Source organism: Streptomyces sp. NPDC048606 (genome assembly GCF_040650855.1).
Taxonomy (GTDB): Bacteria; Actinomycetota; Actinomycetes; order Streptomycetales; family Streptomycetaceae; genus Streptomyces.
Genome location: NZ_JBEZIB010000023.1, coordinates 55,925 through 110,621 on the forward strand (window position 1 = coordinate 55,925; position 54,697 = coordinate 110,621).

General features: G+C 74.3%; 54 protein-coding genes and 1 tRNA gene (1 of these 55 only partly in view). 27 read left to right on the top strand and 28 right to left on the bottom strand.

All coding sequences use genetic code 11. The features are described from left to right. From puuE to AB0D01_RS24150, 3 genes are all read right to left on the bottom strand, one after another. Positions 1-23, bottom strand: the beginning of a protein-coding gene (puuE, locus tag AB0D01_RS24140; protein WP_363058532.1) for an allantoinase PuuE. Its footprint begins 886 nt before the window's first position; only the first 23 of its 909 coding nucleotides appear in the window; its start codon is at positions 21-23; the stop codon falls past the left edge of the window. Between the two features lie 90 nt (positions 24-113). Beyond that, on the bottom strand, positions 114-446 hold the full coding sequence (locus tag AB0D01_RS24145; RefSeq protein WP_363058534.1) for a transcriptional regulator: 333 nt from the start codon (positions 444-446) through the stop codon (positions 114-116). Then, complete coding sequence (locus tag AB0D01_RS24150; RefSeq protein WP_363058536.1) at positions 443-859, bottom strand: hypothetical protein; 417 nt, start codon at positions 857-859, stop codon at positions 443-445. Before AB0D01_RS24150 ends, AB0D01_RS24145 begins: the two co-directional genes overlap by 4 nt. A gap of 247 nt (positions 860-1,106) precedes the next feature. Here AB0D01_RS24150 and AB0D01_RS24155 point away from each other — a divergent pair, with 247 nt between their 5' ends. Further along, positions 1,107-2,519 carry a hypothetical protein gene (locus AB0D01_RS24155; protein WP_363058538.1) on the top strand — a complete coding sequence of 471 codons (1,413 nt, stop codon included), beginning with the start codon at positions 1,107-1,109 and terminating at the stop codon, positions 2,517-2,519. Positions 2,520-2,630: 111 nt separating this feature from the next. Here AB0D01_RS24155 and AB0D01_RS24160 read toward each other — a convergent pair whose 3' ends face one another. Next, positions 2,631-3,272: a GNAT family N-acetyltransferase gene (locus tag AB0D01_RS24160; RefSeq protein WP_363058540.1), complete on the bottom strand. Its 642-nt coding sequence runs from the start codon at positions 3,270-3,272 to the stop codon at positions 2,631-2,633. Positions 3,273-3,555: 283 nt separating this feature from the next. Here AB0D01_RS24160 and AB0D01_RS24165 point away from each other — a divergent pair, with 283 nt between their 5' ends. From AB0D01_RS24165 to AB0D01_RS24180, 4 genes are all read left to right on the top strand, one after another. After that, a complete protein-coding gene (locus tag AB0D01_RS24165) occupies positions 3,556-4,017 on the top strand; it encodes a hypothetical protein (protein WP_363058541.1) in 462 nt (153 codons plus the stop codon). A 265-nt stretch (positions 4,018-4,282) separates the two neighbouring features. Continuing rightward, complete coding sequence (sigK, locus tag AB0D01_RS24170; protein WP_363058687.1) at positions 4,283-4,819, top strand: ECF RNA polymerase sigma factor SigK; 537 nt, start codon at positions 4,283-4,285, stop codon at positions 4,817-4,819. Next, positions 4,816-5,568 (top strand): anti-sigma factor, encoded by a 753-nt coding sequence (locus tag AB0D01_RS24175; protein WP_363058543.1) that lies wholly within the window; start codon positions 4,816-4,818, stop codon positions 5,566-5,568. Before sigK ends, AB0D01_RS24175 begins: the two co-directional genes overlap by 4 nt. Positions 5,569-5,616: 48 nt before the next feature. After that, positions 5,617-6,639, top strand: coding sequence for a glycosyltransferase family A protein (locus AB0D01_RS24180; RefSeq protein ID WP_363058545.1), 1,023 nt, complete (start codon positions 5,617-5,619; stop codon positions 6,637-6,639). 112 nt (positions 6,640-6,751) lie between these two features. Here AB0D01_RS24180 and AB0D01_RS24185 read toward each other — a convergent pair whose 3' ends face one another. Then, positions 6,752-8,932: a hypothetical protein gene (locus tag AB0D01_RS24185; RefSeq protein WP_363058547.1), complete on the bottom strand. Its 2,181-nt coding sequence runs from the start codon at positions 8,930-8,932 to the stop codon at positions 6,752-6,754. Positions 8,933-9,161: 229 nt separating this feature from the next. Here AB0D01_RS24185 and AB0D01_RS24190 point away from each other — a divergent pair, with 229 nt between their 5' ends. Next, positions 9,162-9,401 (top strand): hypothetical protein, encoded by a 240-nt coding sequence (locus tag AB0D01_RS24190; protein ID WP_363058549.1) that lies wholly within the window; start codon positions 9,162-9,164, stop codon positions 9,399-9,401. Positions 9,402-9,452: 51 nt separating this feature from the next. On the opposite strand, the gene AB0D01_RS24195 is transcribed toward AB0D01_RS24190, so the two are convergent. Then, on the bottom strand, positions 9,453-9,659 hold the full coding sequence (locus AB0D01_RS24195) for an antitoxin (RefSeq protein ID WP_363058551.1): 207 nt from the start codon (positions 9,657-9,659) through the stop codon (positions 9,453-9,455). Positions 9,660-9,860: 201 nt separating this feature from the next. Here AB0D01_RS24195 and AB0D01_RS24200 point away from each other — a divergent pair, with 201 nt between their 5' ends. Beyond that, the gene (locus AB0D01_RS24200) at positions 9,861-11,171 is read left to right on the top strand and encodes an alpha/beta fold hydrolase (RefSeq protein ID WP_363058553.1); all 1,311 of its coding nucleotides are present in this window, start codon (positions 9,861-9,863) and stop codon (positions 11,169-11,171) included. Positions 11,172-11,180: 9 nt separating this feature from the next. Here the strand turns inward: AB0D01_RS24200 and AB0D01_RS24205 are convergent, their stop codons facing one another. After that, complete coding sequence (locus AB0D01_RS24205; RefSeq protein ID WP_363058555.1) at positions 11,181-11,633, bottom strand: hypothetical protein; 453 nt, start codon at positions 11,631-11,633, stop codon at positions 11,181-11,183. Between the two features lie 156 nt (positions 11,634-11,789). Here AB0D01_RS24205 and AB0D01_RS24210 point away from each other — a divergent pair, with 156 nt between their 5' ends. From AB0D01_RS24210 to AB0D01_RS24230, 5 genes are all read left to right on the top strand, one after another. Beyond that, a complete protein-coding gene (locus AB0D01_RS24210) occupies positions 11,790-12,428 on the top strand; it encodes a TetR/AcrR family transcriptional regulator (protein WP_363058557.1) in 639 nt (212 codons plus the stop codon). A 298-nt stretch (positions 12,429-12,726) separates the two neighbouring features. Next, positions 12,727-14,796: a phosphocholine-specific phospholipase C gene (locus AB0D01_RS24215; RefSeq protein ID WP_363058559.1), complete on the top strand. Its 2,070-nt coding sequence runs from the start codon at positions 12,727-12,729 to the stop codon at positions 14,794-14,796. 81 nt (positions 14,797-14,877) lie between these two features. Continuing rightward, positions 14,878-15,480: a hypothetical protein gene (locus AB0D01_RS24220; protein WP_363058561.1), complete on the top strand. Its 603-nt coding sequence runs from the start codon at positions 14,878-14,880 to the stop codon at positions 15,478-15,480. A 142-nt stretch (positions 15,481-15,622) separates the two neighbouring features. Continuing rightward, entirely contained in the window at positions 15,623-17,029 is a 1,407-nt protein-coding gene (locus AB0D01_RS24225; RefSeq protein WP_363058563.1) for an SWIM zinc finger family protein, read from the top strand. Next, positions 17,026-19,650, top strand: coding sequence for a DUF6493 family protein (locus AB0D01_RS24230; RefSeq protein ID WP_363058565.1), 2,625 nt, complete (start codon positions 17,026-17,028; stop codon positions 19,648-19,650). Before AB0D01_RS24225 ends, AB0D01_RS24230 begins: the two co-directional genes overlap by 4 nt. 52 nt (positions 19,651-19,702) lie before the next feature. Here the strand turns inward: AB0D01_RS24230 and AB0D01_RS24235 are convergent, their stop codons facing one another. Next, positions 19,703-20,743, bottom strand: a complete 1,041-nt coding sequence (locus AB0D01_RS24235) for an MBL fold metallo-hydrolase (protein ID WP_363058566.1) — start codon at positions 20,741-20,743, stop codon at positions 19,703-19,705. Between the two features lie 280 nt (positions 20,744-21,023). Between AB0D01_RS24235 and AB0D01_RS24240 the strand changes: the two genes are divergently transcribed. Both AB0D01_RS24240 and AB0D01_RS24245 read left to right on the top strand, forming a co-directional pair. Then, a complete protein-coding gene (locus AB0D01_RS24240; protein ID WP_363058568.1) occupies positions 21,024-21,440 on the top strand; it encodes a hypothetical protein in 417 nt (138 codons plus the stop codon). A gap of 10 nt (positions 21,441-21,450) precedes the next feature. After that, positions 21,451-22,161 (top strand): VanZ family protein, encoded by a 711-nt coding sequence (locus tag AB0D01_RS24245; protein ID WP_363058570.1) that lies wholly within the window; start codon positions 21,451-21,453, stop codon positions 22,159-22,161. Positions 22,162-22,241: 80 nt separating this feature from the next. Here the strand turns inward: AB0D01_RS24245 and AB0D01_RS24250 are convergent, their stop codons facing one another. The 6 genes from AB0D01_RS24250 to AB0D01_RS24275 all read right to left on the bottom strand — a co-directional run bounded on the left by AB0D01_RS24250 (position 22,242) and on the right by AB0D01_RS24275 (position 26,183). Further along, entirely contained in the window at positions 22,242-22,904 is a 663-nt protein-coding gene (locus AB0D01_RS24250; RefSeq protein ID WP_363058572.1) for a DUF4230 domain-containing protein, read from the bottom strand. Positions 22,905-22,966: 62 nt separating this feature from the next. Then, positions 22,967-23,089: a hypothetical protein gene (locus tag AB0D01_RS24255; RefSeq protein ID WP_363058574.1), complete on the bottom strand. Its 123-nt coding sequence runs from the start codon at positions 23,087-23,089 to the stop codon at positions 22,967-22,969. Positions 23,090-23,224: 135 nt separating this feature from the next. Beyond that, a complete protein-coding gene (locus AB0D01_RS24260) occupies positions 23,225-23,689 on the bottom strand; it encodes an ATP-binding protein (RefSeq protein ID WP_363058575.1) in 465 nt (154 codons plus the stop codon). Positions 23,690-23,872: 183 nt separating this feature from the next. Then, complete coding sequence (locus tag AB0D01_RS24265) at positions 23,873-24,826, bottom strand: sensor histidine kinase (protein ID WP_363058577.1); 954 nt, start codon at positions 24,824-24,826, stop codon at positions 23,873-23,875. Continuing rightward, positions 24,823-25,251 carry an STAS domain-containing protein gene (locus tag AB0D01_RS24270; protein ID WP_363058579.1) on the bottom strand — a complete coding sequence of 143 codons (429 nt, stop codon included), beginning with the start codon at positions 25,249-25,251 and terminating at the stop codon, positions 24,823-24,825. Before AB0D01_RS24270 ends, AB0D01_RS24265 begins: the two co-directional genes overlap by 4 nt. Positions 25,252-25,262: 11 nt before the next feature. Continuing rightward, positions 25,263-26,183, bottom strand: coding sequence for a SigB/SigF/SigG family RNA polymerase sigma factor (locus AB0D01_RS24275; protein ID WP_363058581.1), 921 nt, complete (start codon positions 26,181-26,183; stop codon positions 25,263-25,265). Between the two features lie 223 nt (positions 26,184-26,406). Here AB0D01_RS24275 and AB0D01_RS24280 point away from each other — a divergent pair, with 223 nt between their 5' ends. The 3 genes from AB0D01_RS24280 to AB0D01_RS24290 all read left to right on the top strand — a co-directional run bounded on the left by AB0D01_RS24280 (position 26,407) and on the right by AB0D01_RS24290 (position 33,472). Continuing rightward, complete coding sequence (locus AB0D01_RS24280; protein WP_363058583.1) at positions 26,407-26,754, top strand: STAS domain-containing protein; 348 nt, start codon at positions 26,407-26,409, stop codon at positions 26,752-26,754. A 99-nt stretch (positions 26,755-26,853) separates the two neighbouring features. After that, positions 26,854-30,867: a HAMP domain-containing protein gene (locus tag AB0D01_RS24285; protein WP_363058585.1), complete on the top strand. Its 4,014-nt coding sequence runs from the start codon at positions 26,854-26,856 to the stop codon at positions 30,865-30,867. Between the two features lie 136 nt (positions 30,868-31,003). Next, a complete protein-coding gene (locus AB0D01_RS24290) occupies positions 31,004-33,472 on the top strand; it encodes a SpoIIE family protein phosphatase (RefSeq protein ID WP_363058587.1) in 2,469 nt (822 codons plus the stop codon). Between the two features lie 19 nt (positions 33,473-33,491). Here AB0D01_RS24290 and AB0D01_RS24295 read toward each other — a convergent pair whose 3' ends face one another. Beyond that, positions 33,492-33,959 carry an ATP-binding protein gene (locus tag AB0D01_RS24295; RefSeq protein ID WP_363058689.1) on the bottom strand — a complete coding sequence of 156 codons (468 nt, stop codon included), beginning with the start codon at positions 33,957-33,959 and terminating at the stop codon, positions 33,492-33,494. A 188-nt stretch (positions 33,960-34,147) separates the two neighbouring features. On the opposite strand from AB0D01_RS24295, the gene AB0D01_RS24300 reads away from it, so the two are divergent. Then, the gene (locus AB0D01_RS24300; protein ID WP_363058589.1) at positions 34,148-34,414 is read left to right on the top strand and encodes a DUF4235 domain-containing protein; all 267 of its coding nucleotides are present in this window, start codon (positions 34,148-34,150) and stop codon (positions 34,412-34,414) included. Positions 34,415-34,472: 58 nt separating this feature from the next. Here the strand turns inward: AB0D01_RS24300 and AB0D01_RS24305 are convergent, their stop codons facing one another. Next, positions 34,473-35,690, bottom strand: a complete 1,218-nt coding sequence (locus AB0D01_RS24305) for an aromatic acid exporter family protein (RefSeq protein WP_363058591.1) — start codon at positions 35,688-35,690, stop codon at positions 34,473-34,475. Positions 35,691-35,841: 151 nt separating this feature from the next. On the opposite strand from AB0D01_RS24305, the gene AB0D01_RS24310 reads away from it, so the two are divergent. The 3 genes from AB0D01_RS24310 to AB0D01_RS24320 all read left to right on the top strand — a co-directional run bounded on the left by AB0D01_RS24310 (position 35,842) and on the right by AB0D01_RS24320 (position 37,214). Beyond that, on the top strand, positions 35,842-36,309 hold the full coding sequence (locus tag AB0D01_RS24310; protein WP_363058593.1) for a hemerythrin domain-containing protein: 468 nt from the start codon (positions 35,842-35,844) through the stop codon (positions 36,307-36,309). 35 nt (positions 36,310-36,344) lie between these two features. Further along, on the top strand, positions 36,345-36,662 hold the full coding sequence (locus tag AB0D01_RS24315) for a hypothetical protein (protein ID WP_363058595.1): 318 nt from the start codon (positions 36,345-36,347) through the stop codon (positions 36,660-36,662). A 195-nt stretch (positions 36,663-36,857) separates the two neighbouring features. Further along, entirely contained in the window at positions 36,858-37,214 is a 357-nt protein-coding gene (locus AB0D01_RS24320) for an SH3 domain-containing protein (RefSeq protein WP_363058597.1), read from the top strand. A 98-nt stretch (positions 37,215-37,312) separates the two neighbouring features. Here the strand turns inward: AB0D01_RS24320 and AB0D01_RS24325 are convergent, their stop codons facing one another. Both AB0D01_RS24325 and AB0D01_RS24330 read right to left on the bottom strand, forming a co-directional pair. Next, positions 37,313-39,688, bottom strand: coding sequence for an ADP-ribosyltransferase domain-containing protein (locus tag AB0D01_RS24325; RefSeq protein WP_363058599.1), 2,376 nt, complete (start codon positions 39,686-39,688; stop codon positions 37,313-37,315). A gap of 265 nt (positions 39,689-39,953) precedes the next feature. Beyond that, positions 39,954-40,229, bottom strand: coding sequence for a hypothetical protein (locus tag AB0D01_RS24330; protein WP_363058601.1), 276 nt, complete (start codon positions 40,227-40,229; stop codon positions 39,954-39,956). A 164-nt stretch (positions 40,230-40,393) separates the two neighbouring features. On the opposite strand from AB0D01_RS24330, the gene AB0D01_RS24335 reads away from it, so the two are divergent. Together AB0D01_RS24335 and AB0D01_RS24340 are read left to right on the top strand one after the other, a co-directional pair. Further along, positions 40,394-40,466: transfer RNA gene (locus AB0D01_RS24335), tRNA-Ala, on the top strand. A gap of 200 nt (positions 40,467-40,666) precedes the next feature. After that, entirely contained in the window at positions 40,667-40,828 is a 162-nt protein-coding gene (locus AB0D01_RS24340) for a hydrophobic protein (protein ID WP_363058603.1), read from the top strand. 150 nt (positions 40,829-40,978) lie between these two features. Here the strand turns inward: AB0D01_RS24340 and AB0D01_RS24345 are convergent, their stop codons facing one another. Both AB0D01_RS24345 and AB0D01_RS24350 read right to left on the bottom strand, forming a co-directional pair. Continuing rightward, entirely contained in the window at positions 40,979-41,392 is a 414-nt protein-coding gene (locus AB0D01_RS24345; RefSeq protein ID WP_363058691.1) for a C40 family peptidase, read from the bottom strand. Between the two features lie 250 nt (positions 41,393-41,642). Further along, complete coding sequence (locus AB0D01_RS24350) at positions 41,643-43,070, bottom strand: FAD-binding oxidoreductase (RefSeq protein WP_363058605.1); 1,428 nt, start codon at positions 43,068-43,070, stop codon at positions 41,643-41,645. Between the two features lie 251 nt (positions 43,071-43,321). Here AB0D01_RS24350 and AB0D01_RS24355 point away from each other — a divergent pair, with 251 nt between their 5' ends. After that, positions 43,322-44,305: a helix-turn-helix domain-containing protein gene (locus tag AB0D01_RS24355; protein ID WP_363058607.1), complete on the top strand. Its 984-nt coding sequence runs from the start codon at positions 43,322-43,324 to the stop codon at positions 44,303-44,305. Position 44,306: 1 nt separating this feature from the next. Here the strand turns inward: AB0D01_RS24355 and AB0D01_RS24360 are convergent, their stop codons facing one another. Next, positions 44,307-44,717, bottom strand: a complete 411-nt coding sequence (locus tag AB0D01_RS24360) for a hypothetical protein (protein ID WP_363058609.1) — start codon at positions 44,715-44,717, stop codon at positions 44,307-44,309. 177 nt (positions 44,718-44,894) lie between these two features. Here AB0D01_RS24360 and AB0D01_RS24365 point away from each other — a divergent pair, with 177 nt between their 5' ends. After that, complete coding sequence (locus AB0D01_RS24365; RefSeq protein WP_363058611.1) at positions 44,895-45,263, top strand: PRC-barrel domain-containing protein; 369 nt, start codon at positions 44,895-44,897, stop codon at positions 45,261-45,263. 273 nt (positions 45,264-45,536) lie between these two features. Then, positions 45,537-46,724, top strand: coding sequence for a PP2C family protein-serine/threonine phosphatase (locus AB0D01_RS24370; protein ID WP_363058693.1), 1,188 nt, complete (start codon positions 45,537-45,539; stop codon positions 46,722-46,724). On the opposite strand, the gene AB0D01_RS24375 is transcribed toward AB0D01_RS24370, so the two are convergent. The 6 genes from AB0D01_RS24375 to AB0D01_RS24400 all read right to left on the bottom strand — a co-directional run bounded on the left by AB0D01_RS24375 (position 46,721) and on the right by AB0D01_RS24400 (position 52,290). Further along, positions 46,721-47,632: an oxygenase MpaB family protein gene (locus tag AB0D01_RS24375; protein ID WP_363058613.1), complete on the bottom strand. Its 912-nt coding sequence runs from the start codon at positions 47,630-47,632 to the stop codon at positions 46,721-46,723. The genes AB0D01_RS24370 and AB0D01_RS24375 overlap by 4 nt on opposite strands. Positions 47,633-47,815: 183 nt before the next feature. Next, positions 47,816-48,112, bottom strand: a complete 297-nt coding sequence (locus AB0D01_RS24380; RefSeq protein WP_363058614.1) for a hypothetical protein — start codon at positions 48,110-48,112, stop codon at positions 47,816-47,818. A gap of 132 nt (positions 48,113-48,244) precedes the next feature. Beyond that, positions 48,245-49,111: a hypothetical protein gene (locus AB0D01_RS24385; RefSeq protein ID WP_363058616.1), complete on the bottom strand. Its 867-nt coding sequence runs from the start codon at positions 49,109-49,111 to the stop codon at positions 48,245-48,247. 90 nt (positions 49,112-49,201) lie between these two features. Beyond that, positions 49,202-49,879 (bottom strand): hypothetical protein, encoded by a 678-nt coding sequence (locus AB0D01_RS24390; protein ID WP_363058618.1) that lies wholly within the window; start codon positions 49,877-49,879, stop codon positions 49,202-49,204. Between the two features lie 51 nt (positions 49,880-49,930). Continuing rightward, the gene (locus AB0D01_RS24395; protein ID WP_363058620.1) at positions 49,931-50,851 is read right to left on the bottom strand and encodes an NAD-dependent protein deacetylase; all 921 of its coding nucleotides are present in this window, start codon (positions 50,849-50,851) and stop codon (positions 49,931-49,933) included. Positions 50,852-51,153: 302 nt separating this feature from the next. Next, positions 51,154-52,290, bottom strand: coding sequence for a glutamate--cysteine ligase (locus tag AB0D01_RS24400; RefSeq protein ID WP_363058622.1), 1,137 nt, complete (start codon positions 52,288-52,290; stop codon positions 51,154-51,156). Between the two features lie 313 nt (positions 52,291-52,603). Here AB0D01_RS24400 and zwf point away from each other — a divergent pair, with 313 nt between their 5' ends. Then, positions 52,604-54,079, top strand: a complete 1,476-nt coding sequence (zwf, locus tag AB0D01_RS24405; protein ID WP_363058624.1) for a glucose-6-phosphate dehydrogenase — start codon at positions 52,604-52,606, stop codon at positions 54,077-54,079. Between the two features lie 46 nt (positions 54,080-54,125). Here the strand turns inward: zwf and AB0D01_RS24410 are convergent, their stop codons facing one another. Next, positions 54,126-54,596: a peptidase inhibitor family I36 protein gene (locus AB0D01_RS24410; RefSeq protein WP_363058626.1), complete on the bottom strand. Its 471-nt coding sequence runs from the start codon at positions 54,594-54,596 to the stop codon at positions 54,126-54,128. Positions 54,597-54,697: the final 101 nt, after the last annotated feature.

Here is a 54,697-nt window from a genome sequence, read left to right on the forward strand (position 1 = left end):
AGGTCGCGCTGATGCTCGGACACGGCCGCACCCTACCGCCGATGGGCCGCCCGGTCGCGGTGGCGCAGCCGCGTCGCCCGGAGCCGCCGTTCGGCACCCTCCGGCGCCGTCCGTCAGACCGGCGGGCCCGCGATCGCCGTGAGCGCGGCGATGTGTCGCCGGTACGCGGCCGTCCCCTCCGGCGTCAGGGACAGCCAGGTCCGCGGCCGGCGCCCGACCTGCCCCTTCTCCACGGCCACCCAGCCCGCCTCCTCCAGCCGGGAGACCTGCTTCGACAACGCGGAGTCGGTGATCTCCACCAGGTCCCGCACGTAGGCGAACTCGGCCTTCTCCACCGGGGCGAGGGCGGCGACGATCGAGAGGCGCACGGCCGAGGACAGCAGCGGCGCGAGCGCGTGACGAGGATGCGGGGCCCGCACCGCGTCCGGGGACGGTTCCGGCTTCATGCGGTGCGCGCCTCCCGTCGGGCCGCGTAGGCGGCGGGCAGCGCGCAGACGAGGGCGGCGACGACCGCGAAGGGGACGCTGCCCACGAAGAGGGTGAGGCCGAGCGCGAGGACCGACAGGTAGGCGAGGGTCCAGGCGCCGATCACCTGGAGGTGCAGCCGGGCGTGGCCGCGCGGGACCACGGGCTGCCGGGTGGCGAACACGGACAGCCCGACCACGACGAGGGCGTTCGCGAGCGTGCTGACCACCGTGCCCGTCGGCCCGCGCCACAACAGGACGGAGGGGACCACGACGAGCTGCCACGCGGCGAACAGCCACAGGTAGCCGGTGTACCAGCGCGAGCGTCCCCGTGTGCTCGCCTCGATCAGCGCGATCCCCTTCAACGCGGCCGCGGCGTCGGCGTGTTCGCCCATGACAGACCCCTCCCGTGGTCGCCGGGCTCCTCGGACCTGCCGGCCCGGCATCTACTTTCCACATTAGCAAGTACTTGCCGGACGGGGGAGTGGGTGCGGTGGTCGAGGAAGTCGAGGGGGCCGGCGACCGTCCGCCGGGGTCCGCGTCCGGTCCCCGCGCCGCCCCGCCGGACCCTTCCCGCCCGCCTGCCGGCCGGGGGCCACCTGCCTCGGTGGCCCGCGGGCGTACGGGGCTACTGTGACCCGCATGATCACCGACGCGGGGGAGCCGACCATGAACGACAACGCCCAACGGCCCGTGACGCTCATGATCGGCGGCGGCGCCGCCGCGCCGGCCCGACCGGCCGGGGCCCTGCTGGTCGACGACCGGGGCGGCCTGTACCACCGGGGCGTCGTCGCCGACCTCGCCCACACGCCCGACCAGCTGCGCGGCCTGGTCGGGTACGGCCTCGACCCGTACGCCTACGCCGCCCCCGCGCAGCGGGTCCCGGCGGCGGCCGTGGCGATGTGGCTGGACCGACTGGCCGCCTCCGGACCGGTGGTCGACGGTACGGCCGAGCTGGCGCTCGACCGGGAGCGTCGACTGGTCGCGGCGATCCACCCCGCGGGAGCCGCCGACCGGGTCGTCCTCGACGTCGAGGGCATACCCACCCTGGCCCCCGGTCTGCCCCCGCAGCTGGTGCCCGGCACCGGACCCGAGCTGCACTCCTTCGACTGGGCCGCCGGCCAGCTGCTCGCCGACCTCGTCAGGACGGGGCCGGTGGGCAACGGCGCGGCGACGGCGTTGGTCGACCTGCTCAACCGACAGGGCGGCCCGGCGGACGTACTGGCCCTGCTGGACCACGTCGACCCGCAGCTGCTCGCCCGCGCCACGGCCCCGATCGAGGCGATCCGGGCGTTCGCCGGCTACCTGCGGGCCGGTGAGAGCGCCCCCGGACGGCTGTGCTTCGGTGACGCGCTGGTGTACGGGCGGGTCGCGGCGACGGCCGCCGACAGCTGGATCGTGGCCGGCGGCGGGGACCACGCGCTGGCCGCGGCCGAGGCCGTCCTCATCGGCAACCCCGCCGCCCGAGTGACCCTGGTCGCCGGGGAGATGGAGCCGGCGGCGCTCGGCACCGCCCGCTACCTCGACCTGTGGCGCCGGCACACCGCGGCCGGAGGGGGCGACGGCCGGCTGGAGTTCCGTACCGGGGTCGAGCCCGGGCCGATCGTCCTCACCGCCTCCGGCCGCTTCGCGGAGGGCGGGGTGGAGGCCGACGGCTACGCGGCGTCGATCGGTCGGGCCCGCCGCCTGCCGCTCGCCGTGGGCCGCCTGGCGCGCTGGGCCCGCCAGGCGGGCGGGCAGGTCACCGGCACGCTCCTGTTCGACACGGACCTCCAGTACCTCGGCTACCGGCTGCACTTCGCCGCCGAGGGCCTGCTGCACCAGGTGGACGTGACCGGGGCCGCCTCGTGGTTCCTGCCGGCCGACGTGTTCCCGGCGGAGGAGGCCCGCAGGGTGGAACTGATGGGGCGTCGCGCCGTGCCGCCGGAGTCGGGCATCACCCCCACCGACCTGCTGCCGGTCGTGGAGCAGGGCGCCCGCCTGGCGGCCGCCCGCGGGCAGTGGGCGGTGCGGGAGAGCGCGACGGTGCCGGAGCGGTGGGTGCCGTCGTACTGAGCCGTTGCCCCGGGGTCGTGTGCCCGGGGCGTTCCCCCGGGCCGCCCCGCCCGGCGGTGTGTCGGGGTCGCGGGGGAGGCGCCCCCCCCGCGACCCCGAAGCCTCACCCGCTCAGGGGTGCAGGGGCGCCGCCCCCGCCACGGGCAGCCGTGCGGGGCGGTCGAGGAAGGCCAGAACGGCCCGCTTCTCGGGGAGGTGGATCTCCGGAAGGTCGATCTCGGGCAGGGTGATCTCGCCCTGGCGCACGAAACCGATCCGGCCGAGCAGGGCGATCGCCTTCTCGTTGCGCGCGTCGGGCTCGCCCACCGCGCGCAGGACGGCCGGGTCGCGGAAGGTGAAGCGGATGAGGGAGTCGACGAGGGTGCGGCTGTAGCCGGGACGGGGGCGGTCGGTGATCGGCGCCAGCATCAGGTGGACGCCGATGTCGCCCTCCCGCACCTCGTAGCACTCGCTGACCCGGTCCTCCTCCGGCTGGTACGTCTGGAAGAGCGCCACGGGCTCGTCGTCCAGCCGGACCATGTACGCGTGATGGGTGTCCCGGCGGTCCACGTCCTCGTAGATCTCCTGCACCAGCTCACGACCGGCGCCGTTCATGCCCCAGAACGCGGCGCGCTCCTCGACGACCCAGGAGTGCAGCACGGCGGAGTCCGCGGCGGGGTCGACGGGGGTGAAGCGGACGGTGCCGAAGCCCTCGACGGTCTCGCAGTACACGTCGGCGCGCGGGGTGGTGAGGACGGCGGACTCGGGTCTCATGCGGCTCTCGGTTCCTTCGTGACGGCGGGTTCCGGTCGGGGTGCCCCCGCCGACCCGCAAGCTCATTAGGTAAGGCTGGCCTAAGTGTAGATCGTCGTAGCGGGGGCGGTGCGCGGACCCCACCCCTATCGGGAATCGCCTGGTCAAGGCGATTTCGAGCCTGATTCTGGAAATTTCCCATCTTTCGCCCTGTGGGCACCGAATACACACATGAGGCTCCCGAGCCTCTCGGGGCTCAAGGGACGCCGATCCGACTGCGTGAAGAGGGAAGGAGGCGAGGGTGATGACCGCTTCACTGCGCGCCCGGCGCGTGCTCGTCGGGGTCACCTCGGCCGGACTCCTGGCGGGTGGGTCGCTGCTGGGGCTCTCCGGCACCGCCGACGCGGCCCCGGCCGCGTCGACCGCCGTGAGTTCGACGCCCGCGGCCGACCGCGACAACCGCGACCGTGACCGCGATAATCGTGACAACCGGTACAACTGGGACAACCGTGATCACCGGGACCGCCACGATCGCTGCACCTGGGTCAAGGGCAAGTGGGGCAAGAAGTGGGTGAAGGGCCACTGGGAATGGAAGTGGCACTCCGGTGGCTGGCGCCAGGCCGACCGTGACCACGGCGACAAGCGTGATCACGGCGACAAGCACGACGGCCGGTGGGGAAAGGGCTACTGGAAGAAGTACTGGGTTCCGGGCCACTACGTGAGCCAGTGGATCCCCGGTCACTGGAACTGCCACGGAAAGTGGTAGCGCCCCGCCTCGACGCGACGGGGTCCCGCGGCGGTGACACCGCCGCGGGACTTCCGGGAGCCGAGGCCCCGGACGCCGTTCTCCCGACAAGGACAGCCATGCGACGCAGACGCCACCCCCGGCCGGCGGGCCCCGACCGCCTCCGAGCCCCCCGCACCGCGCGGGCCCGAGGATCGGGACCCGGCCCGTGAGTCGGCCCCTCCCGTTCGGCCCCGGACCGGGCCCCGGCCCCGGACCGGGCCCCGAAGCGGGCCGGCGCACCGACCTGGCCCAGGTCATGCGCAGGGTCGCCCACGGTGACAAGGACGCGTTCTCCGACCTCTACGACGTCCTCGCGCCGCTCGTCTTCGGCATCGTGATCAAAGTCGTCCGCGACCGCGCCCAGTCCGAGGAGGTCACACAGGAAACCATGATCGACGTCTGGCGCCAGGCCGCCCGCTACCGGCCCGAATCCGGCAGCGTCACCACCTGGGCCGCGACCATCGCGCACCGTCGGGCCGTCGACCGGGTCCGCTCCGCGCAGGCGTCCGCGGTCCGCGAGCAGGTCCAGGCCGCCCACGCCCACGAGACGGCGTTCGACGAGGTCGTCGAACAGGTCGAATCCCGGCTCGACGGCGAACGGGTGCGCCGTTGCCTGCGGTCCCTGACCGAGCTCCAGCGCGAGGCCGTGACCCTGGCCTACTACCGGGGCCTGACCTGCCGCGAAGTCGCGGAAACCCTGGACACACCCCTCCCCACCATCAAGACGCGCATGCGCGACGGCCTGATCCGCCTCCGCGACTGCATGGGGGTGACCACATGAACAGGAACCGGCCCGACGCCCACGCGCTCACCGCCGCCTACGTCCTGGACGCCCTGGACCCCGCCGAACGCGAGCGGTTCGCCGCCCACCTCGCCACCTGCGAGGCCTGCCGCCGCGAAGTGGCCGAGTTCCAGGCCACCACGGCACGCCTGGCCGCCGCGGTCGGTCGCACGCCGTCCGCCTCCGCGAAGCGCCGGACCCTGGCCGCCGTCGACACCGTGCGCCAACTCCCGCCCCGCGCCGCCGTGGTCACCACCCCGACCACCCTCCGCGACGTGCTGCGCCGCCGGGCCGGGATCCTCATCGCCGCCGCGAGCGTGCTCGTCGCGGCCTCCTTCGCCGGGCTGGCCGTATGGCAGCACCAGGAGAGCCGCGCGTACGAGGAACGCGCCCGACAGAGCCAGCAGCGCCTCGACGACGTCACCTCCATCCTCGCCGCACCCGACGCCCGCACCTCCCACGGCCGGACGACCAACGGGGCGTCCACGACGGTGGTGGCCTCCGCGCGACAGAACAGGGCCGTCTTCACGGCCACCGGCCTGCCGCTGCCGGTCGGCGGGAAGACCTACCAGCTGTGGCTCGACCACGGGGGCTCCGTGCGCCCCGCCGGCTTCCTCCGCCAGGACGGCAGCGTGCTCATCGACGGCGACACGACCGACGCCGGCCTGATCGGACTGACCCTCGAACCCGCGGGCGGATCCCCGCAACCCACCACGGTCCCGCTGCTCGTGATGGACCTGCCGGCCTGAGGCCGCCGACCCCTGGCGGCGCGCCGCGCCATGGTCCATGATCACCGGATGGCCGGATGGAGACCCACCGAAGGACGGGGCCCCGCGCCCCGCGAGGACCGCTCCGGGGCGGGAACGCCCGTGTTCGTCATGCCGTACTACGGCGACGGGCCCGATGCCCCCGACCACCTGCACCAGGCCGTCGAGAGCCTGCGGGCGCAGACCGACCCGGCGTGGCGCCTGGTCCTCGTCGACGACGCCTCTCCCCGCCCCGGCGGCCGGGACGCGGTCGGCGAGGTGCGTGAGGCGGACCCCGCGCGGATCACCGTGCTCCGGCAGCCCACGAACCGGGGCCAGGGGCACGGCCGCAACGAGGGCGTGCGCTGGGCCGCCGGGCGGGGCGCGCCGTTCGTCCTCTTCCTGGACGCCGACGACATCGCGCACCCGCGACGGTTGGAACGGACCCGACGGACCTTCGCCGACCGCCCCGAAGTCGACTTCCTCTACTCCTCGTTCACCGTCGTCGACGAACGCGGCGATGGGGTGGCCCCCGACCGACTGACCCCGTCCGTGCGGGAGATACTCGACTCCCACGCCAGGGCGCCCGAAGGACCGGACGCCTGGATCCGGATCGGTGTGGAGACCGGCTACACCTCGCTGACCTCGACGGTGTCCGTCCGTACCGCCCTCGCCTCCGCGCACCCCTTCCCGGAGGTACGCGGTTCAGAGGACGCGCACACCTGGCTGCGGATGGCCGCCGGCGGCACCTGCGTCGCCTACGAGCCGGACATCCCCGCCCGGTACCGGATCCCGCAGAGCGCGGACGGCTCCCGCGACCGCGGCCGGATCGGCGTCCACGCCTACTACCGCAGGAAGGCCGAGGTCGACACCGACGGCTTCCGCCGGGCCCTCGCCATCGCGCTGCGGCGCGGCACCATCACCGCCCACGAGGCACCCGAGCTGCTCGCGGCGTTCCTGCGCCGGCTGGCCCTGACGATGGAACGCGAGGGGCGCCCCGACCTGGCCGCCGAGATCCTCGCGGCCCCGGAGGCCGCGTCCGCGCGGACCGAAGGCCTCCGGCCGGCCCGCTGATACGGCGGGCCGGCCGGAGGCTTCACGTGAGCGGCGAGGAAGGCGAAGGGGCTAATCGGAGTGGGTGGAGAAGGAAGCCCCCTCATGGCCTCGCCTGCGCCCACCCTAACAGTCAGGCCGGGATCAGGTCGCGGAGGTTTTCCGGGGTGACGATCCGCGAATCGGGATGCAGCCCGTCGGGCCGCTCCAGACCCAGATAGGTGACGGGGCCGGCCGGGACCGTCACCCCGTCCCACAGGGTGACGGTCGTCGCCTCACCGGTCATCAGGTCGGCGAGGTGGCGCACCGTGAGCTGTTCGCGCTCGACGACCGCGCGCAGCAGCGTCGCGACCGTCACCCGGTTGCCCTCCACTCGGTTGGCGGCCGGGCTCCCCGTCAGGTACAGGTGCAGCCACTTGGCGTACCACCGGCCGTCGGGCCCGCGCAGGAACGCGAGCGGCAGCGCGACCCGGCCGGGACCGCGCAGGTCCGACTTCATGCGCACCGTACGGGCCTCGAAGGGGCGGCCCCCTTGTTCGCCCTCGCGCAGCATGAACCCGAAGAAGGACTCCTCGACCTCCTCGAAGCCCTCCCCGGAGAAGATGTTGACCTGGGGCACGACGCAACTGCCCCGTACGGCGCCCAGGCGCAGGTTGATGAACTCCGAGGCCCCGTCGGCGGCGTCCGTGATGTCGCCGGAGTGCTCGCCCTCCGCCTCCTGGAGGTTGGTGTACGACAACCAGCACACGGTCTCGTACTCGTCGTCCAGCATCAGCGCGGACAGGTCGTAGTCCGTGGAGCGCGCGGCCTGCTTCCAGTACACGAAGAAGCGCAGCAGTTCCCCGTCGACGGGGGAGACCGAGCCGCGCGGCAGCACCCCGAGCCCCGCCGCGGTGGCCTTGCCGCTGAGGGGCAGGGCCACGTCCAGGATCTGCGGGTCGATCAACAGGTGCCGCGCGACGGGCAGTCGGCGGCGCAGGTCGGCGTCGAGCGAGGCCGTCAGGCGCTCGCACTCCGCGGCGGGAAGCGGCGGCCGGGTGTCGTCGGTGACCCAGGCCCGGCCGAGGCGGTTGACGAACACCCGTCGCCCCCTTCGCCGGTCGGTGCCCTTCCCCCGGTCGTGCAGGTGCTGACGTGCCGACAGCACGACCCGCCCCGACACCCGGGGGAGGACCCGCTCGGCGGCGGTCACGACGGCGTCGCGCTCGTCCCGGCCGTCCGCGAGGCGCAGCAGCCGGTCCAGGGAGCGCAGGAGCCTGCCGGGCGCGGCCGTGAGCAGTTCGGCCGCGCCGGTGACGTCGTCCGCGTCGAGGAGGCCCTCGACGCGGCTCTCCAGGCTCGGCGCGGCCTTCTGTCGGCGGGCGACGGCGAACACGTCGGCCGCGTGCGGCCACCGCGGGTATTCGTGCGGGTGCAGTCGCTCGCCCAGGCGCTTCCAGGCCTCCCGGTGCGCGTGCACGTCGGCGAGTTTCGCCGGAGAGGCGGCGACGACCGCGTCGAGGCCGGCCAGCAGGGTGCGGCGCACGGCGCGGGGCAGGTTACGGAACCGCGTGGGCTCCCGCAGGGTCACGTCCCCGTCCGCGAGCGCGCAGGCCAGCCGCAGCACGTCGGTGACCGTGTCCAGCAGCGGTTCCGCGCCGACCGTCAGCCGGGCCCGGTTGACCTCGGCCCGGTTCTCGCGCACCGGTATCTCCGGCGGCTGAGGTCCGTCGGCGCAGTGGGCGGCCAGGTCCCGCAGGTCCCGCAGCCCCTCCTCGCCCAGCGGCGTGGTGCCGCCCGCCAACGCCAGGTAGAGGGAGGTGAGTTCGTCATCCGCCGGATCGCCCAGGTGGAGGACCGTCATGCGGTCGCCCGCCGCGGCGACCAGCTCGTCGTGGTGGTCGAGCATCTCGGCGTAGGCGTGCCGGTAGTTGCCGTAGGCGGGGAGGGTGAGCAGGTCCACCAGGCCGTCGCCGAGCCGGTCGAGCACGTTCGGGCGGGCGTCGTCGTCGGCGAGGGCGTCGGCCAGGCACCGGGCCCAGAAGCCGAAGGTGTCCGGCACGTTGGCCGGGAAGTCGATGAAGTAGACGTTGTGCCGCACGTGGTCGCCGACCATCGCGCGGACGGTGTCCAGCGTGTGCGCCGCTGTGGCGACGACCGCGTCCTCGGCCAGTCCCGACAGGTGCCGCAACAGCCCCGTGGAGAGCTTGAAGCCGACGGACATCAACGCGGCGTCGAACCTGCGGGCCGCCGCCCCGCCTTCCCCGACCGGCCCGGTGGGGCGGGGGACGCGACGGGTGTGCCGGACGACAAGAGGGGTGAGTTGCTGGACCATTGGCCCATGATCCCAAGGCCGGGCGGGCGACCGCACCCGGGTTTCGCCGGGCGGGTCGGCCCCGGGGGCGCGGACCGCGCGGTCCACGTACGGCGGGCGCGGCGAGGGCTCCACCGGGTCCGGTCGGACCGCGCGGCACCGCGCCGCGTTGGGCCGTACGGGAAGCCGATCGGACCCCCGGAACGTGTCGCCGCGCCCGTCACCGGCGCCGGCGTGGAACCGTCGCCGTATGACCGAAGGACTGACACCTCACCTCTCCCCGGCCCGGATCACCGTGCTGGGCGTCCAACCCGGCAACCCGCCCTTTCGCATCGTGGAAGTCGACGGGGAATTCGTCGGCAGGGCCATGTCGATGACGGACGTGTTGCTGGTCGCGGCGGACATGGGCATCCAGATCAAGGACCTCGACGACCTCGACGAGGTGCAGTGGGTCGGCGGCGGCAAGTTCACCTGGACCACGAACCAGTAGGACGCGGAAGAGGCGGCCCGGCCGCGGCCGTGCCGCAGGAGCCCGCCGGGCTCAGGGCTGCGGCGGGCGCTCGCCCCCCGCGGTGGGCGGCGGCTGGGTACCGAGCTGGTCGTTGATCCTCTTCTGCACCTCGTCCACCTGGCCCTGGTACTTGTTCTGGGTCTTGGCGTCGAAGGCGTCTCCGGCCTTCTCGACCCCTTGGCGGGCCACGTCCTCGTGGCCCTTGAGGAGCCCCTTGAGCTTGTCGAGCATGGACATGCCTCGTCCTCTCTCCGGGATGGCTGTACACCCAAGTCTCCGACCGAGGGTTCGCCCGCGCATCCGGAGCCGGCGCGGGACCCGCTCCCGGGGCCGCGCCGGTAGCCTGGGCGCCGAAAACCGTACGGCGCGCCGGCCCCGGTCCGGCCTCCCGTCCGGCCTCCCGTCCCTCCGCGCCGGTCACCGCACCCAGGGAGCCCCGTGACCACCGACTTCAGCTACCGTCAGCCCGGCGTCGTCCTGACCGACCACCACTTCACCGTTCCGCTGGACCACGCGGACCCGGACGGCGAGTCCATCGAGCTGTACGCCCGCGAGGTCGTCGCCGGCGGCAAGGACCCCGACACCCTGCCCTGGCTGCTGTACCTGGAGGGCGGCCCCGGCTTCGGCGCCCGCCGGTTCGTCGGGCGGCAGGCCTGGCTGGAGCGGGCCCTCGACGAGTACCGGGTGCTCCTCCTCGACCAGCGCGGTACGGGGCGCTCCACCCCGGTGTCCCGGCAGACCCTGCCGCTGCGCGGTACCCCCGAGCGGCAGGCCGCGTACCTCGCCCACTTCCGGGCCGACTCGATCGTGCGCGACTGCGAGGCCGTACGCCCCCTCCTGACCGGCGGCGCGCCCTGGACCGTACTGGGCCAGAGCTTCGGGGGCTTCTGCGCCACCCACTACCTCTCCACCGCCCCCGAAGGCCTGAGCGCCGCCCTGATCACGGGCGGTCTGCCCGCGCTGGACGCCACCGCCGACGAGGTGTACCGGGCGGCGTACGCCCGGATCGAGCGCAAGAACCTCGCCCACTACGCCCGGTACCCGATGGACGTCGACCGGGTCCGGCGGATCGCCGCGCACCTCGCCGAGACCCCGACGGACCTCCCCGGCGGCCACCCGCTCACCGTCGACGCCTTCCGTTCCCTCGGCATCCTCCTCGGCACCGGGGACGGCGGCCACCGGCTGCACTACCTCCTGGAGGACGCCTTCGTGCCGACCCCCGCCGGGCCGGCCCTCTCCGACGCCTTCCTGGAGGGCGTCCGCGCGGAGCTGTCCTTCGCCGCGCACCCGCTCTACGCGCTGATCCACGAGTCGATCTACGCCCAGGACCCGGCCGTGCCCACCGCCTGGGCCGCCGACCGCGTCCTCGCCGAACAACCCCGCTTCGACGCCGCCGCGACCCTGGCCGGCGACGGGCCGCTGCTGTTCACCGGCGAGAGCGTGCACCCCTGGCACTTCAACACCGACCCCGCGCTCGTCCCGCTGCGCGAGACCGCCGAACTGCTGGCCGCCCGTACGGGATGGCAGCCGCTGTACGACCCGGCCCGCCTCGCGGCCAACGAGGTGCCCGTCGCCGCCGCCGTCTACCACGACGACATGTATGTGGACACCGCGCACTCGCTGCGCACCGCCCGGGCGATCCGGGGCCTGCGGACCTGGGTGACGGACGAGTTCGAACACGACGGCGTCCGCGCGGGCGGCCCGCGCGTCCTGGACCGCCTGCTGTCCCTCGTGCGCGACGAGGTCTAGCCGAGGGGCCTAGCCGAGGGGCCGGAGGTCGGGGCCGGAGAGTTCGGCGTCCGCCCGGGCCGTGACGTGCGCGAGGGCGCGGGCGGCGATCTCGCGGTCGGCGGTGGGGAGGTCGCCGTACAGCCGCTCGGTCAGCGCGGCCACGGCGTCGGTGAACCCCCGGTGCACCCGGTCGCCCGCGTCGGTGAGGGCGCCTGCGGCGTCGACCAGGCCCTCCTCGGCGAGTTCGTCGAGGAGGGCGTGTGCCCGCGACGCGTCGATCCGCAGCGTCGTCGCCACCCGGTCGACGGCACCGTCGCGGTCGAAGCCGTCGGCGACGGCCTTGAGGGCCACGGACCGGTGGAAGGTCAGGCCCGAGCCGGCGAGGAGGCGGTCGCGTACGGCGGCGATCGCGTGGTAGGCGAGGCCGATGGTCTGACCGGTGAGGAGGGGGGCGGTCGCGGGGGCGGCGGGCGTGGTCATGGTGGTGATCTCCCTCGGGGCGGTGCGTCTGCGGGCTGTGACCGACCATCAATCGGAGGGCTCTCCGGTTGGCGTGCCGCAACCATAAGCGGAGAGAGCTCCGATTCTCAAGGGGTAACCGGAGAACTCTCCGTTCCCTCCGCTACGCTGCTCCGCATGACCGCCCCCACCGAGCGCGCCGACGCCGCCCGCAACCGCCTGCGCATCCTCGACGCCGCCCGGCGCCTCCTCGCGGCGGACGGGTTCGCCGAACTGTCCCTGGACGCGGTGGCCAAGGAGGCCGGGGTCGGGGTCGGCACCGTCTACCGCCGCTTCCGCGACCGGCCGGGACTGGTCTACGCGCTGATCGAGGACAACGAGAACCGCTTCCAGGAGGCCTTCGCGCGCCGCGAGGGCGCGACCCCCGCCGCGCGCGAGCGACTGCGCGCCTTCCTCCACGGCATGGCCGAACTGGTCGAGGAAAACCGCGCGTTGCTGCTCCTCGCGGAGGCGAGCGCGCCCGCCGGGCGTTACCACAGCGCCCCCTTCCGTCGGCATCACGGGCAGATCGTCGACCTGGTCGCGGAACTCGCCCCCGGCGCGGACGCCGCCTACGTGGCGGACCTCCTCCTCATGGCCTACACCCCGGGGCTGTTCGACTTCCAACGCACGGAGCGTGGCTGGGACCTGGACCGCATCAAGCGCGGGCTCGACGTGTTCGTCGCCGGCCTCGGCGCGGCGGAGGACGAGGGGAAGGGCGAGGGGAATGCCGAGGGGAAGGGCGAGGGGGAGGGGCGCACGTCGTCGCCCGGGTGATCGGGGCCGTCGGGCGGGCGTCACCCTTCGGGTGGCGCGTACGCCCGCGCCGCAGTGCGGTCGACGGTCGTCCCGCCGCCGTGCCGGACGGGGGCGCGCACCCGGTGTGATCGGCGGTGCCCGCCGCCGGCGGAACGTTCCCCCGGGCGACGGGAAATGGCCGAACTTCTGCGCGAAGAGACTGCCGTTCGTCTGGTGTATCCGCCGACGTCACGTCAGGCTCCCTCTCCGGTACACCGGGCAGGCTGTTCTGGGTGCGCTCCAGCACCCCTCGATCAAAGCAGAGGTCCCTCTCGCCATGGCAGAACTCAACCGTCGCCGTTTTCTCCAGCTCACCGGCGGCGCCGCCGCCCTGACGCTGCTCAACGAGAGCATCGCGCGGGCCGCCGCCATCCCCGCGCAGGGCACGACCGGAACCATCGCCGACGTCGAGCACGTCGTGGTGCTGATGCAGGAGAATCGTTCCTTCGACCACTACTTCGGAGCCCTGCGCGGCGTCCGCGGATTCGGCGACCCCCGCCCCGTGACCCTGCCCTCCGGCAAGCCCGTCTGGAACCAGGCCGACAACGCGGGCAAGGAGACGCTGCCGTTCCGGCCCCCGTCGGACGACCTCGGCATGGAGTACCTCCAGGGCCTCAACCACGACTGGGCAGGCGGTCAGAGCGCCTTCAACCGGGGCCGGTACGACAACTGGGTGCCCGCCAAGACGCCGGCCACCATGGCCCACCTGACGCGCGAGGACATCCCCTTCCACTACGCCCTTGCCGACACGTTCACCGTCTGCGACGCCTACCACTGCTCCTTCATCGGCTCCACCGACCCCAACCGCTACTACCTCTGGTCGGGCCACACCGGCAACGACGGCAAGGGCGGCGGCCCGGTCCTCAACAACGCCGAGGCCGGCTACGGCTGGACCACCTACCCGGAGCGGCTGGAGGCGGCGGGCATCTCCTGGAAGGTCTACCAGGACATCGGCGACGGCCTCGACGCCGCCGGCTCCTGGGGCTGGATCAACGACGCCTTCCGGGGCAACTACGGCGACAACTCGCTGCTCTACTTCAACAACTACCGCAACGCGCAGCCCGGCAACCCCCTGTACGAGAAGGCCCGCACCGGCACGAACGCCAAGGCCGGCGAGGGCTACTTCGACCGCCTGCGCGCGGACGTCGAGGCCGGCGCCCTCCCGCAGGTCTCCTGGATCGCCGCCCCCGAGGCCTTCAGCGAACACTCCAACTGGCCCTCCAACTTCGGCGCCTGGTACATCGCGCGGGTGCTGGACGCGCTGACCTCCAACCCCGACGTCTGGGCCCGTACCGCCCTGTTCATCACCTACGACGAGAACGACGGCTTCTTCGACCACCTCGTGCCGCCGTACGCGCCCGCCAACGCCTCCCAGGGCCTGTCCACCGCGCCGACCGAACTCGACGTCTTCCCCGGCGCGCCCGGCTACGTCGCCGGACCCTACGGTCTGGGCCCGCGCGTGCCGATGCTGGTCGTCTCCCCGTGGAGCACCGGCGGATACTCCTGCTCCGAGACCTTCGACCACACCTCGGTGATCCGCTTCATGGAGAAGCGCTTCGGGGTGCACGAGCCCAACATCTCGCCCTGGCGCCGCGCCGTCTGCGGCGACCTGACCTCCGCCTTCGACTTCGCCCGCAAGGACACGGCCTCGGTGCGGCTGCCCGACACCGGCATGTGGGAGCCGCAGGACCGCGAGCGCCACCCCGACTTCCGGGCCACCCCGCCGGCCGTGGGCACGATGCCGCGCCAGGAGAAGGGCAACCGCCGCACCCGGCCGCTGAAGTACGCCCCGTACGTCGACGGCGCGGCCCTCACCGCCGAGGGGAAGTTCCGCCTCACCTTCAGCGGCGGCGCGGACCTGGGCGCGCAGTTCCTCGTCACCTCCGCCAACCGCACCGACGCCCCCTGGACCTACACCACGGAGGCGGGGAAGTCGATCGCGGACACCTGGAACACCCGCTACTCGGCCGGGGTCACCGACCTGACCGTCCACGGCCCCAACGGCTTCCTGCGCTCCTTCCGCAACCCCGGCACCACCCCCGGTCCCGAGATCACCGCACGCCACAACGCCACCACGGGAAACCTGGAGCTCACCCTCACCAACGCGGCCACCTCGACCGCGACGCTGACCATCACCAACGCCTACGGCGGCGGCCCCAAGCGCCTCACGGTCGCCAAGGGCGCCACCGTCACCCACGCCGTCCCGCTGCGCAACACGCGCGGCTGGTACGACGTGACCGCCACCGCCTCCGGATCACCCGACTTCCGACGCCGCTTCGCGGGCAAGGTCGAGACCGGCGCGGCCGGCCTCTCGGACCCGGGGATCCTGACGGACGGCGGCTCCTGACACCTCCCCCCGACGGGACGGCCCCCGTCGCGCCCCGGTCCGCCCCGACGGTGCTCCGATCACCTCGCCTATGCTGCGGCCATGGGCCTCGACCTCACACTGTGCATGGCGGACTGGGCGCGGTGGGGCGAGGTCCCCGTCGAGCGCCGGATCGACGCCCTGACCGACGCCTTGTGGCAGGCGGAGTGCGAGGACGACGACCACCGGAACGGGCCCCCGCGACGGTCGGAGCCGGCGTGGTGCGCGGAGTACGTCTTCCGCACCACCACCGGCTCCTACCGTCCGCACTCCCGCGCGGGTGACGCCTGGGACGACCTGAGGCCGCTCGTCGAGGCGCCGCTGCGCGCGGCGATGGACACCTTCCTCGACGGCCTGATCTGGGACTCCGATCCGGCCGACGACCCGGCCTTGACGGGCGGCGGGGGCTTCCTCCCGCCCGGTGACGACCCCTGGCGGCCACGCGTCCTGCTGGTGTGCCCGCCGACAGCGCTCCCCGACAAGGCCCGGGCCTGGCAACGGGCCGAACCCCGCCTCGCGGAACTGCGCGGACCCTTCGCCGCCGAGTGCGAGGGCTGGGCGGGCCGCCCGGCGACCTTCGAGGAGTTCACCGCGCTCCTGAGGGAATGGGGCGAGGCCACCACCGAGGCCGCCCGTCGCGGCTGGGGACTGGTGGGCCTGCCCTGACCGGCCTGCCCTGACCGACCGGTGCGGACCCGGCCGGGTACGAGCGCGCCGGCGCGCGATCCGGCCCGGGGGACACCGTCCGACGGGCCCCGCGCCGCCGCCCCCGACGGCGATGTCAGTGGGTGCCCCTAGCGTCTGCGACATGACGCGGATCGCACACACCTTCGCCTACGCACGCCCCTCTTCGCTCACCACCGCCGGAGCGGGCCAGGCCCTGAACCTGGAGACGGCCGGCGGCCTGACCCCGACCGGAGCGGACGCCCACCCCCGCTTCTTCGCGGGGTTCCTGAGCGCCCCTCAGGCGGCGGCGCGGGCGCTGCTCGCCGTCGCGGACGTGGCCGCCGCGCGCTACTACCGCCGCACCCTGCGGGCCTCGCTCGACCCGGTGGTCACGGGCAACGGCGACCGCCTCCGCTTCGAGTCCTTCTCCGGCTGCTGCGGGGTGTACGCCCGCCTCGACGTGCTGCCCGAGGGCCTGCGCGGCGCCGACACCGGCCACGGCACCACCAACGTCGACGTCAACAACCCGCTGCGCGAGGCGCTGTCCCGCCTGACCGGCGACGACCCGCTGCACCTGCGCGTCGGCCCCGACGAGATGACGGTGACCACCCTCGACGGGCCGGTCGTCGAGAAGAAGGTCCCCCTGCCGGACCGTTGGCTGCGCGGCTTCGCCGAGTCCCAGGCCATCACCACCGGCTTCGACCTGCGAGCCGAACTGGGCTCCGCCGAGACGAGCCGGTTCCTGCGCTCCCTGCCCCGCACCACCACCGGCGGCACGGCCACGAGCGCCGTCCGCTGGGTGGTCCCCGCCGGCCGGACGCTGCGCCCCACCACCCGGCCGGTGCCCGGCGCGATCTGCCTGCCCGGCCCCGAGCGCCTCGCCGCCCTCCAGCGCGTCCTGCGGCACGCCACCGGCCTGCGCGTGTACGGCCCCCCGCAGGACGGCGCCCACCCCACCGCCTCCGCCTGGGAGGTGGGCCTTCCCGGCATGCGCCTCACCCTCACCCTCTCCCCGGAGACCGACCGCGGGTTCTCCGGCGAAGGCGGTGTCCTGGAGGCCCTCGCCACCGACGCGGCGGCCGAGGACGCCGAACTCGTCTCCGTCCTGCTCGCCTGGGAACCGCGCATCGACCCCGCCGACCTCGCCGACCAGTCGGGCCTGACCGTGGAGCGCGTACGAGCCGCCCTCGTCCGCCTCGGCACGGCGGGCCGGGTCGGCTGGGACGTGGCCGAAGCCTCCTACTTCCATCGCGAACTCCCCTACGACGCCCGGCGCGCCGAGCGTCACAACCCGCGTCTGGTCGCCGCCCGCGCCCTGCTGGAGGCGGGCGCGGTCACCCTGGAGTGGCCCGACACCGCCGTGGTGGCCTCCGGCGAACGTCACTACCGGGTCCGCGAGTCCGGCGGCGCGCTCAGCTGCACCTGCCAGTGGTGGGCCGACCACCGGGGCCGGCGCGGCCCCTGCAAGCACGCGCTCGCCACCCGGATGGCCCTGCGGGCCGCCACCGCCCCCACCACCACCCCCGCCCCTTCCGGAGCCGCACGATGAACACCGACGACGTCCTCGAAGCCGTACGGGCGGGCCGCGCCGCCGAACTGCCGGGCCTCCTGAAGCCCCTGGACGCCGCGGAACGCCGGGACCTCCTCACCGCCCTCAAGGCGCTGCGCGCCGAACTGCGCGCCTCGCGCTGGGAGCGTTGGCAGGACCGGGACCTGATGAGCCCGGCCCTCGTCATCGCCGGAGCCGCCTGCACCACCGGGGCCGCGGCCGCCGCCGGCTGGATCGGCGCCACCGACCTGCGCCGTTGGCGCCCCCTTCCCCCGACGGCCGTCCTTCTCGACGTCATCGCCGGCCGGGACCCGAAGTGGCTCGGCGACCTCGCCCACCGGCTTGCCGCCCGCGCCGCCACCGCCGAGGAGGACTACCCGCTCATCCGCGAACTCGTCGGCCGCTCCGGCTGCGCCATGCCCACCACCGACGGCGTCGTGGAGGGCTGGGCGGCGGCCGTGGGCGCCTCCCGCACCCCGCTCGCCGTCGCCCTGCGCGAGGACCCCCACGTCAGCGCGCTCGTCCCGCGGCTCTTCGAGACCGCCGAACCCGTCCGCGCCTTCGCCCGCCGCTGGGACGCGGACGACCCCGAGAAGTGGCCGGGCGCCCTGGCCACCCTGGCCGACGAGGGACACGTGGAGCGCGCCGTCCTCCTCGACGGCTGCGCCGCCCGACTGCTGCGCGGCGGAAAGCCCGCCCAACTGAAGCCGTACCAGGCCGTCCTGGAGGCCCTGCGCCCGACCCCGCAGGAGGAGGGGGAGCGGATCGCCGACTGGATGGCCCTCGCCGCGGACGGGCCGTCCGCCGTCGCCGGCGCCGCCCAGCAGACCCTCGCCCGGCTCGCCGCCGCGGGCCGACTCACCTCCCGCATGCTCGCCGAGACGTCGGCCGCCGTCCTCTTCCGCCCCGAGAAGAAGCTCGTACGCGCCCAACTCGTCCTGATCGGGCGCGAACTCACCCGCGACCCGGTCACCGCCCCCGAACTGCTGCCGGAGGTCGCCGAGGTCTTCGGGCACGAGGACACCGACCTCCAGGAGCGGGCGCTGAAGCTGGTCGCCGCCCACCTCCCCGACGATCCCGCCCTGCGCGCGGAACTCGCCGACCGGGCCGGCCTGCTCAGCCCCGTCCACCGGGCCCGCGCCGTCGAGGTCTTCGGGCAGGACGCCGAACCCGCCGCGCAGGCCGACCCCTACCGGGAACTCCTGCCGCCGCCCCCGCTCCCGGCCCCGCTCGCCCCGGCCCCCGAGACGGCCGCCGAGACCGCGGAACTCGTCGCGGCCGTCGTCAACTCCCGCACCGCCGGCGTCGAGGAGTTCGAGCGCGCCCTCGACGGCCTCGTACGCCACGCCCACCACGACCGGGCGGCCCTCGCCGCCGCACTGCGCCCCGCCCTGGAGGACCGCTGGTGGCTCGACGCCGCGCGGTCCCGGCGACACACCCACGGACTGCCCGGCCTGGAACGCGTGGCGGCGGCCGTCCTGGGCTCCCCGCCCGGCGACGATCCCCGGGAGGCCCTCGGCACCTGGCGCCACGAGTGCCACCACACCGGACTGCACGGGGTCGTCCACGCGCGCGTCGACGAGGCGGCGCGCGCCATCGCCGACCGGCCGCTGCCCTTCCTCCTGGCCACCCCCACCGAGGACACCGGCACCCTCGACGCCCGGGTGCTCGTCGCCCGCCTCGCCGAGTACGCCCGGCTCGGCGCACGACCCGCCCCCGCGGACCTCGCCCAGGCCCTGCTGCGGGTCCGGCGCGACGCCGCCGTCATCCCCGAGGCCGCCGCCCTCGGCACGCCCGAGGGCGAGCGGCTCGCCGCCTGGCTCGGCGAGGACGGCGGGCCGGTGGCCGTCACCCGCCGCACGGCTCCGGCCGTCCGCCACCGCTGGGGCGGCGGGACCCCGGCGCGCCTCGTACTGGACACCGGGGCACGCACGACCGTCCGGCGCGACTTCCCGCACCCCTTCCACGACCTGGCACGGGCCCGCGAGGCGGCCGACCGCTGCTGGGACGGCCGCGACGACGCCTGTCTCCTCGCGGTCCTGCCCGAGGACCGCGAGACGCTGGCCGCCTGGTGGCTGCCGGTCGTCACGGCCTCCGCCGTCCACGAGGCCCGCGAGGGCGCCGCCGTGCTGCCCCTGCTCGCCGCGGCCGGCGGACCCGCGGGTCCGGCCCTGCACCTGGCGATCGCCACCGGGCTCGGCGCCCGCCACCCCGAGGACCGGATCGGCGCCGTGGACGCCCTGCTGATCCTCGCGGCCCGGGGCCAACTCGACGCCGCCCGCCTCGGAGACGACCTCGCCGAGCTGATCGCCCTGGGTACCGTGAAGCCCAACCGGCTCGCCGACTCCCTGCGCACCGCCGCCGCCGGCGGCGCCTACGCGACCACCTGGGCCGTCCTGGCCGCCACCCTGCCCGTGCTGCTGAGCGGGACCACCGACGCACGCGGCTCCGGTGACATCGTGGCCACGGCCGCCGAGTGCGTGGAACAGTGCGGGGCCGCCTCCCCGGAGCCGGCCGGGCTCGGCGAGGCCGCCGGCCGCGGCGGCAGGTCCCGCCTGGTCACCCAGGCCGCGCGACTGCGCGACGCCCTCCACCGCAACGCGGCGGCCGCGGCGGCCTGAGACCCGGACGTCGGGCCGGGGAGGCACCCCGGCCCGGCGTCGCGCGCACCGGCTACGCGCGGTCGTGCGGGGAGGGCCGCGACCAGGGTGCCCGCAGGTCCTCGGACTCCGGACGCAGCCCGAGTTCGCGGAGTTGGTTGACCGCCGACATCGCGGTGAACAGCGTGTTCGGGTTGGCGCCGGCCGCGTCCGACGCGGCGAGCGCCCGCGCGTAACCGGCGGTGAACTCCTCCGGCCGCGCCCGCCCCTCCCGCCCCGTCAGGGCGAGCGCCGCCTCCTGCAGGGCACACGCCCGCTCCAGCAGCCCGTCCAGGTACGCGACGGCCTCGGCGCCCCCGCGCACGGCGAAGGTGTGCCCGTCGGTGAGGAACGAGGCCTCGCCCTCCTCGAAGATCCGGGCGACGGCTCCGAGCACGGTCTGGATCTTGAGCTGATCGGCGTCGACCATCGCACCACAGGCTCCGTTGCCCTCGTCGGACAGGTGGAGCACGCCGCAGTCCCTCAGGTGCACGATCACGTGCCCCGCGCAGTGCCCCTGGCTGCGCAGCACCCGGACCGCGCCGTCGACGAAGCTCCAACCGCCGAACCGCGTCGAGCCGATCCGGATCCGCTCCGGGACCAGCTCCTCGTAGGTCCGCGTACCGGCGGCGAAGGGCCGCATCGGGCTGAACAGCGCCATCAGCCCCTCGGCGGCCCCCGCCGGGTCGGGCACCGGCACGACCCCGGCGACACGCGCGAGGGACCGCGCCCAGTAGGCGACCGGGTCCCGCATCTGGTCCAGGTCGGGGGCGGGCACGTAGTGCTCGGCCGGTACGCCCAGTTCGTCCACCAGGTCGTTGTTGCCCACGTGGTCGGGATGGCCGTGCGTGGTCAACAGCAGCGCCCGGGACCAGGGGCCGACGCGCCGCGTCGCCTCCCGAAGCGCCGCGCGGAAGGCCGTCGTCACCCCGGTGTCCACGAGGACCAGGGTGTCGCCGGCCCGGTGCACGAGGGCGTTGGCCACGTCCGGCCGGCCGTGGTCGAGGTCCAGTTCCCGCCCCAGGACCAGCACGGTCCTGTCGTCGATCTCGATCAGGTCGCCGAGCGCGGCCACGCGTCCTCCCGCGGTCCCGCCGGGACCGGCTCCGCCGCGCGACCGCCGCGGGCGGGGCGACGTCGACGGGTCCCGAAGCCGTGACGGTCGACGGCGGGCGTCGAGCACCGGTCCGTCGGAGCGGGCCCGTGCCGCCCGCCTCGACGATGTCTACCACGGGCCACCCGCCCCAGGGCGTACGCCGCCCCGGCGTCCGGCCGCGCCGCTCTCCTCCCGTGTCCGGGCGGCGGCGGGCGGGCGCGCCCTGGCACCGGCGCGCCGTCGGCGCGAGGCTGGTGTCATGCGCCGCACGTCGTGGAACCCCGCCTTCGTCCTGTTGCCGCCCCTCCTCTCGGCCGCGGCCTGGGCCGCCTGGCTGGGCTGGGACCGGCACCGCGACGTCCACCCCGACGGCTCGCAGACGGGCCCGTACGAGGCCTGGCAGGTGATCGGACTGGTGCTGACCCTGATGATCCCCGTCTACTGGGCCGCCTCCCGGGGTCACGTCGCGAGCGCGGTCCTCGGCACCACGGCCGGTGTGACCGCCGCCGCCTGGTACGACTGGTCGGACGACGCGAGCGGCCTCTTCGTGGTCGGCGTCGGCCTGGTCGCGGCGACCTGCCTCGTGGCCACCTTCGTCGCGTCCGTCCTGATCACCCACCTGACGCGCGGCGGTCGCGGCCGAGGAGGTACGCGTTCGGGGCGGCCCACGGGGTAGACGCGCCCGCATGACACGGAAGTACGCCTGGTGGCGTGACAGGGAATCAGCAGGCGCGGCCGAACCGGCCCCGGAGCGGAAGGTCGCCGCCGGACCGGCCGCCGCGGGACCGGGCGTCGCGGGACCGGGCGTCGCGGGACCGGGCGTCGCGGGACCGGGCGCCGAACCGCTCACCGCGGGGCCGCGGGCCCCCGTACACCCGGCCGTCCGCGCGCTGGCCATGACGGCCGCCTTCGCCGGGACCGTCCTGTTCAGCGTGGTACTGGCCCGGCTCACCCTGGAACCGTCCGCGGCCTCCGTACCCCTCGTCCACAGCAACGTGCGCCCGGGACACTCGATCAGCTCCTACCTCCACGGGACCTCGACCACCGAGGCCCTCCGCCAGTTGGGCGGGAACCTGCTGCTCGGACTGCCCTTCGGCGTGCTCCTGCCCGTCCTGCTGCCCGTGGCCCGCGGGCTGCTGCGGGTCGGCGTCGTGATGGCCTGTCTGATGACCCTCGTCGAACTGATCCAGGGGGCCCTGGTCACCGGCCGCGTCTTCGACATCGACGACGTCATCCTCAACACGGCCGGAGCGCTCCTCGGCTACCTGCTGATCGGCCGACGGCTCGGCCGCGCCGTCCACCCGCGCCGCCGGCACTGGTGGCACCGCTGGGTCGCGCCCGAGACCGTGGGCCCCCGCGTCCCGGCGCCGTCGCGTGTCCGCCGGCAGGACGGGTGACGGACCGCGGTAGACGGGTCGGACGGGCCGGGTCGGGGCGGCGCGGGTCGGGCGGGGCGGCGCGGGTCGGGCGGGGCGCCTCACCCGTAGCGGACCTCGACCGTGCGGAAGCCGAGGGAGCGCAGCAGGCCCTCCAACATCGCCGTCGTGTTCTTCTCGGCGCGCTCCGCGAGTCCGCTCTCGCGGGCCGCCTCGGTGATGTGCCGGGCGGCCAGCTTCTGGACGGCCTGCTCACCGGCCGGGTTGTCGGAGAACAGGTCGCCGAGGCGGTCCAGCAGGCCGCGCTGCTTCGAGACCGCGTACGAGCGGTCCGGGTCCAGCGCGGCCTCTCCGAGCACCGGGCGCGGCAGCCGGATCGTGGCCGCGGTGCGGTCGCCGTTCACGGTGACGCTCCGCTCGTCCAGCGCGCCCATGTCCACGTAGCCGCCGACCGTGCCCGCCCCCACGTACAGGGTGCGGGTCCCGCGGATGGCGTCCGGCAGGAACGCCGCGTCCTTCTCCAGGTCGACGACCACCTGGAAGTTGCCGACGGCCGCCTCGTAACGGTGCATGTCCCGCAGCGACTCCAACAACGCCGGCCCGGACCTGTCCCGCGTCCGTTCGCCGAAGAGGTCGTCGAACCCCGGAACCAGGTCGAAGCGAGCCAGGAGCGCCACCAGCGCCACGACCGCCGTCACGGCGACGGCGATCCTCACCCACCACGGGCGGCCGGGGCCACCCCGTCGAACCGAAGAGGTCTCCATGTACCGCGCATACCCCGGGCGTTGATCGACAGGCCTCGACCGCGGCCCCTTCGGGAGACGACTCAGCGGTGCCGGGCCAGGGAGTGCACGAGGAGCAGCAGCGCGAAGCCGATGACGACCAGGTGGATCCAGACGGGGCCGGGCGCGGGGGCCAGGGCCAGGGACGCGAGGGGATGCGGTGTCATGTCCCGCGCCTGCCCCCGTCCGACGCGATGACGCGTCCGCGACCACCCGGTACCGCGCGGAAGCCGAAGCGGAGCGCCCGCGGGGAGGCGGGGAGGCGGTCCGGGCACCGCGCGGTCGCGGCGCCCGGCGGCGCGTCACCTGCCCGTGGACCTGCCGGAGGTCAGGCGGGACGCCTCGATCTCCGCCCAGACGGCCTTGCCGGTCTCGTGGGTACGGGTGCCCCAACGGTCGGAGAGGCGCTCCACGATGTAGAGGCCGTGCCCGCCCGGCAGGCCCCGCTGCGGGGACGGGTGGCGGCGGGGCGGCGTCGTCGAGCCGTCGAAGACCTCGATCCGCAGGTGCTCGCCCGCCGTGAGGGCGAGTTCGACGCAACCGCCCGCGTGCAGGGACGCGTTCGTCAGCAGTTCGGACACGAGGAGCAGGACGTCGTCGGCGGTCTCGTTCCCGGCCCAGCCCCAGTCCAGCAGGGCCTGGTGGGTGAAGTCGCGGCCCTTGGCCACGTGGCCCCGGACGCCGGACAGGGCGAGCCTGCGCCGCTGCTCCGCGACGGAGGCCCCGGCGCGCGGCGGCCCGCCGGTCTCCGGCCCCGTGGTTTCCACTGTGCTCTCCACCCCACCGTCGACACTGGTTTTCCTGCTGCCGGGAACGTTCGCGGTCCCGTACGCGTGGCGGACCACCTCGTGGCCCCTCCGTCCCGGCCGTCCTGACCGTCGCGGATCGCGCCCCGGCCCCCCGACCGGTGGCGGCGAACGCACCCGCGACATTCTAGGCGACGGCCGCTCTCACGAGGTCGCCATGTGCAATCTGAGCGTGAGCCCGGTGGCGCCGGCGCGGATCTCCACGAGGTCGCACAGCTGATGGATCATCCACAGGCCGCGGCCCCCGTCGGTCGACGTCAGGGAGGGGCGGCGGCGCCCCGCCAGTGGGTCGACCAGCCGGCCGCCGTCGCGGATCTCGGCCACGATCCCGGTGGCGCCGACGCGCCACAACCGCAGCGAGCCCGATCCGCCCCCGTGGGCGCACGAGTTCGCGGCGGCCTCGCTGACCGCGAGGACCAGGTCGCCGCGCCGGGCCGGGCTCAGGGCCGTGCCGCGGGCCCAGGCGTCGACGTACTCGCGCACCGCGCCCAGCTGCCCGCGGGCGTACTCCAGCCGGGGCCCCGCGCCGCCTTCGGGCTCGGGCAGGGGCGGATCGCATTCGGCGCGGACCGCAGCGGGGTCCACGTGGACCGGGCCGGCCGGGTCCGCCTCCTCCCCGATCACCGTGGGGTGGGTGCGTCGGGCGTCGGCCACCACCGAGGCCGGCAGACCGAGGGCGTCGTACGGGCACAGGACGGTCGCGGGGCGCCCCGCGAAGGCCGTGTCGATCAGCGCCTCGTGCCGGGTGGCCTCCAGCACCTCGGCCCGCGTGCGACCGGGCCAGATGGGCTCGCCCACGATCCGGGCGGGCCGGCCGACGTGCCGGTCGGCGAAGTCCTGGAGCGCGGCCAGGATCCGGCCGGGATTGCGTCCGAGGACCGTCATGTCCGTCCAGGTGACCTCGTGCGCGCCGACGTCGAGGCAGTCGCGCAGCGCCTTCAGCCGGGGCCCGGGAACGGCCACCAGCACCGGCTCGTCGGCGGTGAGGGCGTCGGTCACGAACCCGCCCACCGCCTCCAGGTACTCCGCCTGGCCCTCGTAGAACAGGGCGGGGTGGACGAAGGCCCCGGGGTCGGTGGACGCGGGAAGGTTGATCATGCTGCGACCTCCAGCGCGGCACATTCGTCCGGGAACATCTCCACGACCCTGCGGAGCGAGTACGGCGGGTGGTGCAGCAGCAGCCGCCGCCCCTGTCCGGTGACCGCGGCGGTGGCCCCCACCAGGGCGGCGACCGCTGCCGCGTCGAGGAACGGGACGGCGGCGAGGTCGAGGTGGACGACCTTGCCGGGGATGCGGACCACGACACCGAGGGCCGCGCTCAGGATCGGCCGGGTGTCGAGGTCACAGCTGCCGATCAGGAGCGCGCCGGGACGGTCGGGCAACGGCCGGGCCGTCAGGCTCAGATCCTGCCCCGGTCCGGTGTTCGCACAGCCCGTCACCGCGTCCGCCCACGCCACGTCGTCGTAGAGCGCCCGCGCGCCGACGGGCGGGACGGAACCGTCGTGCCGATGGGGTGAGGGCATGTGACTCACGCCTACCCGGAGAGCATTCCGGCGCGCAGCCGGGTCAGGGTCCGCGACAGCAGTCGCGAGACCTGCATCTGCGAGATGCCGAGCTCGGCGCCGATCTCCGCCTGGGTCTTCTCCTGGCCGAAGCGCAGCCGCAGGATCAGTCGGTCGCGCTCGTCCAGCTCCTCCAGCAGGGGGGCGAGGGTGTGGAAGTCCTCGAAGAGCTCCATCGCGGGGTCGACCTCGCCGAGCCGCTCCGCCAGCGGGCGCGTCGCCCGGGCCGTCGTCGAGGGCTCGTCGTTGTCGGCGCTGTCGAGGGAGCCGCTGGTGTAGCCGTTCGCGGCGACGAGCCCGTCGATGACCTCCTCCTCGGTCAGTTCGAGGTGCTCCGCCACCTCCCTGACCGTCGGGGCGCGGCCCAGGACGTCCGTCAGCGCCTCCTGCGCCTTCGCGAGCTCCATGCGCAGTTCCTGGAGCCTGCGCGGTACGTGCACGGCCCAGGTGGTGTCGCGGAAGTAGCGCTTTATCTCACCGGTGATGTACGGCAGGGCGAGCGTGGAGAACTCGACCTCGCGCTCGGGGTCGTAGCGGTCGATGGCCTTGATCAGCCCGATGATCCCCACCTGGATGATGTCGTCCATGTCCAGGCCCCCGCCCTGCACGCGGGCCCGGAACCGGCGCGCGGCGAACTGGACCAGTGAGAGGTTCATCTCGATGAGGGTGTTGCGGGCGTACTGGTACTCGCGGGTGCCCTCCTCCAGGGTGCGCAGGCTCACGAAGAAGAGCCGGGAGAGCTCGCGCGCGTCGGAGGGCGCCATCTCCCGGGCGTTCTTCACCTCGGGCAGTTCCACGTCCCGCGCCGGGGCTCCTGCGGGGCCGGACCCGACGGGGGCACACTGCGCGACTGCTGCGTGAACGGGGCTTACGGCGGTGGCCGAGCGCGACATGGTGGCCGCTCCCTCCCGATTGACTGACGACTGTTCGGGCGCTCTTGCCCCCGAAACCGCGTCTCACACGGTCCGCCCCGAACTTTTCCGTCGGGCGTGCTTTCGGCCGACGGTCTGTCAGCCGGCCTCGTCCGCGCGTCCGGAGGCCGGGGGCCGCGAACGGCCGGTGAACAGGCATACTCCCTTGCGGAGACCGTACTGGTGACGATCCGGGGAGGCGGACATGACCGGGGCAAGGGACACGAACGACGAGGGCGTGGTCGGCGGCGTCCACCCCGCCGGCGCCGGATGGGTGGTGTCGGCGCGCGGGGAGCTCGACCAGGACACGCTGGGTCCTCTGGAGGAGGCGCTCGCCTCCGCCGCCGCCCGTCACCCGGTGGTGGTCCTCGACGCGAGCGCCATCACCTTCGGGGACTCCTCGTTCCTGAACCTGCTGCTGCGCCTGCACCACTCGACCACGCTGCGCATCGCCTCCCCGGGCGAGCAGTTGCGCCGGCTGTTCGCGTTGACGGGCGCCGATTCGGTGCTCTCCCTGCACCCCAGCGTCGAGGCGGCCGTCGCCGCGTCCTGACGGGCGCCGGCCGGCCCCCGGGCCCGCCCCGCCCCTGTTTCAATTCCTGTTCCTGTCCCGTGCACCGGCACGGTCGTTTTCCAGAATGAGGTCGTCGGGATGGCTGAGCGGACGGGCCCGGAGTCGGCGAGCAGGCCTGCCGCGCTCCTGGGCGAGGACGGGATCGGCGAGTCGGAGCTGCGCCGGTTGCTTGCCGGCCTCACCGCCGTGCGGGACGGGGACTTCCGTACCCGGTTGCCCGATACGGCGGACGGGCTCCTCGGGGAGATCGCGACGGTCTTCAACGGGATGACCGACCAGCTGTCGCTGTTCACGTCCGAGGTCACGCGGGTGGCCCGCGAGGTGGGCACCGAGGGGACGCTCGGTGGTCAGGCGGAGGTCCCGGGCGTCGGCGGGGCCTGGCGGGACCTCACGGATTCGGTCAACTTCATGGCCGGAAACCTCACCGCCCAGGTGCGTTCCATCGCCCAGGTCGCCACCGCCGTGGCCAAGGGCGACCTCTCGCAGAAGATCAACGTCGCCGCGCGCGGGGAGATCCTGGAGCTGAAGGAGACCATCAACACGATGGTCGACCAGCTGTCGGCGTTCGCGGACGAGGTCACGCGGGTGGCCCGTGAGGTGGGCACCGAGGGTCGGCTCGGCGGGCAGGCGGACGTCAAGGGCGTCTCCGGCACCTGGAAGGACCTGACGGAGTCGGTCAACGTCATGGCCGACAACCTGACCGCCCAGGTGCGTTCCATCGCCGAGGTCACCACGGCCGTGGCCCAGGGCGACCTGACGCAGAAGATCCGGGTGGACGCGCGCGGGGAGATCCTGGAGCTGAAGGAGACCATCAACACGATGGTCGACCAGCTGTCGGCGTTCGCGGACGAGGTCACGCGCGTGGCCCGCGAGGTGGGCACCGAGGGCAACCTCGGCGGTCAGGCCACGGTCCGGGGCGTGTCCGGCACCTGGAAGGACCTCACCGACAACGTCAACGTGATGGCGTCCAACCTCACCGGTCAGGTGCGTTCCATCGCCCAGGTCGCCACCGCCGTGGCCCGGGGCGACCTCTCGCAGAAGATCGTGGTGGAGGCGGAGGGCGAGGTCGCCGCGCTGGCCGGGGTCATCAACACGATGGTGGACACCCTCTCGGCGTTCGCGGACGAGGTCACGCGCGTGGCCCGCGAGGTCGGCACGGAGGGCCGGCTCGGCGGGCAGGCGCACGTCCCCAACGTGGCGGGGACCTGGAAGGACCTCACCGACAACGTCAACTCCATGGCGAACAACCTCACCGGTCAGGTCCGCAACATCGCCCTCGTCACGACGGCCGTCGCCAACGGCGACCTGTCGAAGAAGATCGACGTGGACGCGCGCGGGGAGATCCTGGAGCTGAAGACCACCATCAACACGATGGTCGACCAGTTGTCCTCCTTCGCCGCCGAGGTCACCCGCGTGGCCCGCGAGGTGGGCAGCGAGGGACGGCTCGGCGGCCAGGCCGAGGTCGAGGGGGTCTCCGGCACCTGGAAGCGGCTGACGGAGAACGTCAACGAGCTGGCCGGCAATCTCACCCGCCAGGTCCGGGCCATCGCCGAGGTCGCCAGCGCCGTCGCCGAGGGCGACCTGACGCGCTCGATCACCGTCGACGCCTCCGGCGAGGTCGCCGAACTCAAGGACAACATCAACTCGATGGTCGGCTCGCTGCGCGAGTCCACCCGCGCCAACCAGGAACAGGACTGGCTCAAGACCAACCTCGCCCGGGTCTCGGACCTCATGCAGGGCCACCGCGACCTCGCCGTCGTCGCCGAGCTCGTGATGGACGAGCTGACCCCGCTCGTCGCCGCCCAGTACGGAGCCTTCTACCTCGCCGAGGACGGCCCCCACGGCACCGAACTCACCCTCGTCGGCTCCTACGGCCGCCCCGCCGGCACCGGCGAGCGCACCCGCTTCGCGCTGGGCGAGTCCCTCGTCGGACAGGCCGCCCGCAGTCACCGGATCATCGCCACGGACCAGGTGCCCGCCGCCTACGTGATCTCCTCGGGCCTCGGCCACACCACCCCCGGCAGCCTGATCATCCTGCCCATCGTGGTGGAGGACCAGGTGCTCGGCGTGATCGAGCTCGCCTCCTTCAGCGCCTTCACCCCGGTGCACCGCGACTTCCTCGGCCAGTTGATGGAGACCATCGGCGTCAACGTCAACACGATCGTCGCCAACGCCCGGACGGACGAACTCCTGGGCGAGTCCCAGCGCCTCACCGGCGAACTCCAGGCCCGCTCGGCGGAACTCCAGGTCCAGCAGGAGGAACTCCAGCGCTCCAACGCCGAACTGGAGGAGAAGGCCGCCCTCCTCGCCAGCCAGAACCACGACATCGAGGCCAAGAACCTGGAGATCGAACAGGCCCGGCAGGAACTGGAGGACCGCGCCCAGCAACTGTCGCTGGCCTCCAAGTACAAGTCCGAGTTCCTGGCGAACATGAGCCACGAGCTGCGGACACCGCTCAACAGCCTGCTGATCCTGGCCCAACTGCTCGCCCAGAACCCGACCCGCAACCTCTCCCCGAAGCAGGTCGAGTACGCGGGCATCATCCACTCGGCCGGCTCCGACCTCCTCCAGCTGATCAACGACATCCTCGACCTCTCCAAGGTCGAGGCCGGGAAGATGGACATCAATCCCGAACGGGTCCACCTGCCCCAGCTGCTGGAACACGTCGACGCCACCTTCCGGCCGATGACCAGCCAAAAGAGCCTCGACTTCACCGTCACCACCGCCCCCGACGCCCCGGCCGACCTGCTCACCGACGACGCGCGACTGCGCCAGATCCTGCGCAACCTCCTCTCCAACGCCGTCAAGTTCACCGAACGCGGCGGCGTCGAGCTGCGCATCGAACCGGCCACGGCACCCGAGGTCCCCGCCGGGCTGCCCGGCCGCGGCCCCGTGGTGGCCTTCCGGGTCCGCGACACCGGCATCGGCATCCCCGAGCAGCACCTGGAGTCCGTCTTCGGCGCCTTCCAACAGGCCGACGGCACCACCAGCCGCAAGTACGGCGGCACCGGCCTCGGGCTCTCCATCAGCCGCGAGATCGCCCAGCTCCTCGGCGGCGCCGTCACCGCGGAGAGCACCCCGGGACAGGGCAGCACCTTCACCCTCTACCTGCCGGTCAGCCGGGCCGACTACGAGGCCTCGCCGCTGCCCGACCCGTCGGCGCCCGCCACCCACGACGGCTCCGCGTCCGGCTCCGAGCCGGGTCGCGCGTCCCTCCTCCTCCCGCCGCAACGCCAGACCCGCCGCCTCCTGGTGATCGAGGAGCGCCCCAACGGGCTGCTGTCCCTCGTGGCCGAGAGCGCCGACCGGGACATCGCCCCCGGCCACCGCTCGGTGGGGGACCACGGGGGCATCCAGGTGGTCAACGCGACGAGTTCGCGGGAGGCCGCCGCGGCCCTGGCGTCCGACTCGTTCCACTGCGTCGTCCTCGAACTCGACATGCCCGACGGCGAGGCCCTGCGCTTCCTCGACGCCCTCGACGGGGACCCGGCCCTGTCCGCCCTGCCGGTCCTCGCGCACAACAACCCCCGCCTGAAGACGGGCCAGGACAGGGCGCTGCGGGAGCGGAGCGCCTCCCGCCACCTGGAACTCCTGTCGAGCCTGGACGAGCTGCGCGAACGGATCGTCCTGCACCTGTCCGCCGACCAGCCGGGGGACGTGCTCCCCCTCGGGAACGGCGCGGAGCGCCAGCAGCCGGCCCACGTGCTCGACGACGACCTGGCCGGCCGGACCGTCCTCGTCGTCGACGACGACGCGCGCAACCTCTACGCCCTCAGCGGGGTCCTCGAACTCCACGGCGTCCGCGTCCTGCACGCCGAGGACGGGCGCAAGGGCATCGACACGCTCCTGCGCGACACGGGCGTCGACCTGATCCTGATGGACGTGATGATGCCGGAACTGGACGGCTACGCGGCCACCGCCGAGATCCGCCGGATGCCCGCCTACGCGGGCCTGCCCATCATCGCGGTCACCGCCAAGGCGATGCCCGGCGACCGGGAGAAGAGCCTCGCCGCCGGGGCCAGCGACTACGTGACCAAGCCCGTGGACACCGACGACCTCATCGCCCGCGTCCGGCACTGGCTGACACGATGACGGCCGCCGCCCCCGCCGCCGCCCCGGGAGCCCCCGAGGCGCCCGTGACCTCGGCGGGCGCACGACCCGCACGCGTACGCCCCGTACGGCCCGGTCCCGCGGACCCGGACCGCCCCAGCAAGGAGTCGGCAGCACGGTGAGCACCCCCGACACACAGCGGTACGACGACCGGCCCCCCGCGGGAGCGGCGGTCACGGGGCCCGCGCGGGGCGCCGTACCGCACCAGGCCCCCTCGCCTCTGGGGCGGCTGGTGGCCACCGTCGAACGGTTGCGCCGGGAGGTGCGGGAGGCGCACGCGGCGGCCGACGGGAGGGCCCTGATCGAACTCGCCAAGGGCATCCTGATCGGGCAGATCGGCTGCACCCCGGCCGCCGCGGCGCACCAGCTCGACGAGCTGTGCCGCGAGAGCGGGTTGTCCCCGCTCGAACTCGCCGCCGACATCGTCAACCAGGCCGCCCGCGACCACGTCAGCGAGGTCGCCGCCGAGTTCGTCGAACGCACCGCCGGCGCGGCCCCCACCGGAGCCGGCGCCCGCCCCGACACCACAGGGTCCGCCGGCCCGGACGCGGAGCCCGCCACCGTCGCCGTGCGGCTGCGCACCGCCGAGAGCGGCGTGCTGGCCGCCGCCGACGACACGCAGGCGGTGGCCGAGTCCCTCCTGACCAACGCCCTCGCACCGCTCGGCGCCGTCGCCGTCGCCGTGTGGACCGCGGCCTCGGACGGTTCCCTGGCCCTCGCGGGCCACGCGGGCTTCCCGCCCGGGGAGGCCGCCCGCTGGCGCCACGTACCACCGGGCGTCTCGACCGTCGCCGGTCTGGCCCTGCGCGAACGGCGTCTGGTCGACCTCGCCCGCCTCGAACCGGGCGGACCCCCCTCCATCGGCCGTCTCCACTGGCCCGAGGGCGGCCGCATGGCCGTACCGGCCGGGACCGGTGGACGGATACACGGCGTCCTGGAGATCTGCTGGCCCGGGCCCCTGGCACCACAGCCCCCTCGGATCGAACGCCAGATCGAGGCCCTCGCGGAACTCTGCGCCCGCACCATGGACACCTCGCCCCCACGCGACCACGCCGCCGCCGAAGCCGTGCTCCCCGACGTGGCGGAGCTGATCGACCTCGCCGAAGGGCTGCACGACCCCGCCGTCGTCCTCACCCCGGTGATCGACGCCGAGGGACGCCTGGGCGACTTCCGGATCCGGCACGCCGGCAGCCGCTTCGTCGACCCCGCCGGCCGGCCGCGCGGCGACCTCAACGGCGCCCTGCTGCTGGAGGCCTACCCGATGGCCGCCGGGGAGAGCGGACTGTTCGACATCATCGAGCGCGTGCACGCCACCGGCGAACCCTTCCGGGCCCGACGCATGAGCCTGACCGCACTCGTCGACCAGATCCCCCTCACCTCGGTCGCGGACATCAGCGTCAGCCGACACGGCGCGGCCGTCCTGCTGATCTGGCGCGTCGAGGACGAGACGGCGCGACTGGCCGACCTCCTCCAGCACGCCCAGCGCCTCGGCCGGATCGGCGGCTTCGAGGAGAACCTCCTCACCGACGAGGTCACCTGGAACGCACAGCTGTACGCCCTGCACGGACTGCCCGCCACGGCGCCCCCCGTCCGACTGCGCGAGCTGCCCGACTACGCCCACCCCGACGACTCCGCCGCCCTGGGCCGGTTCCTGCGCGCCGTGGTGGGCTACCGCCGCCCGGCCTCCGTCGACCTGCGGCTGCGCCGGGCCGACGGGATCACCCGCCACATCCGCGTCGTCGCCGAACCCGTCCTCGACGCCGACGGGCGCCTGCACGCCGTACGGGGCGCCTACCAGGACGTCTCCGCCCAGCACTGGACCGAGGTGGCCCTCGCCGCGACCCGGGACCAACTCGCCCACACCGCCGCCGAGTCCGCCGAACGCAACCGGCTCGCCCTCCAGCTCCAGCACGCCATCATGCCCCCGACCCCGCAGGCCATCGAGGCCCCGGGCCTGCGGGTGGCCGTCCGCTACCGCCCCGCCGAGACCGAGTCGCTCGTCGGCGGCGACTGGTACGACACCGTCGTACTGCCCTCGGGGCTCGTCATGCTCTCCGTGGGGGACGTGGCCGGCCACGGCATCGAGGCCGCCACGGGCATGGTCGTCCTGCGCAACGCCCTGCGCGGCCTCGCCGTCACCGGAGCGGGGCCCGCCCAGCTGCTGTCCTGGCTCAACACCGTCACCCACCACCTGGCCAAACACGTCACGGCCACCGCCGTCTGCGGGATCTTCGACCCCCGCACACGGGTGATGCGCTGGGCCCGCGCCGGCCACCTGCCGCCCGTCCTCGTGCGCGGCGACGACGCCGAGGCCTTCCCCCTCATCGAGGGCCTGCTCCTCGGGGCGCTCCCCGACGTGACCTACGCCGAGCGGGAGGTGCGCCTCGAACCGGACGACACCCTCCTGATGTACACGGACGGGCTGGTCGAGCGCCGGGACTCCTCGGTGCAGGACTCACTCGGCCACCTCGTGCAGGCGGCCGCCTCCTGCGCCGGGGACCTCGACCGCCGGCTCGACCGGCTCCTCGTCGAGAGCCGCTCCGACACGGACGACGACACCTGCCTGATCGGCATCCAGGTCGGCTGACGGCACGCCCCGCGCGGCGTCAGCCGACCCGGACGCCGCGCGGGCGGCCCGAGCGCAGCCGCGCCCCGTCGATCTCGGCCCACACCACCTTGCCGTGCGCGTGGGTCTCGCAGCCCCAGCGGTCGGCGAGCCTGCGCACTATCCACAGGCCGTGCCCGCCCGGGGTGCCGGGGCGGGCCGCGGGCGGCGCCTTCGGCAGGTCGCCGCCGCCGTCGTACACCTCGACGCGGAACGCGTCCCCGCCGCGGAGCGCCAGCTCGTGACAGCCACCGGCGTGCAGATTGGCGTTCGTGACGAGCTCGGACACCACCAGGAGCGCGTCCTCCGCGGTGTCGAGACCGTCCCAGCCCCAGTCCCTGAGCGCCTCACGGGCGAACTCGCGACCCCGCGCGACCGGCCTGCCCGCGCCGCGCAGGCCGAGCCGGCGGCGCTGGCGCACGGCAGGTGCGCGGGCACCCGATGTGGGCCCGCCGGTGTCCGCTCCCATGGTGCGCACGTGCTCTCACCCCGTCCTCGGCTTCGTGGTCTCGTGTCGTCCCGTGGCGCCCTTGTACCCGCCCAGCCCGAACGGACACCCCGGGACCGGGGACGTTCGCCGAGAGCCGCGGCGTGTGCGCGACCCCTGCGGGGGAAGACGGGCCCGTGACGAAGCCGACCACGAAGCGGAGGTCCGCCATGAAGGCAGCGAAGGTCGCCTACAAACCGGTCGGCCTGGCCCTCGGGGCCGGGGCCGGCCTGCTGGCCGGTGCGCTGTTCAAACAGGTGTGGAAGCTCGCCGGCCACCAGGACGACGCCCCGAACGCCACCGACGAGGACCGCCGGTGGCGCGAGATCCTCCTCGCGGCCGCCGTCCAGGGAGCCATCTTCGCCCTGGTCAAGGCGGCCGTGGAACGGTCCGGCGCGGTCGCCGTCCGCCGCCTGTCGGGAACCTGGCCCGGCTGAGCGACCTCCGCTCCGCGGCCGATCGGCGTCCTTCCCGGACCGGCCGCCCGGGAGGACCTCAGGGGCGGCCCGCCGGCGCCCCGCGACGCCACGGCCGCACCGGTCGCCGCAGTCGGCCGGCCCGCTCGCGCCGGGTGCGCGCGTGCCGGTCCAGCTCCTCCACGAGCCGCTCGGACCGCTTCTCCACCCCCAGCTCGTCCAGCACCCGGTCCACCTCCGCGAGCAGGGCGCCGTAGAGCTGCCATTCCCCCGGGTGCGCCCGCGCCCGCTCCGCCAGCAGCCGCGCGGCCCGCTCCCGGCAGGTCCGGGCCGCCTCCAGCTCCCGCGCCAGTGCGGTCTCCGCCTCCTGCGCGCTCGAACTGATCTGGGCGGTGATCAACACCGCGAAGCTCTCGACGGCGACCGCCATGTGCCCGAACAGCTCCCGCAGCGCGCCGGCCGCCTCGTCCGGGAACAGGGAGCCGCCGCCGCGCGCCCGGGCCAGGTCCGTCAGCGTGCGGCAGGACACCCGCAGCACCACGGCGCAGATCTCCAGCGTGTCCAGGCCCGTACGGAGCACCAGCCGGAACAGCAGCCCCTCCTTCACGCGGGGGTTGAGGCGCAGGCTGTCCTCGGCCCGCCGCAGCGCCGCGTCCACCTCGGTGATGTCGCCGTCCAGGCGCCGTGCCTCGTGCAGCCGGGCCGTCGCCTTCTCGACCGGCGTGTGTTCGGCCAGTTCGTCGCCGAGGTGGACGAGCAGGTCGCGCATCCGTCGCGACAGCGAGGCGATCGCCTCGTTCGCGGGCGCCACCCACACCGGCGGCGCGAGGAAGAGGTTGAACAGGAGCCCCACGACGGCCCCGATCAACGTCTCCAGCACCCGGTCCCAGGCGGTCGCCGCCACCCGTGTCACCCCGAGCACCAGCATCGCGCTGATCGCGACCTCGGGGACGAACTCGTCGACCCGTACGAGGTGGCCGACGATCAGCGCGGTCAGGATGACCAGCCCGAGGCTCCACCAGGTCAGGCCGACGAGGGTGCTGAACCCGATGGCGACCAGGACGCCCGCGACGACGGAGTTCACCCGTCTGACGCCGGTGGTCAGGGTGGTGTAGAGCGTCACCTGCACCACGAGCAGCGCCGTCAGCGGCGCCGTCAGGGGCGCGGGCTCGCTGCTCAGCCACAGCGCGACGACGTAGGACACGACGGCCGCCGCCGTCGAGCGGATCGTCTGGAGGACGATCGGCTCCCGACGACGGCCTATCAGGGAACGTACGGGGACGATGACGTGCTGCATGCGTGCCCGCCTTCCCAGAAATCACTTTGGCACCACACGTCACATGCGCCACGAGCTGCGGCGCCGGCCGTTAGCCCGGGGCCACCCCGGGTACCCGCGCGACAGGCCGGCGCCGGGCCGGCCGTCGACCCCACGGGAAGGGAGCCGTGCCATGGCACACGGAGGCGATGTCATCGCCGAACTGACCGCACAGCACCGTGAACTGGACGAGATGTTCGACATCATCGAGCGCGCGCCCGCGCCGGTCGAACGGCAGACCACCGCCGCGCGGCTGACCGCCGGCCTCGCCCGGCACGCGACGGCCGAGGCGGAGCACCTCCACCCGGCCGTCCGCGACCACCTGCCCGACGGCGGCCTCGTCGCGGACCAGGAACTCGCCGCACACGCCCGGATCGCGCGGATCCTCGGGGACCTCGAAGGGCTCGACGCCGGCCGGCCCGACTTCGACCGGCTCATCGTGGTGCTGAAGGCCGAGGTCACCGCGCACGTGTGGGCCGAGGAGGAGAACCTCTTCCCGCGGCTGCGCCGCGCGCTGGGCCCCGACCGGCTGCGCACGCTCGGCGAGGAGGTACGACGGTCGGAGGCCGCCGGCCCGCACGCGCACCCGGTGCGGTCCTGAGCGGTTCGAACCGCACCGCCGCGTAGGCTCGCGCGATGACGGACAACGAGATCCAACTCAAGGCGATCGCCGCGCTCACGGCCCTGCGCTCCGGTGCGGACAGCGAATTCGTCTCGAACCTGTTGGGAGAGGTGGTCCCCAGCGAGTTCGTCGTCCCGGTCGGCGCCGGCGTGGAGGAGACGGGACTGGCGGTGCTGCGACAGGTGTCGCACCCCCTCAACGCCCTGGTGAACGGGTTCATCCTCGCCTTCGACGTGGTCGCCACCGCCCTCGACGGCGCCGGACTCGACACCGACACCGAGGAACTGCTCCAGGCCCTCGCCCTCAGCCTGGCCGCGGAGGACACCGACTGACCCCGCGCTCCGCCCGCACCCGCGACCCGAACCCCGGCAGTGGGGTGCGGGTCGCGGGTGCGGGCGAAGGAACGGCGGGGCCAACCGGGGGAATTCGGGCGTGTCCACCCCACTCGCGCCCGATTCGCGCGGATAGTCGCTGAGGGCGTCGAGGACGCCCGACGCACGTCGATTCGCTGAAGCGAGGGCTCGCACATGAAGAAAGCACTGCTCGTGATGGCCGTCGGAGCGGCCCTGGCGGTCGGCCCGACGGCCGCCGCCCCCGGTTGGACCGCCGAGCGGCACGCGACGCCCTCGGCGACGCCCGCCGCGCCGAAGGCCGCCCACCCGGTGGGAGAGGTCACCTCCAACGCCCCGCTCCACGTCCGCCAGAAGCCCACGGTGTACTCCAAGGTCGTCAAGACGCTCCGACCGCACCAGCGCGTACGGCTCAACTGCCAGAAGCGGGGCGGCTGGGTGGACGGCAACCCCGTCTGGTACCGCCTCCAGGGCGTCAACGGCTGGGTGTCGGCCCGCTACGTACACAACCTCCAGTCCGTGCGCCCCTGTTGAGGACGCCCTGACGCGGGGCGCGGGGCTCCCGGTCACCGGACCGGTCATCGGACCCGGTGAGCGGGAGCCCTGCGGCCGTCACCGGCGCGGGAGCCGGATCAGGACACGAGGGGAGCGACGTCCGTCACCTCGGTCAGCTTCACCGTGCACAGACCGCCCCGCTCGCTGCGGACGTCCGTCACCTTGAGCTGCGTGCCCGGCGCGAGGATGTACTCCTCCTCCCCGGTGAACGCCGAGAAGTTCCGGATCCCCACGGCCCGGGCCGGTGTCACCTCGAAGAGCGTCCGCTTGCCGCGGCTGCCCAGGAAGGACCGGGCCACGTTCGCCTCGGAGGTGCACGAGGAGACGCCCCACCAGGTCACCGTCCGCCCCACCGGGTACTGCGCGCGCAGGTCCAGCGACACGCCGCGCCACAGCGACCGGTCGTGGTTCGGCAGCCCCGAGACGGCCGAGAACAGCAGCCGCAGGTAGGGCAGGTACGGCGTGACCCGGCCGCGGTCGGGGGAGCGCAGGACGGCGTTGATCTCGCGGTAGAAGGCGGACTCGCACGTGTACAGGTAGAGGGCGGAGATCGCGTCGGCGGACAGGCCGGCGGCCGACTCGTCCGCCCGCCGCTTGCCGAAGTCCAGCGACCGGTCGATGTGCCCCGAGAGCCCCGCCAGCGTCTCGGCCACGGGCGCGACGGCCTCCCGGAAGTCCAGGAGCGGGGTGTCGAACACACCGGTGATCGCGGGCAGGACCAGCCCCTCGTCCTTCACGCTGGTCAGGCGCTCCAGATACATCTGGTGCAGGTTCATGGTCGACTCGATGAAGGCGCCCATGCGCGCCGCGACGGCGCCGTCCGAACCGCCGTCGCCGGCCGCCCCCTCGTCCCAGCCCTTGCTCGGCAGCCAGTCGACCCCGTCGGCGCCCAGCGAGGCGAGGGCCTCGTTCACCATGCCGAAGTGCTCGCCCTCGCAGAACAGGTCGCCCTGCGCGGCCGGGTTCGCGTGGTCGATGTGCCGGACCTCGACGTCCGGGTACTTCTCCTGGAGCCGCAGGACGATCCGCTTCAGGCTGCGCGCGTGCGCCCCCCACCAGGCGAACACGACCCCGCGGTCCTCCTCGTCGGCGTCCTGCTTGGCCTTGAGGATCTCCTCGACGATCCGCTCGGCGACCGGCCGCCAGAACGCCGTGTGCCGGTCCGCGCCCATCGCCCCGTCACCGCTCGCGGTGAGCGAGGCGTTCAGCAGCAACACGCCCTGGGTCAGCATCGCCTGGAACCACTCCGGCGGCTGGACGGTGTCCCGCTCCTTCAACAGCGCGCGCACGTCCGCGATGGGCGTCTTCTTGGCGATGCCGTACTTCCACATCGCCGCCGCCTTGATGATGCAGCGGATGCTGACCACCCGGCCGAACTGGCTGTCCTTCCAGTCGTTGAACGTGTTGTCGAACATGGCGATGCCCGTCGCGCTCTCCGGGCGCGGGTACGGGTTCTGCCCGAAGACGACGACCTTCCACTTGTGCGGCGGATGGGGCTTGAGCGCCTGGAACGTCAGCTCGCGCACCGGTACCACCTCGGGGCTGCGCCCCTTGCCGATGAACCGGGCGGCCTCCGGCTGCGCCTCGATGACGGGCGCCAGGAGGGGCAGCCAGGGCTCGCCGCCGCCGTCGAAGAGCGGCGCGAGCCCCAGCGGGTCGTTCGCGTCGGTCACGGCGTTCGCTTCGGTGGGGTCGGTCGGGTCGGTCACGTCGGTCACGGGGGAGGGGCCTTCGTTCGTCGCGGTGGCGGTGGGGTGGACAGGGGGGTGCGCGTGCGGTGGGGCGGACGCCGCGGCCGGCGGCGGCACGATGCGGACCCGCTGCTCGACCGGCGCGTCCTCGATGCCGCCCAACTGCGCGGCGATCGTGGCCCGCAGCTCGTCGTCGTCCTCGAACCAGTGGTCGTGGAAGAGCGTGTAGCCGGTCCACATCAGGTTGGCGCAGACCCGGGCCGGCACCCGCCCCGTCTGCGCGCCCATCCCGACCAACGCCACCGACCGGATGCTGCCCGGCGCCTTCCGGTTCTGCCGGTGGACGGCCTGGAACGCGGCGGCGCACGCCAGGGCCACGTTCAGCGTGGCACTCACGTTCTGCGAGGACCCCACCATCGTCGGCGTCGATATCAGGAACCGGGGCACGGCCGCCCCCGAGGGGACGCAGACCGCGCTGCCCACCGGGAGGGCGCCGGAGAACCGGTCGCGGATCGCCCGCCGCACGCGCAGCTGGATCCCGGATCCGAGGTAGCGCTTGATGACGGCGTCGACGCCACCGTCCATCCGCCCCTGGGAGTTGGTCGGGGTGACCCAGGCGTCGACGTCCTCGTCGAGGATCGAACCCTTGCGGATCTCGATGCCGGGGGTGTCCGCGAACGCCGCCCGCCACGCCTCCACCACACGCTCGTTGACGTCTGTCAGCACCACCCTGAGCGCAGGCTGAATACCGCTCTCGGTCATCGTCCACTCCTTGTCGGAAAACGCCCTTGGCAACACCCCGAACCTAGCCCCCACCACTGACAACGCGACTTCGGCGGACCGTCGGTGACCTCGCGTCACGATTCCGGAACGAGGTCCGGAACGAGGTCCGGAAACCGGCGGGGACCGGCCTGTGGAGGCCGTCGTAGGCGCTCGCGGGCGCACGACGGACCGGCCGTCCGCCCCTGGTGGGGCGGACGGCCGGCGCTGTCTCGGAGTGGGTCTCGAAGGGACCTCGCGGGCGGTGCTACCTCGGCTCGTGGGCGGCCGTGCGGCAGGCCCCGCCCGCGGCGCCGCCGGGGACGCCCGCCTCGGTCATGCCGTTCACGCAGCCCTGTAGATCGCCGCTCACGCCGAGCCGGCAGGCGGCCGTCACCGCGTCGGTGTCGGCGGCGCCCGCCTGGCCCGCCAGTCGGGCGCACGCCGGGATGTCCGCCCGGGCGGCGGGGGCGGCGAGCGCGGCGCCGCCGAGGGTGAGGGTCAGGCCGGCGAGGACACCGGCGAAACGGGTCGAGCTGCGCATGGGAGCACCTGCTTTCGGGGACTTCGCTCACGCGACCTCGCGCCGGCCCGCTCCGAAGCCACCCGCGGGCCGCGCGCCCCTCCCGCTGTCTCCACCGTACGACCGGGCCCACCCCACCACGAGCCGGAACCGGGCCGGCGCTGCTCTATGATCACGGGCGGAACGGGGTCGTAGCGCAGTGGTCGTCGCGCCCTCACCGCATGTGGGAGGACGCCGGTTCGAATCCGGTCGGTCCCGTTCCGTCCGTCCTTCTTCCTTCCTTGCGGCAGGGTCGTGAATTCTCTCCGACCCTGCCGTTTCGGCGTGATGGGTGGCCCTCGCGTATTTCGCGCCGGATGGTGGGAGGTCGCGAGGAATTCGGCCGGAGAAATCCGTGGGCCGCGGGTGTGCATGGGGGAGGGGGTCGGGGGCATACGGCTCCCTGGAGGTTGATAAACATGGTTCCCCTGCTTCTGGTGCTTCTGCTGGCCGTGCTTCTTTTCGGCGCGGGTTTCGCGATCAAGATCCTGTGGTGGATCGCTCTGGCGGTCCTGGTGCTCTGGCTTGTCGGATTCGTCGCCCGTCCCAAGGGGAGCAGTGGGCGGTGGTACCGCTGGTAGTCGGAAGAAAGTCCCTCGGGACGTCCTTCGGGACGGGTGAAAGCGTCCGGCGTCCGACGCCGCGGGGGTGATCCCGTCTTCCGATCCCGGTCCGGGGGCCGCGCCGACGCGGCCCCCGGGCCTCGGCGCGTCAGGGGTCGTCGTGCGGGCTCAGTTCGCCCGGGTGTAGTGCACCGCGCCCGTCCAGATGCGTTCGAGCCTTACGCGGGTGCCGGGTTGGGGGGCGTGCCAGATCTTGTCGTGGCCGGCGTAGATGCCGACGTGGCCCATGGTCCGCCCGCTGGGGAAGAAGACCAGGTCTCCGGGGGCGCGCCGGTCGCGCGGGATGCGGCGGGTGTTCTCGTACTGCGCCTCCGCCGTACGGGGCAGGGTCCGGCCCGCCTCGCGGAAGGCGTAGAGGGTGAGGCCCGAGCAGTCGAATTCCCTGGGCCCGGTGGCGCCGTAGACGTAGGGGGCGCCCTTCTTGGAAGCGGCGACCGCGACGGCCTTTATGCCGTAGGAGGAGGCGGCCTGGGCGGGGTTGGCCGGGACGAAGAGGGCTGCGATGGAAATGACCAGGACCAGTGCGGGGGAGCGATGGCTCTCCCGGCGTTTATTCCTGTTCGGCAATCGTGATACCTCCGCATTCAGATTCAGGAACAAGACCGTGACGGTGACTGTTCTGTTCTCGGTGACTGCGTATCGGCTGCCGATGAGCGCCTAATTTGCCCGAAGTGTTCGCGATCGAGAGGGTCGGACACGGCGCGGAAATGTCTCGGTTGGGCAAAACAACCCGAGATGATATGCCTAATCCCGACGGGTCCGCGTGCGCCGGCTACAGGCCGTGGCACCCCGTACGGCACCTCGTCAGGATCCCGTCGGGGTCGTGGTGGGCACCGATCTCGCGCAGCCGCGGCAGGTTGCCGCCGTGGTAGGCGGTCGCGGCGTCGGCGAGCGCCGGGTCGGTGTAGTTCGGGTAGGCGTGGCCGTTGCCGTACGGGGCCAGCGCCGCGTGCAGGAGGTCGACCGTGCGCGCGCTCGCCCCCGCCGACCGCTCCGGCCCGGCGGGGTCCCACTCGCTGCGGCACTGCGCCAGGAACGCCGCCCGCCGGTGCCAGAACGCCGTCTCGCGCGGCTGCGGGTCACGGACCCGACCGCCCCACGGCGTGAGGGCCACGGCGCCCCCCACCTCGCGGGGGGCGCCGTCCAGCACGTCGAGCACCGCGGCCGCGCCGACCTCGTCGAGGGCCCCGTCCAGGTAGTGCGACCGCGTCGCCGAGGCCCACCGGGGCGCGGTTCCCGGCCCGTCCTCCATCCCCGCGAAGGAGCGCACCGTCTCGACGAACGACAGGCGGCGCACCTCCCGTCGGGCCCCCGGACCCACCTCGCGCAGCAGCGCCGCCAGCCGATCCTCCACGTCCACTCCCGGGCCGATCCCCACCCCCCGCACCCGCGCGAACGCGCCCCCGCCGGGCTCCGTGCCGAGCACCAACTGGGACCACAGCTCCGCGGGCGCCCCCGACGCCCACTCCTGCCACGCGCCCGGCACCCGCCGCGTCGCCGAGGACTCCCAGCGCAGGGCGAACACCGTGCACGGCGCCGTCTCCCAGGCACGACACAGCAGCGAGGTGACGACACCGGGAACCGCGTGCCCGCCGCCGCGCACCGCCCACCACAGGTCCGGCTCGCGGTCGGCGCCGCACTCCACGACCCGCCCGTCGGCGAGCACCACCCGGGCCCCTACCACCGCGTCGCAGGTCAACCCCCGGGCACGGCTGAAGACCCCGTGGCCGCCGCCCAGGGCCAGGCCGGAGAAGCCCACACCGGGACACGTCCCGCCGGCCACGGCCACCCCCGACCGGGCGAGGCGCCCGTAGACCTCCCCCTGGCGGGTTCCCGCGCCCACCCGCCACAGCCCCTCTTCGGGCCGCACGCCCGCCAGCCGCGACACGTCGATCACCAACGGTCCGCGGCTGGAGCACCCGCCGAAGCAGTGCCCCCCGCTGCGGACGCCGATGCCCACGCCCCGGGACCGCGCGAAATCCAGGCAGCGGGCCACGTCCGCCTCCCGCGCGCAGTAGGCGATCGCCTCCGGTCGGGACCCCTCCGCGACCCGGGCGTTGTGCGGGAGCCGCGACCGCTCGTAGTCGGCGGTTCCGGGGAGCGACAGGTGCCCCGCCAGGGCGCGTTGCAGCGGACCCCAACCGGCGCCCGCCTCCCGTCCGTCCCGCGGGCGACCGGCCGCCCCGGAGGATCCGCTCATGACACCGTCCTCAACCGTCCCTGGCCGCCACTTCCGCACGCCCGTTCCCTTCCCCCGCGACCGGGCCCCCACCCCGGCCGCGCCCTTCGGATCACGTCGGGCCCGTGCCCGCCGCATCCCGCCCGCCGTCCGCCGTCCGCCGTCCGTCCGTCGTGCGGCGAACGCGCCCGCCACCGGCACCCGGCCGCCTACGCTGGTCCCGCGCCGCTCCCGCGTGCCGCGCCCGCCGTACCGGAGGACGTCCACCAACCGTGCACCAGCCGCCGCCGCAGCCCCGCCCGTCGGGCGGGCACAGCTTCAACACCACCGAAGTGGACGTCGCCCGCGACTGGTTGAAGGCGGCGTACGGGACGAGCCTGCGCATGAGGGCCCCCGCGCCCCACACCCCCTTCCGGTACGCGCGCGACAGCGCAGGCCCCGTCTCGCTCAGCACCCTGGACCTGCCGACGGAGTACTCCTACGCCACGGACCCCCTCGGCGCGGTGGCCGTCACCCACGTCGTCGGAGGCCGCATGGTCCGCGAGTGCCCGGACGACGTCACCGAGGCCGGACCCGGAGACGTCCTGGCGATCTCCCAACCCCACCTCCCCTACGCGGGCCGGGTGTACCGCGCCGAACTGCGGGCCGTGACGCTCCCGGTGGCCCTGGTGGAGGAACACGCGGGCCGCCCGGCCGGGCACCGCGCCGGCCCGCTGCGCTTCACCCGCTTCACCCCCGTCTCGCCGGCCATGGCCGACCACTGGAAGAGGACGGTCGCCTACGTCGGCGAGAGCGTCCTGTCCCTGCCGCCGGACGGTGCCCCGCTGGTCGTCGACGCCGCCGCCCGGCTGCTCGCCGCGACCGTCCTGGCGGTCTTCCCCACCGACGCCCGCCCCGACCCCGTGCTCGCGGACACGCGGGACGCCACCCCCGAGACCGTCCGGCGGGCCGTCGCCTTCATCGAGTCGCGGCCGGCGTCGGAGATCGGTCCCGCCGAGATGGCCGCCGCCGCCGGCGTCACCCCGCGCGCCCTCCAGTACGCCTTCCGACGGCACCTCGGCACGACGCCGACCGCGTACCTGCGCCGCGTACGACTGGCCCTGGCCCATGCCGACCTGGTCGCGGCGGACCCCTCGCGGGACACGGTCACGCGGATCGCCGCCCGGTGGGGCTTCCACCACCAGGGGCGCTTCTCCGCCGCCTACCGCGAGGCGTACGGGACCCTGCCCCGCAGCACGCTCGCCGCCTCCCGCTGAGTCAGCGCGCGGGCCCGCCCGCCCCGTCGGTCGCCCTGTCGGCCGGCCCGTCGGTCGGCCCGGTTCCGGAGCGCAGGACGACGAGGTGCTCCCCGTGCGGGGCGACGTCGAGGCCCGCCTCGCGCAGGATCACCGCGAGGGCCGTCCGCAGCGCCCTGTGCAACCCCGTCAGGGAGGTGAAGCGGGAGAGGTCCTCCTCGTGGCCGTGGACCTGGACGGTCGGTCGCAGCACCTCGCGGGCGGCCCAGCCCACCACCACCCCCTCGGGGGCCCGCCACACCCGCAGGCCGTCGCCCTCCACCGGTGAGGTGTCGAAGCCCGCGCGGCGCAGGGCGGCCACGACCCGCTCGTGGTCGTCGACGGGTCCGTCCTCGGGGGGTCCGGCGTCCGCCGGGACCTGTGTGGGGGGCATGGGCCCACTCCAGCGGCCCGCGCGTCGCGGCGAAAGCCGCTGCGCGAAGGCGCCTTCGCACCGACGGCCGGAAAACGAAGCGGACCCGAGATCGGCCCGTGTGAGAGCGGTGGGCCCGGGCAGGCGCGAGGGCACACGAGGCAGAGACTTTCACCCGAACGGAAAGGACCACTTCCGATGACCGACCAGGTGTGGGGCTACCGCGAGACGTCCGGCCGATCGCAGGACATCGATCCGACCGGATTCAAGGTCGAGGCCGTCGACGGCTCCATCGGCAAGGTGGACAAGCACTCCGACGAGGCGGGCTCGGCGTACATCGTCGTCGACACCGGCCCGTGGATCTTCGGCAAGGAGGTCCTCCTGCCGGCCGGCACGGTCTCGCGCATCGACGTGGGCGAGGAGAAGATCTACGTCGACCGGACGAAGGAGCAGATCAAGAACGCCCCCGAGTTCCACCGCGACATCCACCTCGACCACCCCGGCTACCACGACGAACTCGCCGCCTACTACCGGTCCGGCGACGCCTTCGGCGGTCGCCCCCTCTGACGCTCCGGGAGCCGGGGAGCCGGGGAGCCGGAGAACCGCACGGACCGACCCGCACCCCCGTCCGGCCGTACGCCGAGGCCGCGGCGTCGGGGACTGTGGGACGCTGGTGGGACCGGCGGTCGGGCCCGGCTCGCGGGGCCGCCGCCCGTACCCGGGTGAGGTGCGGTGAGCCTGAACGACGGAACCCGTGAAGCCGCCGGAGCCGATGGCCCCGACGCACGCGCCGGACGGGTGCGGGACCTGCTGGCCGGCCTCCTGGAGGCCAGTCACGTCATGTCCTGGGACGAACTCTCGGCGCAGGTCGCCGCCCGGGCCGCCCCGGCCGGCTTCCGCGACGTGGCGATCTACCTGGCCGACCTCCAGGAGGACGTGCTGCGGCTGCTGCCCGGCGGCTCGGGCGAGCGGGAGCTGCCCGTGGCCACGACCGTGGCGGGCCGGGCCTTCCAACTCGTCCGCCCCCTGTCCGTGACCTCCCCCGAACAGCGGGGGACGCTGTGCTGGCTCCCGCTCCTCGACGGCACCGAACGGCTCGGGGTGCTGAGGGCGACGGCCGGGGCCGACGACCCGCCGACACGGCGGGAGCTGGGCCTCCTGTCCTCCCTGGTGGGACTCCTCGTCGTCAGCAAGCGCGCCTCCAGCGACACCCACGCCCGTCTGGTGCGGACCCGGCCCATGAACGTCGCGGCGGAGATGCAGTGGCACCTCATGCCGCCCACCACCTACGCCGACCCGCAGGTGGTGGTCGGCGCCGTGCTGGAACCGGCGTACGAGATCGGCGGCGACGCCTTCGAGTACGCGCGGGCCGGCCCCGTCCTCCACCTCGGCATCTTCGACGCCATGGGGCACGACACCTCCGCCGGGGTGACGGCCAACCTGGCGGTCGCGGCCTGCCGCAACGGCAGGCGCCAGGGGCTCGACCTCGCCGAGACCTCGGTCGCGATCGAGCGGGCCCTCATGAACGAGTTCGGCCGACAGCGCTACGTCACGGGGATCCTCGCCCGGCTCGACACCACCACCGGAGCCCTCTCCTGGGTCAACCGGGGCCACCACCCTCCGGTCATCATCCGCGGCGGACGGTGGATGACGAGCCTCCACTGCCCGCCCGCCCACCCGATGGGCACCGACCTCGGTCTGGAACCCACCCTCTGCCGGGAGCAACTGGAGCCGGGCGACCGCGTCGTCCTCTACACCGACGGCCTCACCGAGGCCCGCAACGCGGACGGGCAGGAGTTCGGCCTCGAAGGCTTCGTCGACTTCCTCGTCCGCCACCACAGCGACGGCCTGCCCGTCCCCGAGACGCTGCGCCGGTTGATGCGCGCCATCGTCACCCACCACGCCGGCTACCTGACGGACGACGCCACCGTCCTGATGGCCGAATGGCTGGGCCCCGAGGGCGGCAGCTCCCTGGCCCGCGACCGGGTGGGGTTCCCCGGGCGACCCGATCCGCAGGACACGACCTAACCGACCCGCCCGGCGTACGCCTCGGGGGTCGGCGGCGGGGGTTGTGCCTGGAGCGCCCAGCGGATCACCGAGGTCAGGGCCCGGCCGGCGGGGCGCACGCACAGGGCGTCGAGCCCCGGCAGGCGGGGCACGCCGAGCAGGTCCCGGCCCCAGGGCGGCAACAGGGCGACGGCGTTCGCCGCGAGGACGGCGTACGGGCCCCGGGCCGGCAGCGGCAGGGGCGGACGCAGCAGGATGAAGCGGGCGGCGTCCCGGGCCTCGCGGGTGGCCCGCAGCTCGGGCCGGTAGGCCTCCAGCCGGGCGGCCAGGGCGGCCCGGTCGCGCGGCGGGTCGAGGACCCCGAGGGCGGTGGCGACACGGGCGGCGCCGGCGAGGTACGCGTCGCAGCCGGGGCCGTCGAGGGGGTGGGCCCCGTAGCGCTGGTGCGCCCGCAGGAAGGAGTAGACCTCGGCGGCGTGCACCCACCCCAGCAGGTGCGGATCGGCGGCGCGGTACGGGAGGCCGTCGGCGGTGACCCCGCTGACGCGCTCGTGCACCGCGCGGACCCGCGCGACCGCCCGGTCGGCGTCCGCGGCGGTGCCGTACGTCGTCACGGCGAGGACGGTGCTGGTCCGCTGGAGCCGGCCCCAGGGATCGCCGCGGTAGCCGGAGTGCGCGGCGACGGCGGCCATGGCCACGGGGTGCAGGGACTGCAACAGGAGCGCCGCCAGACCACCGGTGAACATCGAGGCGTCGCCGTGCACCGTGCGCACGGGGCTGTCCGGAGGGAACCAGCGGGGTCCGGGGGTGCCGTGGATCCGGGCGCGGTTCTGCGGGCCCGAGGGGCCCGCCACGCGGGTGAACAGGCTACGGCCGAGCCGTTCGCGGATCCCGGCGGGAGCGCCGGGGGAGGGGGCGGACGGATTCACCCCTCCAGTGTCGCGCGGACGCCGCGATCGCGGGCCGCGACGGGCGGAGCGTGGCACGGGCCGCCGCGGCCGGTCGGAGCGGAGCGGCCGGGCGGGGCGTGGCGTACGCGCGGGTTCCGGGAAGGAGCGTCGGCCCGGGGCCGCGCCCCGCCCGACCCGCGCACACGCCACGCGGTGGCCGACTCAGTTGCCGATGCCGGCCGTGCCCAGGCCCGAGTTGCCGATGCCGGCGGTGCCCAGGCCCGTGTTGGCGAGGCCTGCGTTGCCGATGCCGGAGTTCAGGACCCCCGCGTTCCCGAGGCCGGTGTTCAGGGCGCCCGCGTTGCCGACGCCGGAGTTGACGAAACCGTGGTTGCCCACGCCGGAGTTGCCGATGCCGGAGCTGCCGACGCCGTCGGCGCAGGCCAGACCGGCACCGCCCAGGCCCAGGACAGCGGCCGTGCCCAGCGTGGCGGTGAGACGGAGAAGATGAGTACGCATTACATACCTCCCGATTTGAGGTCGAACCGCCCTATCTCTAGCACCGCCGGCTCCGCGCGCGCCGGCATCCCGCGTGCGGCGCGCCCGTGTCACGCCGAGTGGAGTACGCGGGTGGGCGCGGGGGTGGTCCGGTCAGCGGCCCCTGCTCAACCCGTACCGGTCGGCGGCGCCCGGATCGCCGACGTAGCGGACGAGTTCGGGGCTGCCGTCGTGGCCCTCCACCCGCCACGCGGGCAGCGAGCAGCCCGCGATGCGACTGTCGACGCGCTGCCCCCAGGTGTTGCGGAGTCCGGGGGTGAAGGTCCAGGTGCCCGTTCCGGTGCAGGTGCGCGTCACGTCGTCCGCGCTGTCCCCCGGCCCGAACAGGCTGATGCCCGAGGCCGTGACGCGGCCGTCCTCCTCGAAGGTCATCTGTCCGCCCCGCCCGTCGTGCCAGGTGCCGGTCACCGCGGCCGCGGTGATCGACGGGGGTCGGTACCTCGGCACGATGTCGGTCCACAGGGCGAAGGCGCCCAGGAGGGCGATCCCCACCACGACCGCCGCGCCGCGCTTCGCCACCAGGGCGAGCAGCCCCTCCCGTCGTGGGCGGCCGAGGAGGGCGGCGACGGAGAGGACGGCGGTGGCCACGGCCCAGGCCGTCGTCACCCCGGACCGGTCCGAGCCGCTCCACAGGGCCCACGCCGCCGGGACCGCGAGTACGGCCCCGACGGAGGCGGGCACCCACGCCCAGGAGCCCGCGCCGCCGACCAGGCGCCCGAGGGCGTCGCCGAGCGCCACGGCGGGCAGGACCACCACCAGCGACAGCGCCGCGCCCACCAGCGCGGAGATCCAGGTGAGGTGCACCAGCGCCGGCACCACCTCGACGGAGACCCCGTTCAGGTGCGGCGGCACCCGCGTCATCGCGTACAGCACGCCGATCACGGCCGCGAGCGCCACCTCCAGGCAGAACACCAACGTCGAGACCACCAGAATCCGGCCGAAGGATCGCTTCGTCTCCATGGCCACCCCCCATTCCCGGCACGCCGAAGGGACGCCACCCTCCGCTCGGGGGGACGCCTCACCCCATGGTGCCACCCCTCCTGAACGTGTTCAATTATGGGTGGGGTCGGGGAGGGCGCCAGGGCCCTCGACGCGGTAGTGGGACGTCAGCGCCGCCGCGTACGGCTCGGGGACGGACCCCCTGAAGACCAGGGAGAGGTACGTGTCCAGCGCCTGCTCCACCTCCCGGAAGGGCCCGAACTCCGCCCGCCACGCGTCACGGGCGGCCCGGTCGGGAAACCCCTGGAAGACCGCCACCTCGGGGTCCCGTTCGCCCCAGCAGCCCCACTTGCGCGAAGGCCCCGTCAGGGCCACGACGTTCGCCATGATCGTGATCGCGTCCCCGGCGTCGTCCCCCTCGTCGAAGCCCACCGCTTCCCAGTAGTCGTCCTCGTCGGCCTCCACGGGCAGCGCCAACGGGACGAAGGAACAGCGGTCGTCGTCCGGCGAGAGGACCAGGAGTTCGACGTACCGGTCGCCGTGCGAGCGCGCCAACGCGCTCAGGGCCGGCCACAGTTCAGGGGTGAGGAGCGAGTCGAAATCGACGAACAGGGAATCCCCCGCATCCCGGCGGAAGACCGGATCGGGCAGGCGGGCGTCGAGGTCGAAGACCTCGGCGCAGTGCGCGCGGATCCCCTCCGGGTCCGGGTGGTCACCGGGGCCGCCCGGCGGGGGAGTGCCGGACCGCGTGCGGTCCGATCGGGCGGCGGCGGTGCGTGGGTCGTGCACGATTTCCTCGACTCCGTCCTGCGTGAGCCGCCGCTGACGAAGAGTGGACGGCTAGACGGAGTCCGAGCGTACGTTCCCCCCGGGGGGAGCCTCCACGGGGATGCCCAGCCGGTCGGCGATCGAGCCCAGGGCCGACCCGAGGGGGAGTGCGACCCGGGTGGCGGCGTGCCGGTCGCCCCGGGTCGGGTCGCGGTTGACGATGAGCACCGGTTTCCCGGCGCGCTCGGCCTGCCGCACGAAGCGCAACCCGGACATCACGGTCAGGGAGGAGCCCAGGACCAGCAGGCAGGACGCCCCGTCGACCAGCGCGCGGCACCGCTCCACCCTGGGCGGCGGAACGGATTCGCCGAAGAACACCACGTCCGGCTTGAGGACGCCGCCGCAACGCGCGCACGGCACCACCCGGAAGTCGGCCACCTGCTCGTCGGTCAGGTCGGCGTCGCCGTCGGGATTGAGGCCGGCGGCCACCGGCTCGAAGCCCGCGTTGGCCTCCTCCAGCCGCCCGGCGAGCTCGCGGCGCGAGCAGCGGGCGCCGCAGGACAGGCAGACCACCCGACCCAGGGCCCCGTGGAGCTCCACCACGCCCTCGCTGCCCGCGGCCTGGTGCAGGCCGTCGACGTTCTGGGTGATCACACCCGCGAGCAGCCCGTGCCGCCCGAACGCGGCCACCGCCCGGTGCCCGGCATTGGGACGGGCACGGCCGAACGTGCGCCAGCCGAGGTGGCCGCGCGCCCAGTAGCGGCGCCTGGCCCGGACGTCGCCGACGAACTCCTGGTAGGTCATCGGGGTGTGCCGGCTGAGGCTTCCGCCCTCGCCCCGGTAGTCGGGGATGCCCGACTCCGTGGAGATCCCGGCGCCGCTGAGCACCAGCACGCCGCCCGCGCGCAGCGCGGCGGCGACCGGCTCCACGTCGGTGGTGCCGGGCGGCAGGTCCTCGGCGGGGGTCCAGCTCAGAGTGGGACGCGTGCGCATGCCGCCAGCGTACGAAACGGGAGGGGCGAAGGCACGGGTCCGTCCGGTCCGTCGGCTGCGCCCCGACGGACCCGGGGCCCCGGCGCAAGACGGCGGCCGCGCGCCGGTGCCCGGGGGGACGGGACACCGGCGCGCGGCCATCGACCTCGGCGGGTCGCCGCCCCGCTCGAACGGCGACCCGCCGACATGGACGCGTATGACCCCGAATCGAGACCTCAAACGGGGTCCGCGAAAACTTTTCTCCGCGCTCGGCGACGCGGCCGCGGCGAGTCGGGTGCGTGGGGCGTGCCGGGTGGGCCGGGTCAGCCGTACGACCGGCCGCGCGCGGCCTCGACCCCGGTGTCGCCGGTGGTCCGCCGCGCGCAGTCCCGGACGACGGCGGCGAGGTCCCCCTCCGCCCGCAGCAGCTCCCGCTGGACGCGCGCCCCGTTGCCGTGCTCCAGCAGGTCCGCCACGCCCGCCCGTACGAGGTGCTCGTCGCCGGCGTCGGCCAGGGCGTCCCCCACGTGCCGGCACAGCGCCTCGACGGCCGCCTCGGGCGAGGTGGCCCGCAGCGACCGGGGGTCCAGCAGGGGTCCGTCCAGGCCGGAGCGGCCCGCCTGCCAGGACGCGAGCCGCAGCAGGCCGGTGCTGACCCGGGCGGGCGGCTCACCGGCCCGCCACTGCCGGGCCGCCGTCTCCACGAGCCCCCGTACGAGCGCGGCCAGCAGGACCGGGGTCGAGGCGTCGAGGCACACGTCCGCCACCCTCACCTCCACCGTGGGGTAGGAGGCGGACAACCGGGCGTCGAACCAGAGCATGCCCGCGTCGCGGAGCACGCCCGACTCCACCATGGCCCGCACCTCCGCGTGGTAGCGGTCCGCCGAGCCGAACACGTCGACCGGCCCGGCCGAGGGGAGCCGGTTCCACACGCGGCTCCGGTAACTCCCGTAGAGGGTGTCCTCGCCCTGCCAGAACGGCGAGTTCGCGCTCAGCGCGGTCAGGACGGGGAGCCAGGGGCGGATGCGGTCCAGTACGCCGACGCCCTCCTCGTCCGACTCCACCGACACGTGCACGTGGCAGCCGCAGGTCAGCTGCTCCTGGGCGGTCATGCCGAACTGTCGCGCCACCCACGCGTAGCGGTGGCCCGGCGAGATGGAGGGCTGCACGGCCAGCGGGGAGGTGGCGATGGCCGCCACGACCGCCCCGGCCGTCGCGGCGTGCCGGGCGGCCTCGGCGCGCCACCGGACGATCTCCTCGCGCAGCTCGCCCATCTCCGTCACCGGCTTCGTGGCGAACTCGACCTGCTCCTCCTGGAGCTCCGCCTCGAAGGTGTGTTCCCGCTGGTCATCGGCCCCGGCCCGGTCGGCCGCGGCGAGCACGGCCCCCGCCACGGCCAGCGGCGCCCCGGTCTCCGCGTCCGCCAGCAGCAGTTCTTCCTCAACGCCCACGCTCCGCATGCGACCGCCTTCGTTCTCGTTCTCGTACTCGTGCTTCCGGCTCCCGGGTCTTCCGGTTCCCCGGTGGTCGTCACCGCCTGCCCGAGTCCGCCACGGGTATGCCGGGCCGCCGGGGCGGCGGACACCTGATACCGGGCACCAGGACACCGGGAGCGGGGTCGCCCGGGAGCCAGGCGGGGCCGGGGCGACGGCGCCCCGCACCCGAGTGGACGACCCCGGGTGCCGGTCCGGCCCGGGGCCCGCACAGTGGGGCCCTGAGGACGGTACGAACGCCGCCGAGGCGGCGGAGACGGCACGAGTGAGGACGCCCAGCATGGCCCAGCCGGACCAGTCCCCCGAACCGCCCCCGGCGGACCACGTCATCGTGTTGTTCGGCGCCACCGGGGACCTGGCCCGGCGCAAACTGCTGCCCGGCCTGTTCCACCTGGCCCGGGCGGGACTGATGCCGGCCCGCTACCGCATCGTGGGCACCGCGCCGGCGAGCGAGGCCCTCACCGACACGGAGTTCCGTGCCCACGCCCGGCAGGCCGTCACCGCGTTCGGCCGGGCCCGCCCCGAAGGCCCGGCCTGGGAGGCCTTCGAGGCCGCCCTGACGTTCGGCGCGGCAGACACGGGCGCCGCCGAACCGCTGATGACGGCGGTCCGCGAGGCGGAGGCCGCCCTCGGCGGCACCCCGCGCCGGCTGTTCCACCTCGCCGTGCCGCCCGTCGCCTTCACCTCGGTCGTCGACCTGCTCGGCGCCACGGGACTCTCCCGGGACGCCCGCGTCATCGTCGAGAAGCCCTTCGGCACCGACCTGGAGTCCGCCCGCGCGCTCAACGCCGCCATCCACGCCGTCTTCGACGAGTCCCGCGTGTTCCGCATCGACCACTTCCTGGGCAAGGAGGCCGTCGACAACATCCTGGCGCTGCGCTTCGCCAACGGCCTCTTCGAACCCCTGTGGAACCGCGAGCACATCAGCCACGTGCAGATCGACGTGCCCGAACGGATCGACATCCAGGGCCGCGCCCACTTCTTCGAGGGCACCGGCACCTTCCGCGACATGGTCGTCACCCACCTGTTCCAGCTCCTCGGGTTCGTGGCCATGGAGCCGCCGGTCGCCCTGGAGGCGCAGTCGCTGCGCGACGAACAGGTCAAGGTCTTCCGCGCCCTGCGGCCGGTCGATCCCGCGCACGTCGTCCGCGGCCAGTACACCGGCTACCGGGCCGAGCCCGGGGTGGACCCGAACTCGGACACCGAGACGTTCGTGGCGCTGCGGGTCGAGATCGACAACTGGCGCTGGGCGGGGGTGCCGTTCCACCTGCGGACCGGCAAGGCCCTGGCCGAGGGGCGACACGTGGTCACGCTCGGCCTGCGCGAGCCGGTGCTGCGCATGTTCCCGCTGGACGCGCGGGCGGCCGTCGACGGCCGGAGCAACGAACTCGTCATCGACTTCGCCGACCCCGGCTCAGTCACCGCCCGCTTCCTGGTCAAGGAACCCGGGCCGTCGATGCGGCTGGCGGAGGCCGACCTCGTCTTCGGCTACGACACCTCCTTCGCCGCCGCGAACTCCCTGGAGGGGTACGAACACCTCCTGCTGGAGGCCATGCGCGGCAACCAGTCCCTCTTCACCCGCTCCGACGGCATCGAACGCCTCTGGGAGGTCGCGGCGCCCCTGCTCGACACCCCGCCGCCGGTTCGGCCCTACGCCCCGGGCAGTTGGGGCCCCGACGCCATCGCCGACCTGGTGGAGCCCTACCGCTGGCACCTGCCCGACCGGCCCACCGGAGCGGACGCCCCGTCCTCGTAGCCCCGTACGGACCGGACGCGACGCCCCGGGCCGCCGACGCGCCCGGTCAGGGCGGCGGGCAGGGGTGGAACCGGTTGGAGCGGACGTTCCCGAACGACGCGGGGAGCCGGGCGACGCCCTGGTCCGGACGCAGGACCAGGCTCCGCCCCCGGTACTCGGTGGAGTTGTACACGGTGACGCAGCGGGCCTGGAGCCGGCCGTCCCGGCTCCGGGTCCCGGCGCCGTTCCACACCGAGGCCCCGTCGTTGAAGCCGACGTAGGCCGTCGTCTCCGGGTACCGCGGGAAGTCCTCGGCGACGAGGCTCGCCACGCCCGTGAAGTCCGGGCCCGTCCAGCCGCACATCCAGCCGGGCGGGCAGCCCCCGGCCGGGGCCGGGGCGGGCGCCGCCGGCGCGGCGGGGGCCGGTGTCAGGGCGAGGCAGGCCGCCGCGGCGAGCGCCGCCGCCGCGCGCCCCGGGCGCGGGGGACCGGGGCGGCGCCCGGTGGGCGGTCGCCCGGACGGGACGGGCTCGGGCACGGGATCACCACCCCTTCGGGAAGGCCGCGCGGCGCGCGAGGCACGGTCGGGGAGCCCCCGTACCTCCATCGCACCTCCGCCACGCCTTGATCGCACCACCG

Bases quoted from the DNA above. Each gene is read 5' to 3' on its own strand.
- AB0D01_RS24285 (WP_363058585.1), top strand. From the start codon at position 26,854: ATGGCTGAGCGGACGGGCCCGGAGTCGGCGAGCAGGCCTGCCGCGCTC.
- AB0D01_RS24185 (WP_363058547.1), bottom strand. From the start codon at position 8,932: ATGGTCCAGCAACTCACCCCTCTTGTCGTCCGGCACACCCGTCGCGTC.
- AB0D01_RS24385 (WP_363058616.1), bottom strand. From the start codon at position 49,111: ATGGAGACGAAGCGATCCTTCGGCCGGATTCTGGTGGTCTCGACGTTG.
- AB0D01_RS24250 (WP_363058572.1), bottom strand. From the start codon at position 22,904: ATGGAGACCTCTTCGGTTCGACGGGGTGGCCCCGGCCGCCCGTGGTGG.
- AB0D01_RS24320 (WP_363058597.1), top strand. From the start codon at position 36,858: ATGAAGAAAGCACTGCTCGTGATGGCCGTCGGAGCGGCCCTGGCGGTC.
- AB0D01_RS24295 (WP_363058689.1), bottom strand. From the start codon at position 33,959: ATGGGAGCGGACACCGGCGGGCCCACATCGGGTGCCCGCGCACCTGCC.
- AB0D01_RS24305 (WP_363058591.1), bottom strand. From the start codon at position 35,690: ATGCAGCACGTCATCGTCCCCGTACGTTCCCTGATAGGCCGTCGTCGG.
- AB0D01_RS24240 (WP_363058568.1), top strand. From the start codon at position 21,024: ATGCGCCGCACGTCGTGGAACCCCGCCTTCGTCCTGTTGCCGCCCCTC.
- AB0D01_RS24340 (WP_363058603.1), top strand. From the start codon at position 40,667: ATGGTTCCCCTGCTTCTGGTGCTTCTGCTGGCCGTGCTTCTTTTCGGC.
- AB0D01_RS24150 (WP_363058536.1), bottom strand. From the start codon at position 859: ATGGGCGAACACGCCGACGCCGCGGCCGCGTTGAAGGGGATCGCGCTG.
- AB0D01_RS24160 (WP_363058540.1), bottom strand. From the start codon at position 3,272: ATGAGACCCGAGTCCGCCGTCCTCACCACCCCGCGCGCCGACGTGTAC.
- AB0D01_RS24180 (WP_363058545.1), top strand. From the start codon at position 5,617: ATGGCCGGATGGAGACCCACCGAAGGACGGGGCCCCGCGCCCCGCGAG.
- AB0D01_RS24300 (WP_363058589.1), top strand. From the start codon at position 34,148: ATGAAGGCAGCGAAGGTCGCCTACAAACCGGTCGGCCTGGCCCTCGGG.
- AB0D01_RS24230 (WP_363058565.1), top strand. From the start codon at position 17,026: ATGAACACCGACGACGTCCTCGAAGCCGTACGGGCGGGCCGCGCCGCC.
- AB0D01_RS24210 (WP_363058557.1), top strand. From the start codon at position 11,790: ATGACCGCCCCCACCGAGCGCGCCGACGCCGCCCGCAACCGCCTGCGC.
- AB0D01_RS24370 (WP_363058693.1), top strand. From the start codon at position 45,537: ATGTCCTGGGACGAACTCTCGGCGCAGGTCGCCGCCCGGGCCGCCCCG.
- AB0D01_RS24225 (WP_363058563.1), top strand. From the start codon at position 15,623: ATGACGCGGATCGCACACACCTTCGCCTACGCACGCCCCTCTTCGCTC.
- AB0D01_RS24205 (WP_363058555.1), bottom strand. From the start codon at position 11,633: ATGACCACGCCCGCCGCCCCCGCGACCGCCCCCCTCCTCACCGGTCAG.
- AB0D01_RS24245 (WP_363058570.1), top strand. From the start codon at position 21,451: ATGACACGGAAGTACGCCTGGTGGCGTGACAGGGAATCAGCAGGCGCG.
- AB0D01_RS24275 (WP_363058581.1), bottom strand. From the start codon at position 26,183: ATGTCGCGCTCGGCCACCGCCGTAAGCCCCGTTCACGCAGCAGTCGCG.
- AB0D01_RS24190 (WP_363058549.1), top strand. From the start codon at position 9,162: ATGACCGAAGGACTGACACCTCACCTCTCCCCGGCCCGGATCACCGTG.
- AB0D01_RS24165 (WP_363058541.1), top strand. From the start codon at position 3,556: ATGACCGCTTCACTGCGCGCCCGGCGCGTGCTCGTCGGGGTCACCTCG.
- AB0D01_RS24280 (WP_363058583.1), top strand. From the start codon at position 26,407: ATGACCGGGGCAAGGGACACGAACGACGAGGGCGTGGTCGGCGGCGTC.
- AB0D01_RS24360 (WP_363058609.1), bottom strand. From the start codon at position 44,717: ATGCCCCCCACACAGGTCCCGGCGGACGCCGGACCCCCCGAGGACGGA.
- AB0D01_RS24145 (WP_363058534.1), bottom strand. From the start codon at position 446: ATGAAGCCGGAACCGTCCCCGGACGCGGTGCGGGCCCCGCATCCTCGT.
- AB0D01_RS24310 (WP_363058593.1), top strand. From the start codon at position 35,842: ATGGCACACGGAGGCGATGTCATCGCCGAACTGACCGCACAGCACCGT.
- AB0D01_RS24325 (WP_363058599.1), bottom strand. From the start codon at position 39,688: ATGACCGAGAGCGGTATTCAGCCTGCGCTCAGGGTGGTGCTGACAGAC.
- AB0D01_RS24365 (WP_363058611.1), top strand. From the start codon at position 44,895: ATGACCGACCAGGTGTGGGGCTACCGCGAGACGTCCGGCCGATCGCAG.
- zwf (WP_363058624.1), top strand. From the start codon at position 52,604: ATGGCCCAGCCGGACCAGTCCCCCGAACCGCCCCCGGCGGACCACGTC.
- AB0D01_RS24270 (WP_363058579.1), bottom strand. From the start codon at position 25,251: ATGCCCTCACCCCATCGGCACGACGGTTCCGTCCCGCCCGTCGGCGCG.
- AB0D01_RS24350 (WP_363058605.1), bottom strand. From the start codon at position 43,070: ATGAGCGGATCCTCCGGGGCGGCCGGTCGCCCGCGGGACGGACGGGAG.
- AB0D01_RS24395 (WP_363058620.1), bottom strand. From the start codon at position 50,851: ATGCGCACGCGTCCCACTCTGAGCTGGACCCCCGCCGAGGACCTGCCG.
- AB0D01_RS24265 (WP_363058577.1), bottom strand. From the start codon at position 24,826: ATGATCAACCTTCCCGCGTCCACCGACCCCGGGGCCTTCGTCCACCCC.
- AB0D01_RS24255 (WP_363058574.1), bottom strand. From the start codon at position 23,089: ATGACACCGCATCCCCTCGCGTCCCTGGCCCTGGCCCCCGCGCCCGGC.
- AB0D01_RS24220 (WP_363058561.1), top strand. From the start codon at position 14,878: ATGGGCCTCGACCTCACACTGTGCATGGCGGACTGGGCGCGGTGGGGC.
- AB0D01_RS24330 (WP_363058601.1), bottom strand. From the start codon at position 40,229: ATGCGCAGCTCGACCCGTTTCGCCGGTGTCCTCGCCGGCCTGACCCTC.
- AB0D01_RS24400 (WP_363058622.1), bottom strand. From the start codon at position 52,290: ATGCGGAGCGTGGGCGTTGAGGAAGAACTGCTGCTGGCGGACGCGGAG.
- AB0D01_RS24215 (WP_363058559.1), top strand. From the start codon at position 12,727: ATGGCAGAACTCAACCGTCGCCGTTTTCTCCAGCTCACCGGCGGCGCC.
- AB0D01_RS24155 (WP_363058538.1), top strand. From the start codon at position 1,107: ATGATCACCGACGCGGGGGAGCCGACCATGAACGACAACGCCCAACGG.
- AB0D01_RS24380 (WP_363058614.1), bottom strand. From the start codon at position 48,112: ATGCGTACTCATCTTCTCCGTCTCACCGCCACGCTGGGCACGGCCGCT.
- AB0D01_RS24195 (WP_363058551.1), bottom strand. From the start codon at position 9,659: ATGTCCATGCTCGACAAGCTCAAGGGGCTCCTCAAGGGCCACGAGGAC.
- AB0D01_RS24315 (WP_363058595.1), top strand. From the start codon at position 36,345: ATGACGGACAACGAGATCCAACTCAAGGCGATCGCCGCGCTCACGGCC.
- AB0D01_RS24175 (WP_363058543.1), top strand. From the start codon at position 4,816: ATGAACAGGAACCGGCCCGACGCCCACGCGCTCACCGCCGCCTACGTC.